Origin of the sequence: Microbacterium sp. SD291 (assembly GCF_017355365.1) — a bacterium.
Taxonomy (GTDB): domain Bacteria; phylum Actinomycetota; class Actinomycetes; order Actinomycetales; family Microbacteriaceae; genus Microbacterium.
The window spans coordinates 57672-114373 of record NZ_JADIJR010000005.1; the positions used below are offsets into that span (position 1 = coordinate 57672).

Genomic DNA, 56702 nt, shown 5'->3' on the forward strand with positions numbered 1-56702 from the left:
GGAGCTGACCTTCACCGACCCGGATCTCGGAGACGGCTTCCTCGTCGACACCAGCGGCTGGGCTGTGGCGCTCACCCGCGACGCCATGCGCGACGGCTATGACGCGACGCCGGTGGACCTCGGGGTAGGCGGCTCCATCCCGTTCATCGCCGATCTCGTGCGCGAGTTCCCCGAGGCGCAGATCCTCGTCACAGGCGTCGAGGACCCGTACTCGCGAGCGCACAGCCCGAACGAGTCGCTGCACCTCGACACGTTCCGCCACGCGGTCGCGACCGAGGCGCTGCTGCTCGCGCGCATGAACGATGTCGTGCGTTGAGCCGGCTCACCGGAGCTGAGGGTAAAATCGAACCACCAGCCGTGCGAGCGCGGCCCGTCACAAGGAGCGACACATGAGCGACACCACCCTGACCGCAGCAGAGACCACCCGCGCCCACGGCGTGAACCTGACGGACGCCGCGGCGACCAAGGTGAAGAACCTCCTCGAGCAGGAGGGCCGCGACGACCTGCGCCTGCGCGTCGCTGTGCAGCCGGGCGGATGCTCCGGCCTGATCTACCAGCTCTACTTCGACGAGCGGTTCCTCGAGGGGGACGAGACGGTCGACTTCGACGGCGTCGAGGTCATCATCGACAACATGAGCGTGCCGTACCTCGACGGTGCATCCATCGACTTCAAGGACACGATCTCGGAGCAGGGGTTCACGATCGACAACCCCAACGCGGCCGGAAGCTGCGCCTGCGGCGACAGCTTCCACTGACTCGCACACCCTCGCCAACCTGCGTGGTTGGCATGAATCAGGTGTGAGGTTGCCCTAGACTTGGGTACGCCCTGTCCGCGATCTGAAAGGTGCATCGTGCCCTCGAAACGCCGCCTTCGTTGGGCCGCACTCCCTGTGGGAGTTGTGGCAGCCGTGGCTCTGGCGGGATGTACTCCCACCGAGTTGAACGGCTTTCTCCCGGGCTTCGTGGAGGACGGACCGGCTACCACGAACCAGGCCGAGCGGGTCTCCGCCCTCTGGGTGAACTCGTGGATCGTGCTCCTCGCCGTCGGCGTGATCACCTGGGGCCTGATGGCATGGGCGGCGATCGCATACCGCCGCCGCAAGGGCCAGAGCGGCCTGCCGGTGCAGATGCGCTACAACATGCCGATCGAGATCTTCTACACGATCGTGCCGCTGATCCTCGTGCTGGGGATGTTCTTCTTCACGGCGCGCGATCAGACCGAGATCGAAGCCATGTGGGACGACCCCGACGTGGAGATCACCGCGATCGCCAAGCAGTGGGCGTGGGACTTCCAGTACGACGGCGAGACCGAGGAGGACACCGTCTGGTCGATGGGCATCCAGGCCCAGCCCGACAAGGACGGCAACATCGATCAGGCGAAGCTGCCGACGCTGGTGCTCCCGGTCGACCAGAAGGTCACGATCACGCTGCAGTCGCGTGACGTCATCCACTCCTTCTGGATCATCGACTTCCTGTACAAGAAGGACATGTACATCGGGAAGGACAACTCCTGGTCCTTCATCCCGACCCGCGAGGGCGAGTACAAGGGGAAGTGCGCCGAGCTCTGCGGCGAGTTCCACTCGATGATGCTCTTCAACGTCAAGGTCGTGTCCCAGGCCGAGTACGACGCATACCTCCAGTCGCTTGAGGAAGCGGGCAACACGGGCGACATCACCGACGCCTATGACCGCCTGTCGAATTTCCCCGGCACGACCGGGAAGACCGACTCCGAGGAAGGAGAGGAGTAAGCCATGTCGACCACTGAAGCACCCCGCACCGACGAGGCGAACCGCTCCCGACCGACAGCCCTGCCCGCACGCCAGGCCGCTCTGATGAGCTCCTCGCGTGTCGAGCAGAAGGGCAACATCGTCGTCAAGTGGATCACCTCCACCGACCACAAGACCATCGGGTACATGTACCTGATCGCGTCCGTGCTGTTCTTCCTCCTCGGCGGCGTGATGGCACTCGTCATCCGCGCGGAGCTGTTCGCACCCGGGATGCAGATCGTCCCCACCAAGGAGCAGTACAACCAGCTGTTCACGATGCACGGCACGATCATGCTGCTGATGTTCGCGACGCCGCTCTTCGCGGGCTTCGCCAACGCGATCCTCCCGCTGCAGATCGGCGCCCCAGACGTGGCATTCCCGCGTCTGAACGCCTTCGCCTTCTGGCTCTTCCTGTTCGGGTCGACCATCGCGGTCGCCGGCTTCCTCACCCCGCAGGGTGCGGCCTCGTTCGGGTGGTTCGCCTACCAGCCGCTCGCAGGCGCCTCGTTCTCGCCCGGAGCCGGCGGGAACCTCTGGATGCTGGGTCTGGGCATCTCCGGCTTCGGAACGATCCTCGGTGCGGTGAACTTCATCACCACGATCATCACGATGCGCGCGCCCGGCATGACGATGTGGCGCATGCCGATCTTCTCCTGGAACACGCTCATCACGAGCCTGCTCATCCTGATGGCGTTCCCGGTTCTCGCCGCCGCGATCTTCGCGGCCGGTGCAGACCGCGTCCTCGGCGCTCACATCTACGACCCTGCCAACGGCGGCGTCCTGCTGTGGCAGCACCTGTTCTGGTTCTTCGGACACCCCGAGGTGTACATCATCGCGCTGCCGTTCTTCGGCATCGTGTCCGAGATCTTCCCGGTGTTCAGCCGCAAGCCGATCTTCGGATACAAGACCCTCGTCTACGCGACGATCGCGATCGCTGCGCTCTCCGTCGCGGTGTGGGCGCACCACATGTACGTCACCGGCTCGGTGCTGCTGCCGTTCTTCGCCCTGATGACGATGCTCATCGCAGTGCCGACCGGCGTGAAGATCTTCAACTGGATCGGAACGCTCTGGCGCGGGTCGGTCACGTTCGAGACCCCGATGGTCTTCGCGCTCGGCTTCCTCGTCTCGTTCGTCTTCGGCGGTCTGACCGGCGTGATCCTCGCGGCCCCGCCGCTGGACTTCCACCTCAGCGACTCGTACTTCGTCGTGGCGCACTTCCACTACGTGGTCTTCGGCACAGTCGTGTTCGCGATGTTCGCCGGCTTCTACTTCTGGTGGCCCAAGTGGACCGGCCGGATGCTGAACGAGCGTCTCGGCTACGTGCACTTCTGGATGCTGTTCATCGGCTTCCACATGACGTTCCTCATCCAGCACTGGCTGGGCGTCGACGGCATGGTGCGCCGCTACGCCGACTACTCGGCGGCTGACGGCTGGACCTGGCAGAACCAGGTGTCGACCATCGGTGCGATCATCCTCGGCGCCTCGATGCTGCCGTTCTTCCTGAACGTGTGGATCACGGCGCGCAAGGCGCCCAAGGTGACGGTCAACGACCCGTGGGGCTACGGCGCGTCGCTCGAATGGGCGACCTCCTGCCCGCCGCCGCGGCACAACTTCACGTCGATCCCGCGGATCCGCAGCGAGCGTCCGGCGTTCGATCTGAACCATCCGGAGGCTGCGGAGTTCACGACGACCGCACCGGGCGAGCGAGAGGGCCACTGAGTCATGCGCGACAACGTCATCCTGTGGTGGATCCTGACCGCGTTCTTCGCCCTCGTCGGCGTCGTCTACACGGGCTGGAACATCCTCGCCCACCCGACCCTGCCGCTCGTCAACCAGATCGAGTGGGTCGGCACGGTCACCCTGTTCTTCGCAGCGTTCATGGGCGCGATGATCGCCTTCTACCTCGACCGCACGCACAGCGCGCAGGGCGGGGAGCTGCCGGAGGACATCCTGACCGCTGACATCGACGACGGAGACCCCGAGCTCGGCGAGTTCAGCCCGTGGTCCTGGTGGCCGATCGTGCTGGCCGGATCCGCAGCCGTGTTCATCATCGGACTCGCCGTGGGGCACTTCCTGCTCCCGATCGGACTCGCGATCTTCGTGGTCGCGATCGTCGGCTGGGTCTACGAGTACTACCGGGGCAACTTCGCCCGCTGAGCTGCTCCCATGAAGAATGCCCCCGCTTCGGCGGGGGCATTCTTCGTCGGGCAGGCGGTGTCAGGCGCGCGTGCGCACGCGCGCGACCCCGGTGAGCGGGTCGACGGGGCGCCGGTGCACGCCGTCCGCGTCCTCGACCGGGTAGCCCTCGCGCACCCAGTACTCGAAGCCGCCGATCATCTCCCGCACCGCGTAGCCGAGCTTCGCGAATTCCAGAGCGCCCTTGGCGCCTGCGTTGCAGCCGGGACTCCAGCAGTAGACGACGACCGCCGCGCCCGCCGGGATCTCCCGCGGCGCGCGCGCCGCGATCTCGCTGTAGTGCATGTGGATCGCCTCCGCGACTCGCCCCTGCGCCCAGGCCTCGTCCGAGCGCACATCGATCACGTATACGGTCTCGCCGGCCTTGCGAGCGGCGTGGACGTCGCTGGCATCGGTCTCGTAGGCGAGCTTGGCTGCATAGAAGTCTGCGCGATCGATCATGATCTCAGCCTAGAAGAGGCGCGAGGGTCGCACCCTCGGCTTCCGGTCTGCGATCGGAAGGATTCCGCCATTCCCGGCGGGGTCAGAGCTCGACGGTCATCTGCACGCGTCGCGCGTGGGCATCGAGCCCGAGCCGCGACTCGGTCTCCGTGAGCGTGCGCAGGAAGGGCGTCTCGGGGAGGCTCTCCAGGAAGCCGCAGGAGGCGTAGAACGGCGCGTTCCACGGCACCTCGGCATACGTGCGCAGAGTCATCCTGGTGTAGCCGCGCTCGCGCGCCTCGCGCTGCGCGGCAGCGACCAGGCGACGCCCGTACCCCTGTCGTCCGGCATCGGGGAGGACCGAGAGCTGCTCGAGATGCGCATGACCGTCCGCGTCCATGACATGCACGAAGCCGACGGGGGAGCCCTCTGCGGTCTCCGTGAGCACGAGGACGAACCCGGGTGCTGCGACCCGCTGCAGGCCGTCTCCGGCGGGGGGCCATGCCGTGGTCCCCAGGGTGTCGATGAGAAGAGCATCCGCCGACGTCTCTATCGCCTGGATCAGCTCGGCATCTGCGGCGGTCGCATGTCGTATCGTGATGAGGCTCATGCGACGATCCTTCCATGGCGACATGAGAGAGGGCCCTGTCCGACTGGACAGGGCCCTCTCTCGGGGGAGTGCGGCGGAGTTACTCGCCGTCCTCCGACTTCTTCCTGCGGGGCTTCTTCACGGGCTCGGTGGCGATGACCGTGCTCGGCGTGTTCGGCTGCTCGCCGACGCGGTCCTCGGTGGCGACCAGCGGAGCATCCGGGAATCCGGCGCGCTCATGAGCGCCCTGGATCTCCGCCATCTCGATCTCGTCGTTGTGCTCCGTGACGTGGTGCTGATGGGCATCCGCCACCTCGATCTCGGTCTGCGTCAGCGGTGCGAGACGATCCTCGAAGAACCAGCGGGAGATCGACGAGCGGAGGTTCTCCGACCACGGGATGCGGCCCTTGGCGTTCGGGCGCACCACGAGCGGCTCGTAGCCGTCGACATCGATGAGCTTCCAGCGGTCGTACTGGTCGACCGGCTGGTGCACCTCGATGAACTCGCCGCCGGGGAGACGGACGATGCGTCCGGACTCGAAGCCGTGCAGGACGATCTCGCGGTCCTTCTTCTGCAGCGCGATGCAGATGCGCTTGGTGACGAAGTAGCCGAGGATCGGCCCCGCGAACAGCAGGATCTGCAGCGAGAGGATCACGCCCTCCATCGTGAGCATGAAGTGCGTCGCGATGAGGTCGGAGGATGCCGCCGCCCACAGGACCGCGTAGAACAGGACGCCGGCCACGCCGATGGCGGTGCGGGTCGCCGCGTTGCGCGGACGCTGTGCGAGATGGTGCTCGCGCTTGTCGCCCGTGATCCATGCCTCGAGGAACGGATAGATCGCGACCAGGACGAGGAACACGCCGATCGCCACGAGCGGGATCAGGATGCCGAACGACCAGGTGCGGTCCAGGAACACGACGTCCAGGTTCGACGGCGCCAGTCGCAGCGCGCCGTCGGCGAAGCCGATGTACCAGTCTGGCTGGGTGCCGGCGGAGACCGGGGACGGGTCGTAGGGACCGTAGCTCCAGATCGGGTTGATCTGGAAGAACGTTGCGATCAGCACGATGGTGCCGAACACGATGAACAGGTAGCCGCCCATCTTCGACATGTACACCGGCATCATCGGGTAGCCGACGACGTTGTCGTTCGTGCGGCCGGGGCCGGCGAACTGGGTGTGCTTGTTGATCACCATCAGCATCAGGTGCACGACGATCAGCGCGATGACCAGCAGGGGCAGGAGCAGGATGTGCAGCGTGTACAGCCGCCCCACGATGTCGGTGCCAGGGAACTCGCCGCCGAAGAGCAGGTACGAGGTCCAGACGCCGATCAGCGGGATGCCCTTGACCATGCCGTCGATGATTCGCAGGCCGTTGCCCGAGAGGAGGTCGTCGGGGAGCGAGTAGCCGGTGAAGCCCTCGGCCAGCGCCAGGACGAACAGCACGAAGCCGATCACCCAGTTGAGCTCGCGGGGCTTGCGGAACGCACCGGTGAAGAACACGCGGAGCATGTGCACGCCGATGCCGGCGACGAAGACGAGCGCGGCCCAGTGGTGGATCTGGCGGACCAGCAGACCGCCGCGGAGGTCGAACGAGATCGCCAGCGACGACTCGAGCGCCGCGGACATCTCGATGCCGCGCATCGGCGCGTACGCACCGGTGTAGTGCGTCTCGACCATGGACGCCTGGAAGAAGAACGTCAGGAAGGTTCCCGAGAGGAACACCACGACGAAGCTCCACAGCGCGATCTCGCCGAGCATGAACGACCAGTGGTCGGGGAAGATCTTCCGGCCCAGCTCCTTGACGAAGCCGGACAGGCTGGTGCGCTCATCGATGTAGTTCGACGCGGCACCGACGAAGCGGCCGCCGAGGGGCGCCTTGGTGTCCTTGTCCTGGTTGGACAGCGTTGCGGTGCTCAATGGCGCTCCCAGAAGCTCGGGCCGACGGGCTCGGTGAAGTCACTGCGTGCGATGAGGTAGCCCTCGTCGTCGACGGTGATGGGCAGCTGCGGCAGCGGACGTGCGGCCGGGCCGAAGATGACCTTGGCGTGGTCCGTGACGTCGAACTGCGACTGGTGGCAGGGGCAGAGGAGGTGGTGCGTCTGCTGCTCGTACAGCGCCACGGGGCAGCCGACGTGCGTGCAGACCTTGGAGTACGCGACGATGCCGTCGTACGACCAGTCCTTGCGATCCTCGGCCTCGTTCAGCTGCTCGGGGCGCAGGCGCATCATCAGCACGATGGCCTTCGCCTTCTCCTCGAGGTAGCCGTCGTGGTGGCTGAGCTCGGCGAGATCCGCCGGGATCACGTGGAAGGCGGATCCGAGCGTCACATCGGCCGCGCGGATCGGCGTGCCGTCGGGGTCGCGCACCAGGCGCTGGCCCTTCTCCCACATGGTGTGCTTGAGCAGCGCGACGGGGTCGCCGACGCCGGGGTGATCCGGGTCGCCGTTGGCGTGCGGAGCGAGCCCGCGGAAGAGGGTGACGCCCGGGATGATCGAGGCGACGATCGCTGCGAAGAGCGAGTTGCGGATCATGGTGCGCCGGCCGAAGCCGGACTCCTCGTTCGCCTCGGCGAACGCCTGGATCGCGGCCTCGCGCGTGGAGTCGCGTCCGCGGGTCGGGTGACGGTGCTCGATGAACTCCTTGTCGTTCATCAGCGCCTTCGACCAGTGGATTGCGCCGACACCGAGGGCGAGCAGCGCGAACGCGATGCCCAGGCCGATGAAGAGGTTGTTCTGACGGATGTCGATGAGCGCGCCGCTCTCGATCGGGAACAGCATGTAGGCGGCGACCGCCCAGATGCTCCCGGCGAGCGAGAGGTAGAACAGGGTGTAGACCGTGCGTGCCGCGGCCTTCTCGGCGCGCGGGTCCTTGTCGGTCATCCGCGCGCGGTGCGGCGGCAGCCCTGGGTTCTGCACGGGATCGCTGACTGCGACACCCAGCCCCGGAGAGGGCTGGTAGGCCCTGTCAAGAGCCTGCGAGTCGTCGTCGTGTGCCATGGTGCTCCTCGTACGTTCCTCTTCGATGAATAAGCGTCAGTTGGACTTCGCCGTGATCCACACGGTGGCGGCGATGAGCGCGCCGATGCCGAAGATCCAGACGAACAGGCCCTCGGAGACGGGGCCGAGGGAACCGAGCGAGAAGCCGCCGACCTGCACCGACTCCTGCTGGTAGAGCAGTGCCGAGATGAGGTTGCGCTTGTCCTCGTCGGACAGGTTGGTGTCGCCGAAGACCGGCATGTTCTGCGGGCCGGTGACCATGGCCGCGTACATGTGCAGCGCACTGGTCTCGTTCAGGCCGGGGGCGTACTTGCCCTGGGTGAGGGCGCCACCGGCGGCTGCGACGTTGTGGCACATCGCGCAGTTGACGCGGAAGAGCTCGGCGCCCTTGGCGACGTCTCCCTCGCCGTCCAGGATGTGATCGTCGGGGTAGGACGGGCCGGGCGCCACCGACTGCACGAACGAGGCGATCGCGAGGATCTGCTCCTCGGTGAACTGCGGCGTCTTCTGCGGAGCCTGCGGGCCCTGCATCTGCAGCGGCATGCGGCCCGTCGACAACTGGAACTCCGTCGCGAGCTCGCCGACGCCGTAGAGGCTCGGTCCGTTCGCGGTGCCCTGCAGGTCGAGGCCGTGGCAGGTCGCGCAGTTCGCCGTGAACAGCTTCTCGCCGTCCTCGACCGTCAGCTGGGTCGTCGCCGCGGTCTGCGTGTCGGTCGCTGCGAACGCCGCAGAGGCGCCGGCGTACACCGCGCCGGTGATCATGAGGCCCGCTCCGATGAGGGCGGCCGCGGCCAGGGGGCTGCGACGGCCGTTCGAACGGCGCTTCTTCTCTCGTGCCATCTCGGGGATCAGCTCCGCTCTTATTTCAGGAAGTAGATAACGACGAACAGCACGATCCAGACGACGTCGACGAAGTGCCAGTAGTAGGACACCACGATCGAGGACGTCGCCTCCTTGTGCCGGAAGTTCTTGACGGCGTACGCGCGGCCGATGACGAGCAGGAACGCGACGAGTCCGCCGGTCACGTGCAGCGCGTGGAAGCCGGTCGTCAGGTAGAACGCGGAGGCGTACGAGTCGGCGCTGATCGGCATGCCCTCTGCGACCAGCTGCGCGTACTCCCAGACCTGGCCGGAGACGAAGACCGCGCCGAGCGCGAAGGTGAGGAAGAACCATTCGACCATGCCCCAGCCGAAGAGGCGACGGCGGCCGGCGCCGTTCTTCTGCCCCTTGGCGATGCGGTACGGCTGCAGATCCTCGGCCGCGAACACGCCCATCTGGCACGTGAACGAGGAGAGCACCAGGATCGCGGTGTTCACGAACGCGAACGGGACGTTCAGCAGGTCCGTGCGCTCCGCCCACAGTTCAGGGGAGGTGCTGCGAATGGTGAAGTAGATCGCGAACAGTCCCGCGAAGAACATCACCTCACTGCCGAGCCACACAATGGTGCCGACAGCTACCGGGTTGGGCCGCTTGATCGTTCTCGCCGCCTGGGCATACGTCGCTGAGGTCGTCACGGTTCCATTATGGCCGATCCGGAGGCGTGATTCTTGCACCGCGGGGCGCCATTTCACCCCCTGAAGACTTAGGTGACCCTAAGAAAACACTGCGAATACCCGGTGAATCCGCGGGAAACGGCGGCGGTCGGCACTCTGACGCGGTTCGCCGACACGTCTGCACGTTTTCCCGGCGCCGATAGGATCGCACACATGGCTGATTCCCTGACGTGGCCCGATGTCCTCACCACTCTGCTCGGGCGCCGTGATCTCAGCGTCTGGGAGTCGACGTGGGCCATGCGGCAGATCATGCGCGGTGACGTCACCCCGGCGCAGCTCGCCGGCTTCCTGGTCGCGCTTCGCGCCAAGGGCGAGACGATCGACGAGATCGTCGGCTTCCGCGACGCGATCCTCGAAGCAGCGGTGCCGCTTCCCGTCTCCCCGAACGTGCTGGACATCGTCGGCACCGGAGGGGATCGCGTCGGCACGGTCAACGTGTCGACGACGGCAGCGGTCATCATCGGGGCGGCCGGCATCCCTGTCGTGAAGCACGGCAATCGTGCGGCGAGTTCGGCATCCGGCTCTTCCGACGTGCTCGGCGCCCTCGGCCTCGAGCTCTCGCTCGATCCGGCGGCCGTCGCCTCGATCCTCGACCGCACCGGCATCACCTTCGCGTGGGCCGGCGCGTTCCACCCCGGGTTCAAGCACGCGGGGCCGGTGCGCGCCGAACTCGGGGTGCCCACCGTCTTCAACATGCTCGGCCCGCTGTGCAACCCGGCCCGCGCCGAGGCGAACGCCGTCGGGGTGGCGCAGATCGAGCGGGTCCCGCTCATCACCGGCGTGTTCCGCACCCGTGGCGCGACCGCGCTCGTGTTCCGCGGCGACGACGGCCTCGACGAGCTCACGACCACCGGTCACAGCCGGATCTGGGAGGTCACGCGCGGCGACGTGCACGAGCACGATCTCGACCCGCGCGACCTCGACATCCCCCTCGCGGAGCTCGCGGACCTGATCGGCGGATCCCCCGAGCACAACGCCGACGTGCTCAGGCGGACCCTCGCAGGGGAGCAGGGAGCGGTGCGGGACATCGTGCTGCTGAACGCCGCCGCAGGGATCGTCGCGTTCGAGCTGTCGCAGGATGCCGGGCAGGTCCAGCGTCCGATCCTGGAGCGCCTGAGCGAGGGATATGAGCGCGCCTCCGCCGCCGTCGACGACGGCAGGGCGGCGGCGAAGCTCGACGAGTGGATCGGCGTGAGCCGCGAGCTCGCCTCGGCATAGGGAATGACGATGGACCCGGTCGCCGCGCTGCTCGAGATCGCCTCGCTGCTCGAGCGGGAGAGGGCGTCCCGGTACCGTGCCAAGGCGTTCCGGCAGGCCGCCGCCGTGCTGCAGGGGCTTCCCGACGAGGTGCGCGACGACCCGACGAGGCTCCGCGCAGCGAAGGGCATCGGCGAGTCGACCTTCGCCGTGATCCGGCAGGCGCAGGCGGGGGAGGTGCCCGGGTATCTCGTGGAGCTGCGCGGTGCGGTCGAGCCCGAGCGCACCTCGGCTCTGCGTGCCCGGCTCCGCGGCGATCTCCATGCCCACACGGACTGGTCGGACGGGACCACCTCGATCTCGGTGATGGCGGCGGCCGCGCGGGCGCTCGGGCACGAGTACCAGGCGATCACGGATCACTCGCCCCGGCTGCGGGTCGCCCGCGGTCTCTCCGCCGAGCGGCTGCGCGAGCAGATCCCGCTGGTGCGCACCGAGTCCGGCGACGGGTTCTCGATGCTCGCGGGCATCGAGGTCGACATCCTCGAGGACGGCTCCCTCGACCAGGAGGAAGCGCTGCTGGGCGAACTCGACGTCGTGGTCGCATCCGTCCATTCCCTTCTGCGCATGGAGCCGGGACCGATGACCGCGCGGATGATCGCCGCAGCGTCGAACCCGCGGGTCAACGTTCTCGGGCACTGCACGGGCCGCCTGGTCGAAGGCAGCAGAGGAACGCGACCGCAGTCGCAGTTCGACGCGGCCGCGGTGTTCGCCGCGTGCGCGGACAACGGCGTCGCGGTCGAGATCAACTCCCGGCCGGAGCGTCAGGATCCGCCGGACGAGCTGATCGCGATCGCGCTCGAGGCCGGGTGCCTCTTCTCCATCGACTCGGACGCGCACGCGCCGGGACAGCTGTCGCTGCTCGACCACGGAGCCGAGCGCGCCGAGCGCGCGGGCGTGCCCGCGTCGCGGATCGTGACGACCTGGGGCCTGGACCGGCTGCTCGCCTGGGCGGGCTGAGTCAGTCCGCGGTGCGCGCGACAGCGGCGATCGCGCGCGTCATCGATGAGCCGAGGTTCCACCTCTCGGCCAGTGCGAGCGCGTGATCCGATTCCGCGGGGTCCAGGGCCCTGAGTCGCTCCTCCGGTGCGGAGATGTCGAGCGCGGTCGCGACCGCGACGACGGCAGGTGCGACGTCGAGATAGTCGGATGCCGCGATGATCTTCGCGCGGACGCCTGCGCTCATGCCCTCCCCGGCCTGCGCCGCGGCGCGGATGCCGTCGAGATCGCCGTGCGCCTGCAGGAGAGTGGCGGCCGTCTTCTCGCCGACGCCGGCCACGCCGGGGAGCCCGTCGGACGCGTCGCCGCGCATCGTGGCGAAGTCGGCGTACTGGGAGGGGAGGACGCCGTACCTGCCGGCCACCACCTCGTCGGTGACGATCTCGAGGTTGCTCATGCCCCGGGCGGTGTAGATGACGCGCACGTCCCTGGCGTCGTCCACGAGCTGGAACAGGTCGCGATCACCCGTGACGATGTCGACGGGCAAAGTCGACTTCGTGGCCAGGGTTCCGATCACGTCATCCGCCTCATGCGCCTCGACCCCGATGATCGGGATGCGCAGCGCGCCGAGGGTCTCGCGGATCAGGGGGATCTGGGCCTCCAGGGGATCGGGCACCTCCTCGACGTCAGGTGCGCCGGCGACCACCTCTACGACGCGGTGCGTCTTGTAGCTGGGGATCAGGTCGACCCGCCACTGCGGACGCCAGTCGTCGTCCCAGCAGGCGATGACGTGCGTCGGCTCGTACAGCGTGATCAGCTTCGTGACGATGTCGAGAAGACCCCGCGCCGCGTTGATCGGCGAGCCGTCCGGTGCGGTGATCTTGTCGGGCACGCCGTAGAACGCGCGGAAGTAGAGGCTGGCGGTGTCGAGCAGCATGAGACGGTCGGTCACGAACGACAGTCTGGCATGCGGGGACGGCGTCCGAACGGGACCTGCCGGGCCGGACGTCACAGTGCCCGCATCGGCCTGCCGTCGGCCGAGATGTCTGGTAGCCTGAAGTGTCACTCGTGGCGTGCACATGCATGCCCTCGTGGCGAGAAAACCAAATCCAATCGCTGAGAGGCGTGCTTCCGGCCGTGCGCGGCCTTCATCTCCAGCCCGAGTCTCCATTCACAAGGACAACCCACTACATGACTACCGCAACGACCGCCCCGGCCACCAAGCAGGTCGCCATCAACGACATCGGATCTGCTGAGGACTTCCTGGCCGCGGTCGAGAAGACCCTGAAGTTCTTCAACGACGGCGACATCATCGAAGGCACGATCGTCAAGATCGACCGCGATGAGGTTCTGCTCGACGTCGGATACAAGACCGAGGGTGTCATCCCCTCGCGCGAGCTGTCCATCAAGCACGACGTCGACCCCAATGAGGTCGTCAAGGTCGGCGACGAGGTCGAGGCTCTCGTTCTCCAGAAGGAGGACAAGGAAGGCCGTCTGATCCTCTCCAAGAAGCGTGCGCAGTACGAGCGCGCCTGGGGAGACGTCGAGAAGATCAAGGAGAACGACGGCGTCGTCACCGGTACGGTCATCGAGGTCGTCAAGGGTGGACTCATCGTCGACATCGGCCTCCGTGGCTTCCTGCCGGCCTCGCTCATCGAGCTGCGCCGCGTCCGCGACCTCACGCCGTACCTCGGCCAGGAGATCGAGGCGAAGATCCTCGAGCTCGACAAGAACCGCAACAACGTCGTCCTGAGCCGCCGCGCGCTGCTCGAGCAGACGCAGTCGGAGTCGCGCACCACGTTCCTGAACAACCTGCACAAGGGTCAGGTCCGCAAGGGCGTCGTCTCGTCGATCGTCAACTTCGGCGCGTTCGTCGACCTGGGCGGCGTGGACGGCCTCGTGCACGTCTCCGAGCTGTCCTGGAAGCACATCGAGCACGCCTCCGAGGTCGTCGAGGTCGGCCAGGAGGTCACCGTCGAGATCCTCGAGGTCGACCTCGACCGCGAGCGCGTCTCCCTGTCGCTGAAGGCGACGCAGGAGGACCCGTGGCAGGTCTTCGCCCGCACCCACGCCATCGGTCAGGTCACGCCGGGTAAGGTCACCAAGCTCGTTCCGTTCGGTGCGTTCGTGCGCGTCGCAGACGGCATCGAGGGCCTCGTCCACATCTCCGAGCTCTCCAGCAAGCACGTCGAGCTGGCCGAGCAGGTCGTGTCGGTCGGCGAAGAGGTCTTCGTCAAGGTCATCGACATCGACCTCGAGCGTCGCCGCATCTCGCTCTCGCTCAAGCAGGCGAACGAGTCGGTCGACCCGAACGGCACCGAGTTCGACCCGGCTCTGTACGGCATGCTCGCCGAGTACGACGAGAACGGCGAGTACAAGTACCCGGAGGGCTTCGACGCCGAGACCGGCGCCTGGAAGGAAGGCTTCGACGCTCAGCGCGAGGCATGGGAGCAGGAGTACGCTGCGGCCCAGGCTCGCTGGGAGGCGCACAAGGCTCAGGTCACCAAGGCGGCCGAGGCTGAGGCGGAGGCTGGTGCCGACTTCGGCGGCCAGACCTTCTCCAGCGAGGCGACCGGCGCCGGCACGCTCGCCGACGACGAGGCTCTCGCGGCTCTGCGCGAGAAGCTCTCGGGCGGCAACGCGTAAGCATCACGCTCTGAACGGGCCGTCACCTTCTCTTCGGATGAGGGTGGCGGCCCGTTCCGCGTCTTCAGGCCAGGGCCCGCCGCAGTCGCGGCGTGCCGCGCGCGAACGCTGAAGCTGTGCTCGTCGGCCGCATGCCAGGATGGAGGCCATGCCTCTCATCGCTCTCACCGGCGGCATCGCCTCCGGGAAGTCGACCATCGCCCGGCGTCTCGCCGAGCACGGCGCGATCATCGTCGATGCCGACAGGATCGTCCGCGACGTGCAGACGCCTGGTTCCGACGTGCTCAGGCGCATCAGTGTGGCGTTCGGCGATGATGTCGTCTCCGCCGACGGCTCTCTCGACCGTGCGGCGCTCGGAGCGAAGGTGTTCGGCGACCCCGCGCTGCTCACCCGGCTGAACGGCATCGTGCACCCCGCGGTGCGAGCGGAATCGCAGCGTCGTTTCGATGAGGCGCTCACCGGCGACCCGGATGCCGTGGTCGTCTACGACGTCCCGCTCCTGGTCGAGGCGAGAGTCGACGATCCATGGGACCTCATCGTGGTCGCCCATGCCCCGGCATCCGTCCGCCTTCGCCGGCTGATGGAGCTGCGCGGCATGGACGAGCGCGCAGCCAGGGACCGCATCGACGCCCAGGTCTCGGACGAGCGGCGTCTGGCGATCGCCGACGTCGTGATCGACACCGCCGGGACCATGGAGGAGACTCTCGCGCGCACCGACGCGCTGTGGCACCGGATCCGCGAACGGTGACCTTCGCCGGTCACGCACCAGGGTCGTCCGCCTACCGCCGCCTCATCGCAGGACTCTTCTTCGCGGGCATCGCCACGTTCGCGCAGCTGTACTCCTCGCAGGCGGTGCTTCCGCAGATGTCGGACGAGCTCGCGGTGAGTCCCGCGACGGCTGCGCTCAGCGTCTCCGCGGCGACCCTCGGTCTGGCGGCTGCCGTGATCCCGTGGTCCGCGGTCGCCGACCGCATCGGCCGGGTGCCGGCGATGGCCGTCGGCGTGCTCACCGCGACAGCCCTGGGCCTCGCGGCTCCCCTCAGCGACGGCATCGTGATGCTCCTCGCACTCCGCTTCGCGGAGGGCGTCGCGCTCGGGGCCGTACCCGCCGTCGCGCTCGCCTACCTGAGCGAGGAGGTGAGCGCCAGGCACGCAGCCACCGCGGCCGGCAGCTACATCGCGGGCACGACCGTCGGCGGGCTGCTCGGCCGCATCGTCTCGGGAATCGTGGGGGAGTGGGCGGGCTGGCGCACCGGCATGTGGTCCGTCGCGCTGATGTGCGCGGTTGCGGCGGTGGTCTTCCTCCTGCTCTCCCCGCGGGCACAGGGATTCACGCCAGGGCCGGTCACCGGCGCGCGCGGCCAGGGGATGCTCGAGCGGCTGCGCACCCCGCTGCGCTCGCCCAGGCAGCTCGCGCTGTACGCACAGGGCTTCCTGCTCATGGGCGCCTTCGTCGCGGTCTACAACTACCTCGGATTCCATCTCGTGGCGGAGCCGTTCATCCTGCCTGCCTGGGTGGTCACGCTGCTCTTCCTCGCCTACCTCGCGGGAACCCTCTCCTCGCCATGGGCCGGCGCGCTGGCGTCCGCACACGGCCGCTACCCCGTGCTCCTCGCATCGATCGCGGTGATGGCGGCCGGGGCGCTGGCGATGACGGCATCCGCCACCGCCGCCGTGCTCGCGGGACTCCTCGTGTTCACCGCCGGCTTCTTCGGCGCACACGCGGTCGCCTCCGGCTGGGTTCCGGTCGAGGCGGCTCGAGCGAGCAGGGCGCAGGCTTCGTCTCTGTACTACTTCGGCTACTACGCGGGCTCGAGCCTGTTCGGCTGGGCGCTGGGCCTCGTCTTCGGGCAGGTGGACTGGACGTGGTTCATCGCCGTGGTCGTGGCGATGTGCGCCCTGGCCGCCGGCGCCGCGATCGTCTCGCTCCGCCACGCACCTTCCGGAAGAGCCTGAGCCGGCTCAGGCGATGCTGCGACTCTGTCAGAGTTGTCCCATGCGTCCCGCCTACCTCGCCGCCTACGACAGCCAGCTGCGCACGGAATCGGAACTCGCGCACGCCATCCGCACGGCGGCGCACGGGCCGCTGCGATTCGCTGAGTTTCCAGGCGGACGGGGATTCGTGACATACGCGGGATTGGGCGACGCGGATGTCGCGGCGCTGGACGTGCTCGTGGACGCCGCCCTCGCGCATTTCCGGTCCGCGCCGGGGATACGCTCCGTCGAGTGGAAGACGCGCGGTCACGACCGGGTCCCAGGCCTTCATGACGCGCTTGTCGCGCACGGGTTCGTGCCGGAGGAGACGGAATCGATCATGATCGGCGAGGCAGCGCTCCTCGCCACGGACATCGCCCTGCCCGACGGTGTCGGGATCCGCCGCGCGCGCACGGACGAGGAGGTGCTCGCGATGGAGGAGATGCAGGGGGTCGTGTTCGAGGACCCGGACTGGCGTGCCCGCGCGGAGACGACGATGCGCCGCATCCGCGAGGACGACACCGTGGAGCTCTGGATCGCGGTGGCGGCGGGCGCCGTGGTCAGCGCCGGCCGGCTGGAGCCGGTGGCGGGGACGGAGTTCGCCGGGCTGTGGGGCGGGGCGACGCTGCCGGAATGGCGCGGCCTCGGCATCTACCGCGCCCTGACAGCCGAGCGCGCACGTTCGGCGCTGGCACGCGGCAAGCGCTACCTGCAGTCGGACTCGACCGAGTTCTCCCGGCCGATCCTCGAGAGGGCGGGGCTCGTCAAGGTCTCGACGACGACGCCCTACGTCTGGAGACCCGCGGACGACTGATCGGCGTCGCGCTCGCGTCGACGGCGAGAGCGACGACGGATGATCGCGATCACGGCGATCGCCAGCACGACCAGGAGCACTGCGGCGAGCACTGGCACGAGGATCGCCGCCGCCGCGAGGGCGAAGGACGCACCGTCCTCGGCGGTGCTGAGCACGGGGGCGGCGAGCCCGCCCGTCGTCGCGTTGGCGGCGACCCGCGTCGTCGCCTTGGCCACGTGCACGACGAGGGCGATCGCGATGCCGACGGCGACCGGCACCCAGGCGTTGTCCGAGAAGAACGAGGTCGGGTCGTCGACCGCGATGGTCTGGGCTCCCGACCCCGCGCCGAACGCGATCCCTCCCGCGGCGGGGCGCAGGATGCTCTGGACGACGTCGTTCACCGAGTCGAGCGCGGGGATCTTGTCCGCCACGATCTCCAGCACGAGGAGGACCCCGACGACCCACAGGGCGATGTCGCCGGAGAGCCACGACCATGCGGGAGGGAGCTCCATCGCGGGCAGGAGACGATCGGCGAGACCGAGCAGGAACAGCGGCATCCAGGCGTTCAGGCCGGCGGAGGCGGCGAGGCTGGTTCCGATGATGAACTCGATCACGCCCCCACTTTAGGCGTTCTCCCGGACCATGCCCCGATGTCGGAGGGGCGGCATACGCTGGAGGTATGCAACCCACGCGCAGTGTCCGCCCCTTCGAGGTCATCAGCGAGTACTCGCCCGCCGGCGACCAGCCTCAGGCGATCGCCGACCTCGCGGCGCGCATCAACGCGGGTGAGACCGACGTCGTGCTCCTCGGTGCCACCGGCACCGGAAAGTCGGCCACGACCGCCTGGCTGGTCGAGCAGGTGCAGCGGCCGACCCTCGTGCTCGCGCACAACAAGACGCTCGCGGCGCAGCTGGCGAACGAGTTCCGCGAGCTGATGCCGAACAACGCGGTCGAGTACTTCGTCTCCTACTACGACTACTACCAGCCCGAGGCGTACGTCCCCCAGACCGACACCTTCATCGAGAAGGACTCCTCGATCAACGCGGAGGTGGAGCGCCTGCGGCACTCGACCACGAACTCGCTGCTCAGCAGGCGCGATGTCGTGGTCGTCTCGACGGTCTCGTGCATCTACGGTCTCGGCGCGCCGGAGGAATACCTCAGAGCGATGGTCGCGCTGCAGGTGGGGGAGCGCTACGACCGCGACGCGCTGATCCGCCAGTTCATCGCGATGCAGTACAACCGCAACGACGTCGACTTCTCCCGCGGCAACTTCAGGGTCCGCGGCGACACGATCGAGATCATCCCGGTCTACGAGGAGCACGCGATCCGGATCGAGCTGTTCGGTGACGAGATCGAGGCGCTCTACTCGCTGCATCCGCTCACCGGCGAGGTCATCGAGAAGCTCGACGCCGTCCCGATCTTCCCCGCCTCGCACTACGTCGCGGGTGCCGACGTCATCCAGCGCTCGATCGGCACGATCGAGGCCGAGCTCGAGCAGCGCCTCGCCGAGTTCGAGCGCCAGGGGAAGCTCCTCGAGGCGCAGCGCCTGCGCATGCGCACGACGTTCGACCTCGAGATGCTGCAGCAGCTCGGGTTCTGCTCCGGCATCGAGAACTACTCGCGGCACATGGACGGGCGGGCTCCGGGCGAGCCGCCGCACACTCTCCTGGACTTCTTCCCCGACGACTTCCTCCTCGTGATCGACGAGTCACACGTCACTGTTCCCCAGATCGGGGCGATGTACGAAGGCGACGCCTCCCGCAAGCGCACGCTCGTCGAGCACGGATTCCGGCTGCCGAGCGCCATGGACAACCGCCCGCTGCGATGGGATGAGTTCAAGAACCGGATCGGGCAGACGGTGTACCTGTCGGCGACTCCGGGCAAGTACGAGATGGGCATCGCCGACGGCATCGTGGAGCAGATCATCCGCCCGACCGGCCTGGTCGATCCGCAGATCGTCGTCAAGCCGTCGAAGGGCCAGATCGACGACCTGCTCGAGGAGATCCGGCTCCGCGCCGGGCGTGACGAGCGCGTGCTCGTCACGACGCTCACGAAGAAGATGGCGGAGGAGCTCACCGACTTCCTCGGCGAGCATGGCGTCCGCGTCCGGTACCTGCACTCCGATGTCGACACCCTGCGCCGTGTCGAGCTGCTCAGCGAGCTTCGGGCGGGCGTCTACGACGTGCTCGTCGGCATCAACCTCCTCCGTGAGGGACTCGACCTCCCCGAGGTCTCGCTGGTCGCGATCCTCGACGCCGACAAGGAGGGCTTCCTGCGGTCGGGCACGTCGCTGATCCAGACGATCGGCCGTGCAGCGCGAAACGTCTCGGGCGAGGTGCACATGTACGCCGACCGGGTCACGGATTCGATGGCGAAGGCGATCGAGGAGACCGACCGGCGGCGGGAGAAGCAGGTCGCCTACAACACCGAGAACGGCATCGACCCGCAGCCGCTGCGCAAGCGGATCGCCGACATCACCGAGGTGCTCGCCCGGGAGGGCGCCGACACTGCCGACATGATGGCCGGGCGGGGGCGTGCGAACGGCAAGGGCAAATCCCCGACACCGAACCTGCGTCGCACAGGCATCGCGGCGGAGGGAGCGCAGCAGCTCGAGGCGACGATCCAGGACCTGTCCGATCAGATGCTCGCGGCAGCCGGTGAGCTCAAGTTCGAGCTCGCCGCGAGGCTCCGTGACGAGGTGCAGGACATGAAGAAGGAATTGCGGGCCATGGAGCGTGCCGGGCACGCCTGAGCAGATCGGAGACGACGGGATGGATGCCGCAGGCGAGGAGCTCGCCGATCGGATCAGGGCGCTTCTGAGCGTCGGGACCGAGCTCGAGGAGCGCCGCATGTTCGGCACCAGGGCGTTCCTGCTCGACGGCCGGATCCTCGTCGGAGCACGCAGGGGCGGTGTTCTCCTCGTGCGGGTCAGCGACGAGAACGGCGCGGCGCTGCTGGTGCGCCCCGGCGTGACGACGGCGGCGATGGGCGCAAAGACGATGGGCCCGAGCTGGCTCGATGTCGCTCCGTCGGCCGTCGCGGAGGACGACGACCTGATGTTCTGGCTGGACGCCGCGCGCGAGGACAACGCGGCGCTGAGCTGACGGGCGCTGAGCTGACCGGCGCTGTACTCGGCGGCGCTGAACTGGACTAGGGGCAGTGCATCAGCGGCTTGGGGCCGGAGCGGTCGATCTCGTGCCTGGTCATCGGCGCACCGCAGAGCGGGCAGGCTCTCTCCGCGCGCTCGGACGCGCTCGGCGGGGGAGTCTTCTCGTAGGGGCCGACGGATGCGGGGCCTGCGTACCGGATGAGGGTCTTGTTGATCCAGGCGTAGAGCCCGCCGGCTTCCCTGATCCTGGTGCGGAGTGGGGCGCGCTCGCGGGGTTCGGTCATGTTCATTAGTGTACTAATGATTAGTGTCGATGTACAGTGGAGCCGTGACCGCATCCGATGACATGCTCAAGCTCGAGAACCAGCTCTGCTTCGCTCTCGTCACGGCAGCCCGCAACGTGGTGGCGATCTACCGGCCGATCCTGGAGCCGCTCGGGCTCACGCACCCTCAGTACCTGGTGATGCTGGCGCTCTGGGAGCGTGCGCCGCGGATGCTCAACGATCTCGCCGCCGACCTCGCCCTGGAGCCGGCGACCGCCTCGCCCCTCGTGAAGCGGCTCGAGGCGGACGGCCTCGTCACCAGACTGCGCAGCATCGAAGACGAACGCCGCCTCGAGATCACCCTGACCGATGCGGGTCGGGCACTGCGTGCGCGGGCCCTCGACGTGCCGGTGCAGGTGATGGCGGCCGTCGGCATGGACATCGAACGGATCGCCGCGCTCCGCGACGGACTGTCGGATTTCGCGGGACGACGCCCGGCTGAACTCGCGCGCTGAGCGCTGTTCCCGGCCGGATCAGGCCGTGAGCACCCCGCTGCGGGCGATCAGCTCGGAGATCCGCCCTCGGCATCCGCCGCAGCCGGTGCCGGCCCTGGTCCTCGATCCCACGCACTCGACCGTGTCTGCCCCGTCGGCGATGGTGTCGGCGATGCGCTCGACGGTCACGCCGTTGCACCAGCACACCGTCGCCTCAGGGGCGAACGGGTCGCCGGTCAGCGTCGCGCCGGCGTCGTCGGCATCCAGCCGAAGGAGAGCGCCGCGATCGGCGGGAAGCTCCCCGCCCCGCTCGAACAGCAGCGTCAGCTCAGCGCCGGCGCGTGGCATCCCGACGGCGACGAACCCCTCCAGCACGCCCGCCCTGGTCACCATCATGGCGTAGGCGCCGCGTGCCGGGTCGAGCCATTGCGTCACCTGGCGTTCGTGCAGGCAGGTGTCGGCATGCGACTCCTCGTCCCAGGGATCGGCGTCGACCGTGCCCCCGGCCACGACGTCCACCGCCTCCGCCTTGAGCGTGACGACGCTCGCACGGTCGACGAACGGCGTGGCCTCCTCGCCGTCGCAGAGCATCGCGGCCAGCGCATCGGCCTGACGCCAGCCGGGGCCGATGAGTCCGGCAGGGGCGCCGCCGACGTACCCGTCGTCCCTCGCCGAGCCCGGTGCCGCGACATGCGCGCAGTCGCCGATCGCGAACACGTGCGGATCCGACCAGCTGCGGAGTCGCTCGTCGACGAGGATGCCCGTCGACACCGCCAGATCCGCAGCGGCCGCCAGCTCGACCCGGGGGGATGCTCCGACCGAGAGCAGCAGCAGATCGCCGTGGACGATCTTGCCATCGGCGCAGACGAGCCCGTCGAAGCGCTGCTCGCCGTCGGGGTCGGTGCGGGTCACGATGCTCTCCGCGACCGAGTGCGGGAGCAGCTCGATGCCGGCCAGGCGGGCGGTACGCGCCAGCATCCGTCCGCCGTCGCGATCCAGGTTCCGGCCCATCGGGATGTCGCCGGTGTGCACCACGACGATCTCGGCTCCCTGCTCGCGTGCGGCGAGCGCGACCTCGAGGCCGAGGACGCCGGCGCCGAGGACGATGATCCGCCGGTGCTGTCGCACGGCGTCCGCGACCTGTGCGGCGTCGGTGAGATCACGCAGGGCAGTGACACCCCGCGGCAGCGGGCTCGCTCCCTCGTCGAGGCCCTCCGGTCGCTGCGCGCGGGTCAGCCGGTGGCGCCGTGCCCTCTCCATCCCGAACAGGGTGGGGATGTTGGCACGGGCTCCGGTCGCGAGGACGAGGTGGTCGTAGTCGATCCGGTCGCCTGACGACGTCCGCACGACGCGACGGTGCCGGTCGATCGCGACGGCCGCTTCGCCGAGGCGGATGACCGCCCCTGCATCGGCGGCGGCTGTCGCGCCCGGCAGGTCGAGCCTTTCCCGCGTCGCCCTGCCGACCGCGTGCTCGGCGATGAGGACCCGGTTGTAGACGTCCTCGCGCTCCGCGCCGAGGACGGTGACGGAAGCCGCGCCGGCGCGCACCGCGGGGAGGATCCTCTCCACGAACCGGGCACCCACAGGGCCGAAGCCGATCACGACGATCCGGTTCATGCCGGCACCTCCGCCTTCGAGATCGTCACCCGGGTCGTCTTGAACTCCGGCATGGCCGAGATCGGGTCGACAGCCGACTCGGTGAGGAGGTTGGCGCTGCCGTCTCCGGGGAAATGGAAGGGCAGGAACACAGTGTCGTGACGGATGCCGGTCGAGATCTCCGCGCGAGCGCGGACCGTTCCGCGCTCGTTCGAGATCTCGACGAGATCGTCCTTCCCGATGCCGAGGCCCGTGGCCGCCGCCGGGTGGATCTGCACCGTCGCCTCGGGGCGCGCATCGACGAGCTCAGCGACCCGGCGGGTCTGCGCCCCCGACTGATAGTGCTCGAGGAGCCGGCCGGTGACCAGCGTCAGCTCTCCGGCGGGCCCCGGCTCGCGCTGCACCGGGGCGACAGCCACGATCCGTGCACGCCCGTCCGGGTGGGCGAACGTCTCCTGGAACAGCCTCGGCGTCCCGGAGGACCCTGTCGGGTACGGCCAGTGCGCGGCGATGCCGGTGTCGAGGAGCTCGTGGCTGAGGCCCGAGTAGTCGGCCGGGCCGCCCGCCGACGCGCGGGCGAGCTCGTCGAACACCTCTGCGGCGTCCGTCGACCACGCACCGGCCGCACCGAGCCTGCCGGCGAGCTCGCGCATGATCCACAGTTCGCTCCGCGCCTCGCCGGGCGCGTCGATCGATCGGCGGCGGCGGATCACGCGTCCCTCGAGCGAGGTCATGGTGCCCTCCTCCTCGGCCCACTGGGTGACGGGGAGCACGTAGTGCGCGAGCTGCGCGGTCTCGGAGAGGAAGAAGTCGCACACGACGAGCAGGTCGAGCGCGGCGAGCCCGCGCGCGACCTCCGCGGCGTCGGGGGCCGAGACCACGACGTTCGAGCCGTGGACCAGGAGCGCGGCGACGTCCCGCCCGAGCATGCCGAGCAGCTCCATGGCGGGCACTCCGGGGCCGGGGATCGAGTCGGACTCGACGCCCCAGACCTTCGCAACGTGCGCCCGCGCGGCCGGGTCGGTGATCTTGCGGTACCCCGGGAGCTGGTCGCACTTCTGGCCGTGCTCGCGCCCGCCCTGACCGTTGCCCTGTCCGGTGAGCGTGCCGTATCCGGCGCCCGGCGTTCCCGGCAGTCCCAGGACGAGGCTCAGGTTGATCGCGGCGGTCGAGGTGTCTGTCCCGTCCACATGCTGCTCGACGCCGCGGCCGGTGATGATGAACGTGCGCGGATGCGCGGCGAGCCGGCGGGCGACCGCGCGCAGCTGACCGGCCGGCACGCCGGTCAGCGACTGCACCCGCTCGGGCCACCACGCGCCGACGCTGCGGCGCAGACCGCTGAGGCCGGTCGTGCGCTCGGCGAGATAGCGGTCGTCGGCGAGTCCCTCGGCGAGCACGATGTGCGTCAGCCCCAGCAGCACGATCAGGTCGGTGCCGGGGGCGGGCTGCACGTGCACGCCGCCGCCCTCCTCGGTGAGCCGCGCCGTCTCGGAGCGGCGCGGGTCCACCACGATCAGTCCGCCGGCGGAACGGGCGCCGGTCAGATGACTGAGCAGCGGCGGCATGGTGGCCGCGACGTTCGATCCGAGAAGCAGGACGGTGCCGGCCTCATCGAGATCCGTGACCGGGAACGGGAGCCCCCGGTCGATTCCGAACGCGCGGTTCCCGGCTGCCGCCGCGCTCGACATGCAGAAGCGCCCGTTGTAGTCGATCCGGCTCGTGCCGAGTGCGATCCGGGCGAACTTGCCGAGCTGATAGGCCTTCTCGTTCGTGAGACCGCCGCCGCCGAAGACGCCGATCGCGTCAGCGCCGCGCTCCGCGCGCAGCACTCGCAGACGGCCGGCGATGTCGTCGAGCGCCTCGTCCCAGGTGACGGTCTCGAATCCGCCGCCCGCTCCCCTGCGCAGGGGAGCGGTGACGCGATCGGGATGCCGGAGCAGCTCGGCCGACGTCCACCCCTTCTTGCACAGCCCGCCGCGGTTGGTCGGGAAGTCGCGCGGCGCGACCTCGGCCCCGGCATCCGTGGGCGTCAGCGTCATCGCGCACTGCAGCGCGCAGTAAGGGCAGTGGGTCGACGTCACAGGCGGGTACCCGACCGCCGGCTCGCGCGGACGTAGACCAGAGTGGTGACGGCGATCATCACGAGGTATGCGCCGAGGAACCAGGTGAGGCCCGTCGTGTACCCGCCGGTCGTCGACTTGGAGAAGCCGAGCACCTGAGGGATCAGGAAGCCGCCGTATGCGCCGAGGGCCGAGATGATGCCGAGTGCGGCTGCCGCCTTGCGCTGCGAGCCGATGTCTCCCGCGGTGCGATGCGCGTCATCCGAGCCTGCTCGCCAGGCGAAGACCGTGGGGATCATCCGGTATGTCGCGCCGTTGCCCATCCCGCTCGCGGTGAACAGCAGCAGGAAGAGCACGAGGAAGCCCCAGAACCCGAGGACCGGGAGTGTCAGGATCACCACCGACGTGAGCACGGCCATCGCGATGAACGCCGCGAGGGTGATCGTGGATCCGCCGAAGCGGTCGGCGAGCCGACCGCCATAGGGCCGTGCCAGCGAACCGCACAGGGCGCCGAGGAATGCCAGCGGCACCGCCGCCGACCCGACCTGCAGGGCCGAGAAGTCCGGGAACTGGTCGACGATGAGCTTCGGGAAGACTCCCGCGAACCCGATGAAGGATCCGAACGTGCCGAGGTACAGGAACGAGAGGATCCACAGATGCGGCTCCCTGAATGCCGCGAGGGATGCCGCGAAGTCCGATCGGGCGCTGGACAGGTTGTCCATGCGCAGCGCCGCACCGACCATCGCGACGACGATGAGCGGCACCCAGATCCAGCCGGCCGCCGGAAGGTTGAGCGTGGCGGCAGCGCCGATCGTGATCACGATCGGGACGATGAACTGAGCCACTGCGGCGCCCAGGTTGCCGCCGGCGGCGTTCACGCCGAGTGCCCAGCCCTTCTCGCGCTGCGGGTAGAAGTAGGTGATGTTCGACATCGACGAGGCGAAGTTGCCGCCGCCGAGGCCCGCGAGAGCCGCGACGCCGAGCATCACCGGGAACGGCGTGTCCGGGTCGCCCACGCACAGCGCGAGGCCGATCACCGGCAGCAGCAGGAGCGCGGCGGAGATGATCGTCCAGTTGCGGCCGCCGAATCGCGGCACCATGAACGTGTAGGGGAAGCGCAGGGTGGCGCCGACGAGGCTGGGCATCGAGATCAGCCAGAAGGTCTGGGTGACGTCGAACTCGAACCCGGCGCCGGGCAGGGAGATCACCACGATCGACCACAGCTGCCACACGACGAAGCCGAGGAACTCGGCGAAGATCGACCACCGGAGGTTGCGGCCGGCGATCCTCCGGCCACCCGACTCCCACTGCGTGTGGTTCTCGGCATCCCAGCCGTCGACCCAGCGGCCGGCCCTGACGGTGAGGGCGCCGACGGCGGGGGTCGGCTGCGTGCCGAGGCCGGACGAGGTGTCGATCGCGGTCATGCGTTTCTCCGATGCTCGGATGGAGGTGCGTGACTCTGAAGCTAGAGGGGCATTGTTTCCGCGCAGTCGCCGCGTCATATCGGCCGTGTAACACCGATCTCACGGCGCGGATCGGCGCGCGTGAGCTTCCCTGAGCGTCCGCGCGGAGCCGATGTCCGTGGCCCCTCGTAGACTTGTCCGGTGCCCATCGTCCCCGTTGCAACCCCAGGAAAACTCAGTGTTCGCGGTGCCCGCGTCCACAATCTGAAGAATGTCGACATCGACATCCCGCGCGACTCCCTGGTCGTGTTCACCGGGCTGTCCGGATCGGGGAAGTCCAGCCTCGCCTTCGACACGATCTTCGCGGAGGGGCAGCGCCGCTACGTCGAATCGCTGAGCGCGTACGCGCGCCAGTTCCTCGGCCAGGTCGACCGGCCGGACGTCGATTTCATCGAGGGTCTGAGCCCTGCGGTCTCGATCGACCAGAAGTCAACGAACCGCAACCCGCGTTCGACGGTCGGCACGATCACCGAGATCTACGACTACATGCGTCTGCTGTGGGCGCGCATCGGCATCCCGCACTGCCCCCAGTGCGGTGAGAAGATCCAGCGCCAGACGGTGCAGCAGATCGCCGATCAGCTGATCGAGCTGCCCGAGCGCACCCGGTACCAGATCGTCGCCCCGATCGTGTCGCAGAAGAAGGGCGAGTTCGTCGACCTCTTCCGCGAGCTCGGCGCCAAGGGCTACTCGCGCGCCATCGTCGACGGCGACCTGATCCAGCTCTCCGAGCCGCCGACGCTGAAGAAGAGCTACAAGCACGACATCGCCGTCGTCGTCGACCGGCTGGTGGCCGCCGACGACATCCTCGGCCGCGTCACCGACTCGGTCGAGACCGCGCTCGGCCTCGCCGGCGGCGTGGTGCAGGTCAACCTCGTCGACGAGGAGGGCGACGACGCCTGGCAGACGTTCTCGGAGAAGCTGGCGTGCCCGAACGGCCACGCGCTCACACTCACCGAGATCGAGCCGCGGACCTTCTCGTTCAACGCGCCGTTCGGCGCGTGCCCTGCGTGCTCGGGTCTCGGCACCAAGATGTCCGTCGACGTCGACCTGATGCTCGGCGACGAGGAGCTCTCGATCCGCGAGGGCGCCATCATCCCCTGGACGACACAGGGCAAGGGGCTCTTCCAGTACTACGAGCGCCTGCTCGAGGGCCTCGCGTCCGACCTGAACTTCTCGCTGGACACCCCGTGGCAGGACCTCAGGGTCGACGTGCAGGAGGCGATCCTCCGCGGCGACGACTACAAGGTCACCGTGAAGTGGAAGAACCGGTACGGCCGCGAGATGCGCTACGCCTCCGGCTTCGAGGGCGTCGTGCCCTACATCGAGCGCCAGTACACGCAGGCCGAGTCCGACACGCAGCGCGCCAGGTGGGCGGAGTACCTCCGCGAGGTGCCGTGCCCGGTCTGCGACGGCAACCGCCTGAAGCCCGAGGTGCTCGCTGTACAGGTGCACGGGCACTCGATCGCCGAGGTCTCGCACCTCAGCCTCGCCGACGCCCGCGACTTCATGGAGACGCTGACGCTCACCGACCGCGAGGCGAAGATCGCCGCCCAGGTGCTGCGCGAGATCCGCCTGCGGCTCGACTTCCTGCTGCAGGTCGGCCTCGCGTACCTCAACCTGAGCCGCTCCGCCGGCTCGCTGTCCGGCGGCGAGGCGCAGCGCATCCGCCTGGCGACTCAGATCGGCTCGGGGCTCACCGGGGTGCTGTACGTACTGGACGAGCCGTCGATCGGACTCCACCAGCGCGACAACCGCCGTCTGATCGAGACGCTGCTGAAGCTGCGCGACCTCGGCAACACGCTCATCGTCGTCGAGCACGACGAGGAGACCATCGAGTCCGCCGACTGGGTGGTCGACATCGGTCCGGGCGCCGGCGTCAACGGCGGCGAGGTCGTGCACTCGGGGCCGTACTCGGCGCTGCTCGCGGAGCCCGCGTCGATGACGGGGGAGTACCTGTCGGGCAGACGTGAGATCCCCACGCCGAAGAAGCGGCGCAAGCTCGACCGGAAGCGGATGCTGAGCGTCGTCGGCGCGCGCGAGAACAACCTGAAGAACGTCAGCGCGGACTTCCCGCTCGGCGTCCTCACCGCGGTCACCGGGGTCAGCGGCTCCGGCAAGTCGTCGCTGGTCAACGACATCCTCTATCAGGTGCTCGCATCCCGGCTCAACGGGGCGCGCACCGTGCCGGGCAAGCACACCAGGGTGTCCGGGCTCGACAACCTCGACAAGGTCGTGCACGTCGACCAGGCGCCGATCGGACGCACGCCGCGATCCAATCCGGCGACCTACACCGGCGTGTTCGACCGCATCCGCACGCTCTTCAGCGAGACGACCGAGGCCAAGGTGCGCGGCTACCAGCCCGGGCGCTTCAGCTTCAACGTGAAGGGCGGCCGGTGCGACGCCTGCTCCGGCGACGGCACGATCAAGATCGAGATGAACTTCCTCCCGGACGTGTACGTCGACTGCGAGGTCTGCCACGGCAAGCGGTACAACCGCGACACCCTGTCCGTGCACTACAAGGGCAAGAACATCGCCGAGGTCCTCGAGATGCCGATCGCCGAGGCCGCCGAGTTCTTCGAGCCGATCCAGGCGATCCACCGCTACATGAAGACCCTGGTGGACGTCGGCCTCGGCTACGTGCGACTCGGCCAGTCCGCCACGACCCTCTCCGGCGGTGAGGCGCAGCGCGTCAAGCTCGCGACAGAGCTCCAGCGTCGAAGCAACGGGCGCAGCATCTACGTGCTCGACGAGCCGACCACCGGCCTGCACTTCGAGGACGTGCGCAAGCTCCTCGAAGTGCTCAACGGACTGGTCGACAAGGGCAACACGGTCATCGTGATCGAGCACAACCTCGACGTGATCAAGTCAGCGGACTGGGTCATCGACCTGGGCCCCGAGGGCGGATCCGGCGGCGGCGAGATCCTCGCGACCGGCACTCCGGAGCAGATCGCCAGGGTGGAGGAGAGCCACACCGGACGGTTCCTCGCGGAGGTCCTCGGCACTTCGACAGGCTCAGCGACCCAGACAGGATCTGTCCGGAAGGCCAGCTGATGGCCGACGTGCTGCCGTACAGGCCGCGGACGGGGGAGATCCCCACCGACCCCGGCGTGTACCGGTTCCGCGACGCCGAGGGGCGCGTGCTCTACGTCGGCAAGGCCAAGAACCTGCGGCAGCGGCTGTCGAACTACTTCGCGCCGCTGCGCACCCTGCACGAGCGCACCAGGCGGATGGTGACCACCGCGGCGTCCGTGGAGTGGACGGTGGTTCCCACCGACGTCGACTCGCTGCAGCTCGAGTACATGTGGATCAAGGAGTTCGATCCGCCGTTCAACGTGCGGTACAAGGACGACAAGTCCTACCCGTTCATGGCGGTGACCCTCGGCGACGAGGCGCCGCGGGTCATCGTCACCAGGAACCGGAAGATCCCCGGCGCGCGGTACTTCGGGCCCTACCCGAAGGTCTGGGCGGTGCACGAGACCATCGACCTGATGGTCAGGGCGTTCCCGATCCGCACGTGCAGCGACTCCAGCTACCGGCGCGCCATGCAGACGGGCAGGCCGTGCTTCCCCGGGCAGATCGGCAAGTGCGGCGGGCCCTGTTCGATGACGGTGAGCATCGAGGAGCACCGGGCGATGGTCGACGACTTCATCGCCTTCATGGCGGGCGGGGACGAGCGGTTCACCCGGGACCTGACCAGACGGATGCTGGCGGCATCCGCGGCGATGGACTACGAGGCGGCAGCGAGGTATCGCGACAAGCTCTCCGCGATCGAGGCCGTCCTCGGCAAGAGCGCACTCGTGCTGGCCGCCGACGAGGACGCCGACCTCTTCGGGATCGCGGAGGACGAGCTCGCCGCAGCCGTGCAGCACTTCGTGATCCGCGGTGGTCGCGTGCGCGGTGTCAGGGCGCTGACGATCGAGAAGGAGCTCGACATCTCCACCGCTGACCTGGTCGATCACGTGCTGCAGCGCGCATACGGCGAGGACCAGGACGTGCCAAGGCGCATCCTCGTGCCGACGCTCCCCGACGACGCGGCGGAGCTCGAGGTGTGGCTCCGGGAGCGCCGCGGCAGGAAGGTCGAGATCGCGGTCGCCCAGCGCGGCCAGCGCGCCGACCTCATGCGCACCGCGACGCTGAACGCGCAGCAGGCGCTGATCCGGCACAAGACCCGCCGCACCAGCGACTACGTGGCCCGCACACAGGCGCTCACGGATCTGCAGGACGCACTGGGTCTGACCGAGGCGCCGCTGCGCATCGAGTGCTTCGACATCTCGCACCTCGGCGGTACCAACGTCGTCGCGTCCATGGTCGTGTTCGAGGACGGCCTGCCGCGCAAGGACCAGTACCGGTCGTTCAACATCGCCGAGACGACGGACGACACCGATTCGATGTATCAGGTGCTCCGCCGCAGGCTCGCCCACCTCGACCGCCCGGAGCCGGAGGAGGAGCCTTCCTCCGCCGAGACGGGGGAGGAGATCGAGGGCGCACCCAGGAGAAAGCCGCGGTTCGCCTATCCGCCGCAGCTGCTCCTGGTCGACGGCGGCCAGCCCCAGGTGGAGGCCGCGGCCAGGGCGCTGCGCGACGCCGGCCACACCGAGATCGCGGTGTGCGGCATCGCGAAGCGGCTGGAGGAGATCTGGCTTCCCGGGGAGGACTTCCCGGTGATCCTGCCGCGCACGAGCGAGGCGCTGTATCTGCTGCAGCGGCTGCGCGACGAGGCGCATCGCTTCGCGATCACGCATCAGCGCAAGCGGCGCCGGAACGACATCACGACAGTCCTCGCGGAGGTGCCGGGTCTCGGGGCGGCGCGCATCAAGGTGCTGCTGAAGCACTTCGGCTCGGTGACAGCGCTGCGTGCGGCGCAGCCGGGGCAGATCCAGGAGGTCCAGGGCATCGGCCCGGTGCTCGCGCTCAGCATCCATACCCATCTCTCCACTCGCTAGGCTGGTACCGCGGGGGAGAGGGAGAGAACGATGACCGAAGGGGAGAAGGGCGAGTTCCTCATCGTCACGGGGATGTCGGGCGCTGGGCGCACGACCGTCGCCAACGCGCTGGAGGACCTCGGCTGGTACGTCGTCGACAACCTTCCGCCGCAGATCCTGCGGCCTCTGCTCGACCTCACCGACATGGGCGGCGGCGCGCTGCCGAAGGTCGCCGCGGTGGTCGACGTCCGCGGACGGAACCTCTTCGACGACTTCCCTGGCGTCGCCCGCGCGCTGCGTTCCCGCGGCTCGGTCAGGGTGCTGTTCCTCGACGCCTCCGATGACGTGCTCGTCCGCCGGTTCGAGTCGGTCCGGCGCCCGCATCCGCTGCAGGGGGACGGCACGCTGCTCGACGGCATCCGGGTGGAGCGCTCCAAGCTCGCCCCGATCCGGGAGGCGGCCGACCTCGTGGTCGACACGTCAGGGCTGAACATCCATCAGCTCGCCACGCAGGTCTCAGAGCTGTTCTCCGAGGAGGGCGCGGCGCGGCATCGCGTCACCCTGATGAGCTTCGGATTCAAGTACGGTCTGCCGACCGACGTCGACCTGGTGGCGGACATGCGCTTCCTCCCGAACCCGTTCTGGAACGAGGAGCTGCGGGGCTTCACCGGCCAGGACGATGCGGTCAGGGACTACGTGCTGTCGCGCGAGGGCGCCGCGGAGTTCCTCGATGCGTACTCGGCAGCGCTCACGCCCGTGCTGGAGGGGTATCAGCGTGAGAACAAGAGCCATTCGACGGTCGCGATCGGCTGCACCGGCGGCAAGCACCGCTCCGTCGCGATGGCGGAGGAGCTGGCCCGCCGGCTCGCCACGGTCCCCGGGGTCGCCGTGAACGTGCGGCACCGCGACCTCGGCAGGGAATGATCTGCGCGAGCGGCCGGGTAAGCTGGACGTTTGCGCCGCGATCCGGCGCGTGAGCGCGAAGGAGTCTCGTGGCACTAACCACCGACGTCAAGGCTGAGCTGGTCAGCATCCGCAATGCACCCCCCACTGTGCGCGTCGCGGAGGTCACGGCGATCCTCAGGTTCGCCGGCGGCCTGCATTCGATCGCCGGGCGGGTCGCGGTCGAGGCCGAGGTGGATGCCGAGGTGCTCGCGCAGCGCGTGGCCCGCGACCTCGCGGAGATCTACGGTGTGCGTCCCGAGATCGCCCAGGTGCAGTCCAGCACCGCGAACGACGGTGCCCGCTGGGCCGTCCGCGTGATCGCCGCGGGCGAGACCCTGGCTCGCCAGACGGGCCTCCTCGATCAGCGCCGCCGGCCGGTGCGCGGCCTGCCCAACCGTCTCACCACCGGCTCCCGGGCCGAGGTCGCCGGTCTCTGGCGCGGCGCCTTCCTCGCGGCGGGCTCGCTCAGCGAGCCCGGCCGCTCGGCGATGCTCGAGGTCTCCTGCCCCTCGTCGGAGGCCGCGATGGCGCTCGTCGGCGCAGCGCATCGCCTGGGCGTGGCCGCCAAGGCCCGCGAGGTGCGCGGGATGCCGCGAGTCGTCGTGCGCGAGGGCGAGGCCATCCGCACGGTGCTCACCGAGATGGGCGCCCAGAAGACGGCCGTGGCCTGGGAGGAGATGCGCCAGCGCCGAGAGGTCCGCGCCGGCGTCAACCGCCTCGTGAACTTCGACGACGCGAACCTGCGGCGATCCGCCCAGGCGGCCGTCGCCGCGTGCGCCCGCGTCGAGCGGGCACTCGAGATCCTCGCCGACGAGGTCCCCGATCATCTGAAGGTCGCGGGGGAGCTGCGTCTCGCCCACCGCGACGCGAGCCTCGACGAGCTCGGGCACCACGCCGACCCGCCGATGACGAAGGATGCCGTCGCCGGCCGCATCCGCCGCCTGCTGGCGATGGCCGACAAGCGCGCGCAGCAGGAGGGCATCCCCGGCACGGAGGCGGCCGTGCCGGTGGGACTCGACGTCTGACGCGTCGGAGAGCTCCGCGACCCGCGATTCCCGAGAAGAGCCGGCCCCTGACGGGGCCGGCTCTCTTCGTCATACGGCGGAAGGTTCCGGTCCGTGCGCGCGTTGTCGTCAGTAGGATGAAATCGTCTGCTCCGCATCGCACCTCGGTGGTGCGGAGGATCGGCAAGCGCCGCGGCGCGGCGCGGATTGGATGAAAAGCGACATGGCTACCTACACGCTCCCTGACCTTCCGTACGACTTCGCTGCCCTCGAGCCGCACATCAGCGGGAAGATCATGGAACTCCACCATGACAAGCACCACGCGGCCTACGTCGCCGGCGCGAACGCGGCTCTCGACGGTCTCGCGGAGGCGCGCGACAGCGGCAACCTGGCGAACGTCAACAAGCTCGAGAAGGACCTCGCGTTCAACCTCGGCGGTCACGTGAACCACTCCATCTTCTGGACCAACCTGTCCCCGAACGGCGGCGGCGAGCCCGAGGGCGAGCTGCGTGCCGCCATCGACGAGTTCTTCGGGTCCTTCGAGAAGTTCCAGGCGCACTTCACCGCCAACGCCATGGGCATCCAGGGCTCGGGCTGGTCGGTGCTCAGCTGGGACTCGATCGGCCAGCGCCTGATCATCCAGCAGCTGTTCGACCAGCAGTCGAACACCGCGCAGGGCACCGTGCCGATCTTCCAGCTCGACATGTGGGAGCACGCGTTCTACCTCGACTACCTGAACGTCAAGGCGGACTACGTGAAGGCGGCGTGGAACATCGCCAACTGGGAGAACGTGGCGCAGCGCCTCGTAACAGCTCGCGAGAAGACCGCGGGCCTGCTGGTACTGTCGTAAACAACGGGCGTCCTGATGGGCGATATGCCCGTCAGGACGCCGTTGTCCGTGAAATCCGTAAGAATCACGCACTCCCACCCTTAAGAACCAGGAGACTTTCGTGTCTGTCAAGATCGGTATCAACGGCTTCGGTCGTATTGGACGAAATTACTTCCGTGCTGCCCTCGAGCAGGGAGCTGACCTCGAGATCGTCGCGGTCAACGACCTCACGGACAACAAGACCCTGGCCCACCTGCTCAAGTACGACTCCGTCGGCGGCGTCCTGAACGCGGAGATCAGCTACGACGAGGACAGCATCACGGTCAACGGCAAGGCGATCAAGGCGTTCGCGGAGCGCGACCCCGCGAACCTGCCCTGGGGCGAGCTGGGCGTCGACATCGTCATCGAGTCGACCGGCTTCTTCACCAAGGCGGATCTCGCCAGGAAGCACATCGATGCCGGCGCGAAGAAGGTCCTGATCTCGGCACCGGCGACCGGTGACGACCGCACCATCGTCATGGGCGTGAACGAGGAGACCTACAACCCGGAGACGGATCACATCATCTCCAACGCCTCCTGCACGACCAACTGCCTCGCGCCGCTGGCGAAGGTCTTCAACGACGCGTTCGGCATCGACCGCGGCTTCATGATGACCGCCCACGCCTACACCGCCGACCAGAACCTGCAGGACGGCCCGCACGGCGACCTGCGTCGCGCGCGTGCCGCGGCCATCAACATCACCCCGGCCTCCACGGGCGCTGCGAAGGCCATCGGCCTGGTCCTGCCGGAGCTGAACGGCAAGCTCAGCGGCTCCTCGTACCGCGTCCCGGTCCCGACCGGCTCGATCGTGGACCTCACGCTGATCACCGAGCGTGAGAACCTCACCGTCGAAGAGGTCAACGAGGCGTACAAGGCCGCTGCCGCGGATGGCCGCCTCGCCGGCTACCTGCAGTACAACGAGGACCAGATCGTCTCCAGCGACATCGTCCACAACGCGCACTCGTCGATCTTCGACGCGACGCTCACCAACGTCAGCGGCAACCTGGTCAAGGTCTCCAGCTGGTACGACAACGAGTGGGGCTACTCCAACCGCCTCGTCGACCTGACCGAGTACGTGGCAGAGCGCATCTAAGCTCATACACATGACTCTGCGCACCCTGGACTCTCTGGGTTCACTCGAGGGCAAGCGCGTCATCGTCCGTTGTGATCTCAACGTCCCCCTCCGGGACGGGGTCATAACGGACGATGGTCGTGTTCGAGCCTCGCTGCCGACCCTCAACGCACTCATCAACGCGGGAGCCCGCGTCGTCGTGTGCTCCCACCTCGGACGCCCCGACGGCGCCCCCGACCCCCAGTACAGCCTCGAGCCGGTCGCCCAGCGGCTGTCCGAGCTCCTCGGCAAGCCGGTCGCGTTCGCGCGCGACACGGTGGGCGAGTCGGCGCAGGACGCCGTGACCGCCCTCGAGGACGGCGGGGTCGTCGTCATCGAGAACCTCCGCTTCAACGCCGGCGAGACCGCGAAGGACGACGCCGTTCGCGGCGAGTTCGCGGCGCAGCTGGCCGAGCTCGGGGACGTCCTCGTGTCCGACGGCTTCGGTGTCGTCCATCGCAAGCAGGCGAGCGTGTACGAGCTGGCTGAGCTGCTGCCTTCGGCCGCCGGCCTGCTGATCGCCGCCGAGCTCGACGTGCTCGACCGTCTCACCGAGAACCCGGAGCGCCCCTATGCGGTCGTGCTCGGCGGTTCGAAGGTCAGCGACAAGCTCGGAGTGATCTCGCACCTGCTCCCGCGCGTCGACCGCATCCTGGTCGGCGGCGGCATGCTGTTCACGTTCCTCAAGGCGCAGGGCCACCCGGTGGCGGCCAGCCTCCTCGAGGAGGACCAGCTGGAGACCGTGCGCGGCTACATCGCCGAAGCGAAGCGTCGCGGCGTGGAGCTCGTGCTCCCGACCGACGTCGTCGTCGCCGCGTCCTTCGCAGCGGATGCCGCCCACGAGGTGGCGGCGGCGGACGCGATCGAGTCGACCGCGTCCGGCGCGTCCGGCATCGGTCTCGACATCGGCCCCGACACCGCCGCGCGGTTCGCGGAGGTCATCCGCAGCTCGAAGACGGTGTTCTGGAACGGCCCGATGGGCGTGTTCGAGTTCCCGGCGTTCGCGGCGGGGACGAAGACCGTGGCACAGGCGCTGACCGAGGTCGACGGGCTCAGCGTCGTCGGCGGCGGCGACTCCGCGGCGGCCGTGCGTCAGCTCGGCTTCGGCGACGAACAGTTCGGTCACATCTCGACCGGCGGCGGCGCCAGCCTCGAGTTCCTCGAGGGCAAGAAACTACCCGGCCTGGAGGTGCTCGGATGGGTCTGAACGCCCGTACCCCGCTGATCGCGGGAAACTGGAAGATGAATCTCGACCACCTGCAGGCGGTCGCGTTCGTGCAGAAGCTGCACTGGACGCTCAAGGACGCCAAGCACGAGGACGGCTCGGTCGAGGTGGCGGTCTTCCCTCCCTTCACCGACATCCGCAGTGTGCAGACGCTGATCGACGCGGACAGGATCCCGTTCGCCCTCGGCGCGCAGGACATCTCGGCACACGACTCCGGTGCGTACACCGGTGAGGTGTCGGGGGTGTTCCTCGCCAAGCTCGACGCGAAGTACGTCATCATCGGACACTCCGAGCGCCGTGAGTACCACGCGGAGTCGGACCAGGTTGTTGCGGCGAAGACGAAGGCCGCGCTCAAGCACGGTCTCTCGCCCGTCATCTGCGTGGGCGAGACCGCCGAGGACCTGGAGAAGTTCGGCGCCAGCGCCGTTCCTGCCGGCCAGCTGGAAGCAGCCCTTCAGGGCCTCGCGAAGGACGCGGACATCGTCGTGGCCTACGAGCCGGTCTGGGCGATCGGATCCGGTCAGGCGGCGACTCCGCAGCAGGCGCAGGACGTCTGCGCGGCGCTGCGCACCGTGATCGCCAAGGTCCTCGGTGACGAGGCCGCCGCACGCACCCGCATCCTCTACGGCGGGTCCGTCAAGTCCGCCAACATCGCGAGCTTCATGCGCGAGCCGGATGTCGATGGAGCACTGGTCGGCGGTGCGAGTCTCGTCGTCGACGAGTTCGCCGCGATCATCCGCTTCGAGAAGCACGTCGGCGTCTGAGTGCAGCGGGGCTGCGGCCCCGCTGCACCGTATACTTGACGCTTACCGGGGCAGTCCTGCCCCAGCGAAAGGCTCTACCTCGTGGAAATTCTCGAGTTCGTCCTGCAGGTCCTGCTGGGTATCACCAGCGTCCTGCTGACCCTCCTCATCCTGCTCCACAAGGGTCGCGGCGGCGGCCTGTCCGACATGTTCGGCGGAGGCATGTCCTCGGCCGTCGGCTCGTCCGGTCTCGCTGAGCGCAACCTCAACCGCTTCACCGTCGTGCTCGCACTCGCATGGTTCGTGGCGATCGTCGCACTCGGTCTCATCACGAAATTCGAGGTGATCTGATGGCCACCGGCGGAAACGCGATCCGGGGCACCCGCGTCGGCTCTGGCCCCATGGGCGAGCAGGACCACGGCTACCACGCCGACCGCATCGCGGTCTCCTACTGGGACGGCCTCGGCAACGAGACGGTCCGCTATTTCGCGGCAGGTCTTCCCGAGGAGGAGATCCCGGAGACGATCGATCACCCGCAGACGGGTCTCCCGGCCGGACGCGACAAGGAGAATCCTCCTGCTCTCGCCAAGACCGAGCCGTACAAGACGCACCTCGCCTATGTGAAGGAGCGCCGCACGGACGAGGAAGCGGTCCAGCTGCTGGAGGACGCGCTCACGCAGCTGCGTGAGCGCAGGGGTCAGTGACCTCGATCTGACGTCGAAGAGGCCGCCGCGAGCATTCGCGGCGGCCTCTTCTGCACCCGGTCTCGGTGGTCAGCCGCAGCCACCCGCGGTCACCGGCATCCGTTCGCGGCGTCGATGTAGGACTGCGGAGGGTACCCGTACGCCCACACCCCGTTGGCGTCATCGGTGAAGCCCATGCTGATGGCCCAGGCCGTGGCCCATTTCTCGATGCTGTCCTGGGTCGACGAGTCGTAGAGGTCCTCACATTTCACGCTGATCGCGTGACCGACCTCGTGTGCGACGAGGGACTTGCTGCGGATGGACGGCCACTGCTCGGCCACCGAGTCCGACAGCTCGATCAGCGCGCGATCCGGCTCGTCCCACCACCAGGTGGTGAGGCCGCCCATGCTGCCGTTCTCGCCCGCGCCGTTCACGATCCGGTTCCAGTCGAACTCCAGCAGCACCCCGGGTGCCAGCGAGCGTGCGAAGGTCTCGATCTCCAGGCGGACCCGCTCCAGCGGCCCGGCCTTCTCCGCGAGCTCCGCCTGCTCGGACGCGAGCACCTGGGCCGCCGCTGTCTCGAGCGTGAGGAACGAGTCAGCCGCAGCCTGATCGAGCACCGTCGCAGACGAGACCACGGCCGCGGCGTCGCGCAGGGCGATGACCTCGTCGTTCCCGGCGGAGAGATGGGCGGACTCGAAGCCGGCGGCGGATGCCGAGGCCGTCGCGAGCAGCGCGACACCGGCCTCGTCCACCTCATCGCCCGAAGCCGCGATCGAGTCCGACGCGTTCTCCAGGTCCTGCTCCAGCCGGATCACCTGCGCGCGCTCGGCGTCGAGCCGACCGGATGCGGGGAAGAGCTCCCAGAACCACAGCGGCTTCTCCCCGGCGGAGGGCACCTCTTCGGCGACGGCGCCGTCCGCGGCGGAGGCGACGGCCTCGGCATCCGTGAGCGCGACGGCGAGCGAGTCTCCGGTCGCCGCGTCCACGAGCGTTCCGGAGTCGCTCTCAAGGATGAGGTCGGCGATGTCCGCCGCCGCTTTCAGCTGATCGTTCGCGCCGCGCACCTGCGTGGACGTCGTGATCGCCGATCGCGCGGCGTCGTCGAATGCGGCTTCGGCGTCGTCGTAGCCGAGACTCGCGCCGACCTGCACGGCAGCGAGGGCCGCCACCACGGCGATTCCGGCGAGCAGACCCAGCACGAGACCGGTGCGCCTCCTGCCCCGCCGCCGAGGCGGAACGGCATCCGCACCGGAGAAGCGGGACGGGAGTCCGTGATCACCGAGCCCTGCGGCGTCGCTCATCGGCGCGGACATTCGTGGTGCACCTCCGGGTCGACGCGTGAATGACTCGACTCTGCCAGATGAAACGACGAAGGCCCTCGCATTCCTGCGAGGGCCTTTCGAAGCCGAGGGGCTGACGAGAATCGAACTCGCATCATCTGTTTGGAAGACAGAGGCTTTACCACTAAGCTACAGCCCCGGATCGGGGCCTCAGAGGTCCCGCACCGACTCTTCAATCATAGCGGACAGTCGGAGGTGCTCCCGTCCGTTAGACTCTACGGGGCTGAATCCGCATGCGGATTCCCCGGGGCGTAGCTCAGTTTGGTAGAGCGCCCGCTTTGGGAGCGGGAGGTCGCAGGTTCAACTCCTGTCGCCCCGACACGGCTTCTTCGAGCCCGACAGCCGCGGTTCAGCGCGGAGACCACAAGGAGAACACACCAGCATGGCGAACAGCACCGTCGAGAAGCTGACCCCGACCCGGGTCAAGCTCAGCATCACGGTCACCCCGGACGACCTCAAGCCGAGCATCGCTCACGCGTACGAGCACATCGCTCAGGACGTCCAGATCCCCGGCTTCCGCAAGGGCAAGGTCCCGGCTCCGATCATCGATCAGCGCATCGGACGTGGCGCCGTCATCGAGCACGCCGTCAACGAGGGCCTCGACCAGTTCTTCCGCCAGGCGGCCGCTGAGCACAAGCTGCGCGTCGTCGGCCGTCCGGCGGCCGAGATCACCGAGTGGCCGAACGAGAAGGACTTCTCCGGAGACCTGCTCGTCGACATCGAGGTGGACGTCCGCCCCGACATCGAGCTCCCGTCCTTCGACGGCATCACGGTGACCGTGGACGCCGTCGAGGCCGACGAGGCCGCACTCGATGAGGAGCTGGAGCGGCTGCGCGCGCGCTTCGGCACGCTCGTCCCGGTCGACCGCCCCGCGGCGAAGGGCGACTTCGTCGAGCTGGACCTCGTCGCCACGATCGACGGCGCCGAGATCGACCGCGCCGAGGGCGTGTCCTACGAGGTCGGCTCCGGCGAGCTGCTCGAGGGCATCGACGACGCGATCGAGTCGCTCACCGCAGGTGAGGACACCACGTTCCGCTCTTCGCTCGTCGGCGGCGACCACGCCGGCTCCGAGGCCGAGGTCTCCGTGACGGTCAAGGCCGTCAAGGAGCGCGAGCTCCCCGAGGCGGACGACGACTTCGCGCAGATCGCCAGCGAGTTCGACACGATCGCGGAGCTGCGTGACAGCCTCGCCGAGCGCGTCGCACAGCAGGGCGTCTTCACGCAGGGCTCGGCCGCTCGCGACAAGCTCGTGGAGACGCTGCTCGAGCAGATCGAGATCCCGGTTCCGCCGAAGCTCATCGAGGACGAGGTGCACAACCACCTCGAGGGTGAGGGTCGTCTCGAGGACGACGAGCACCGCGCCGAGGTGACCGAGGCCAGCGAGAAGCAGTTCCGCACGCAGGTGCTGCTCGACACGATCGCCGAGCAGGCCGACGTGCAGGTCTCGCAGGAGGAGCTCTCGCAGTACCTCATCCAGTCCGCCTCCCAGTACGGCATGGCGCCGCAGGAGTTCGTCGAGGCGCTGCAGTCCTCGAACCAGCTTCCCGCGCTCGTCGGCGAGGTCGCCCGCAACAAGGCGCTCGCGATCGCTCTCGGCAAGGTCAATGTCGTCGACACCAACGGCAAGACCGTCGACCTGTCCGACTTCATCGTGACCGACGACGAGGCTGACGCCGAGGCTGAGGCTCCCGCGGAGGAGAAGCCGGCCAAGAAGGCTCCCGCGAAGAAGCCCGCAGCCAAGAAGGCCGACGACGCTGACGCCGCTGAGAAGCCGGCAGCGAAGAAGCCCGCTGCGAAGAAGGCGCCCGCGAAGAAGGCCGACGACGCTGAGGCAGCGGAGAAGCCTGCCGCCAAGAAGCCGGCCGCCAAGAAGGCTCCGGCGAAGAAGGCTGCCGACAAGGCCGAGTGATCGAACACGATCTCAGGGGAGGGGCGGATGCTGCGGCATCCGCCCCTCTCTCGTGAAGGGACAGCAGGTGATGGGCGGCGACATGGCGAAGACCTGGGATGAGCGCATCGACGAGGTGTGGACGGACGCGTCGGGCGAGGAGGTCGGCGACGACACGATCGCGCGGATCGACGCGCTCGCAGCCGAGCGCGGCAGCGACGACGCGCGAGCCGAGTTCGAACGCGCAGGAGCCAGGGACTCCGCCGGGCGGCCCGCCGAGGCTGTAGAGCTCTACCGCCGCGCGCTCGCGCTTGGTCTCGACGACGAGCACCGGCCGCAGTGCGTCATCCAGCTGGCGAGCTCGCTGCGCAACCTCGGAGAGTACGACGACGCCCTCGCGGTGATCCGCGCCGAGGAGGAGCTTTCCGCAGACGGTCCGTACCGAGACGCCGTGGCCGTCGTCCACGCGCTGATCCTGGCGAGTTCCGGACGCCCTGCGCACGGTCTGTCGGTCGCGCTCCTGGCACTGGTCCCGCACCTCCCGCGCTATCACCGCTCGATGACGGCGTACGCCCACGAGATCGCAGAACTCGACGCCTGATATGCCGACGGCGAACACGACCTGAGCGTCGCGTCGTCGCCGGTAGATTCGAATCACTGAAACACGGAATCAGGAGCTGACATGGCTGCAGAACCCCTCCTCGCGACGAGCGTCTTCGACAGGCTGCTCAAGGATCGCATCATCTGGCTCGGCTCAGAGGTGCGTGATGAGAACGCCAATGAGATCTGCGCGAAGATCCTTCTTCTTGCCGCAGAGGACTCTGAGAAGGACATCTACCTGTACATCAACTCGCCCGGTGGCTCGATCACCGCAGGCATGGCGATCTACGACACGATGCAGTTCGTCCCGAACGACATCGTGACCGTCGGCATCGGCATGGCCGCTTCGATGGGCCAGCTCCTGCTGACCGCCGGCACCAAGGGCAAGCGCTACATCACGCCGAACGCGCGGGTGCTGCTGCACCAGCCGCACGGCGGCTTCGGCGGAACCTCCAGCGACATCCAGACGCAGGCCCAGCTCATCCTCTCGATGAAGAAGCGCCTCGCCGAGATCACCGCCGCGCAGACCGGCAAGTCGGTCGAGCAGATCAACGCCGACGGCGACCGCGACCGCTGGTTCACCGCCGACGAGGCGCTGGAGTACGGCTTCGTCGATCACATCCGCGAATCGGCCACCGACGTCATCGGCGGCGGCGGAACCGACCAGGACAGCAAGTAGACGGAAAGCGAAAGGACTCTCATGTACACACCCACCTTCCGCGCCGCCGGCAACCTGCCCTCCAGCCGCTACGTTCTCCCGCAGTTCGAGGAGCGCACGGCATACGGCTTCAAGCGCCAGGACCCGTACAACAAGCTCTTCGAGGATCGCGTGATCTTCCTCGGCGTGCAGGTCGACGACGCGTCGGCCGACGACGTGATGGCGCAGCTCCTCGTCCTGGAGAGCCAGGACTCCGAGCGTGACATCACGATGTACATCAACTCGCCCGGTGGCTCGTTCACCGCGATGACGGCGATCTACGACACGATGCAGTACGTCGCGCCGCAGATCCAGACAGTCGTGCTCGGCCAGGCGGCATCCGCCGCTGCGGTGCTGCTCGCGGCCGGTGCGCCGGGCAAGCGACTGGCGCTGCCGAACGCGCGTGTGCTGATCCACCAGCCCGCCATGGGCGAGGCGGGCCACGGCCAGGCCTCCGACATCGAGATCCAGGCCGCGGAGATCCTCCGCATGCGGACGTGGCTCGAGCAGACGCTCGCGTCGCACACCAAGAAGTCCGCCGAAGAGGTGAACCGCGACATCGATCGCGACAACATCCTCTCTGCGGAGGCGGCCCTCGAGTACGGGATCGTCGACCAGGTGCTCACCACGCGCAAGCGCGTCTGAGCTGCGGTCACCGAAGGGCGCCGGTCTTCTCGACCGGCGCCCTTCGTCGTACCCCGGCGGATGTGCAGCGGGTCGACGCTAGACTGCTCATATGAGCAGGGCGATGCGCGAACGCGCCCGACGGCCTACTCTGGAGATGAAGGAGGATGCCGTGGAAGAAGAGCTGGTCATGGTCCGGGTCGCAGAGCTGTACTACGACGAGGACAAGACGCAGGACGAGATCGGCGCCCTCCTGAAGATCTCCCGCTGGAAGGTCGGCCGACTCCTCACGCAGGCACGCGAGCGCGGCATCGTGCGGATCGAGATCGTCCACCCGCGGGCGCGACGGCTCGGTCTCGAGCGACAGCTCACCGATCTGCACGGACTCTCCGCCGCGATCGTCGTCCCGGCACCCGAAGGCGATGAAGGCACGCTCGAACGGGTCGCGCAGGCCGCCGCCGACTTCCTGACGGCCATGCGCCCCGTGCCGCGCACGCTCGGCGTGAGCTGGGGGCGGACGCTGCGCGCCGTCGCCGAGGCGCTGCCTGACGGCTGGGCCACCGGGGTCGGTGTCGTGCAGCTGAACGGGGGCGTGAGCCTCAACCGGCGCTCCGGCGGAGCGGCAGGGCTCGCAGTCACGATCGCGCAGCGCGCCTCCGGGCAGGTCTCCCTGCTCCCGAGCCCGGCGATCCTGGAGCGCGTCGAGACCAAGCAGGCGATCGAGGCCGACCGCACTGTGGCGGCCGTGCTCGAGGAGGCGGCGCACGCGCAGGCCTTCCTGTTCACCGCCGGCCCCTGCGACGCCACGTCGGCCCATGTCGAGAACGGATACCTGACGGCATCCGACGTCGAGGAGCTGGCCCGCCGCGGCGCCGTCGGCGATGTCCTCGGACGCTACATCGATGCGGACGGCAACATCGTCGATCCGCAGCTCGACGCCCGCACCGTGGGCGTCGACCTCGGCCGGCTGCGCGCAGCTGACCGCGCCATCTTCGTCACCGCGGGTGCCGCCAAGCACGACATCGCGCGTACAGTCGTGACCAGCGGCCTGTGCACCGTCCTGGTGACCGACGAGATCACAGCACGAGCATTGTTGGAGGAACAGTGACCACCAAGGAAATCAGCCGAAGGGCGACGGTGGACGTCCTGGGCGGCGAGCCCGACGACGCCACCCTCCGCCGCTTCCTGCACGGACTCCCGGGGGTCGACGCGGTCGGTCTCGAGCAGCGCGCCGCCGGTCTCGGCACCCGCTCGATCAAGACCACCTCGAAGGCGTGGGCACTGGACACGATCATCAAGCTGATCGACCTCACCACGCTCGAAGGCGCGGACACGCCCGGCAAGGTCCGGTCGCTGGTCGCGAAGGCGAAGAACCCGGATGCCGGGGATCCCTCCTGCCCGCGGGTCGCGGCCGTGTGCGTGTACGGCGACATGGTCGGCGACGCCGTCGACGCGCTCGGATCGCTGCACGGCGACCCTGACGACGGCCTGATCTCGGTCGCCGCCGTCGCCACGGCGTTCCCGAGCGGGCGCTCGTCGCTGGCCATCAAGCTCGCCGACACGGCGGACGCCGTCGCAGCCGGCGCCGACGAGATCGACATGGTGATCGACCGCGGCGCCTTCCTGTCCGGCCGCTACGGACTGGTCTTCGACCAGATCGCGGCGGTGAAGGAAGCGTGCCGTCGGCCTGACGGGAGCTACGCCTCGCTCAAGGTCATCCTCGAGACGGGCGAGCTGAACACGTACGACAACATCAAGCGAGCATCCTGGCTCGGCATCCTCGCAGGCGGCGACTTCATCAAGACGTCGACCGGCAAGGTGCAGCCCGCCGCGACCCTGCCGACCACACTGCTCATGCTCGAGACCGTGCGCGATTGGCACCGCGGAACCGGCGAAAAGATCGGCGTGAAGCCCGCCGGCGGCATCCGCGCGTCGAAGGATGCGGTGAAGTACCTCGTCACGGTGGCCGAGACCGTGGGCGAGGAGTGGCTCCAGCCGCACCTGTTCCGTTTCGGCGCATCGAGCCTGCTCAACGACGTGCTGCTGCAGCGCCAGAAGCTCACCACCGGCCACTACTCCGGCCCCGACTACGTCACGATCGACTGATGCTTCGACAGGCTCAGCAACCCAAGGAATCGATATGACATTTCTGGAATATGCCCCCGCGCCCGAGTCCAAGGCGATCCTGAACCTCAGGGACAGCTACGGACTGTTCATCGACGGGGAGTTCGTCGAAGGCTCGGGCAAGAGCTTCACCACGATCTCACCCGCCGACGAGACGCGCATCGCGGAGATCTCCGCGGCGAGCGACGAGGACGTCGACCGCGCCGTCGCCGCCGCGCGCCGCGCCTACGAGAAGACCTGGTCGAGGATGAGCGGACGCGACCGCGGGAAGTACCTGTTCCGCATCGCCCGGCTCGTGCAGGAGCGGGCCCGCGAGCTCGCCGTCGCGGAGAGCCTCGACAACGGCAAGCCGATCAAGGAGAGCCGCGACGTCGACGTGCCGCTCGTGGCCTCCTGGTTCTTCTACTACGCAGGCTGGGCCGACAAGCTCGACCATGCAGGTCTCGGCGCGAACCCTCGCGCCCTCGGCGTCGCCGGTCAGGTCATCCCGTGGAACTTCCCGCTGCTCATGCTCGCGTGGAAGCTCGCCCCGGCTCTCGCCGCCGGCAATACCGTCGTGCTCAAGCCCGCCGAGACGACGCCGCTCACGGCCCTGATCTTCGCGGAGATCCTGCAGCAGGCCGACCTCCCGGCCGGCGTCGTGAACATCGTCACCGGCGCCGGGGCGACAGGTGCCGCGCTCGTGCGCCACCCCGATGTCGACAAGGTCGCCTTCACCGGCTCCACAGGTGTCGGCCGCGACATCGCGCGTGCCGTCGCCGGGACGAACAAGAAGCTCACGCTCGAGCTCGGCGGCAAGGCCGCGAACATCGTCTTCGACGACGCGCCCATCGACCAGGCGGTCGAGGGCATCGTGAACGGCATCTTCTTCAACCAGGGGCACGTGTGCTGCGCGGGCAGCCGCCTGCTCGTGCAGGAGTCGATCCACGACGAGGTCATCGATCGTCTGAAGAGCCGCCTGTCGACGCTGCGCCTCGGCGATCCGCTGGACAAGAACACTGACATCGGCGCCATCAACTCCGCGGCGCAGCTCGCCCGCATCCGCGAACTCAGCGACATCGGCGAGTCCGAGGGCGCAGAGCGCTGGACGGCCGACTGCGTCATCCCCGAGAAGGGATTCTGGTTCGCGCCGACGATCTTCACCGGCGTCGAGGCCTCGCACCGGATCGCGCGGGACGAGGTCTTCGGGCCGGTGCTGTCCGTGCTCACGTTCCGCACGCCGGCCGAGGCCATCGCCAAGGCGAACAACACGCCGTACGGTCTCTCGGCAGGCATCTGGTCGGACAAGGGCTCGCGCATCCTCGCCGTCGCCGACCGGCTCCGTGCCGGGGTGATCTGGGCGAACACGTTCAACCGATTCGACCCGTCGAGCCCGTTCGGCGGCTACAAGGAGTCCGGTTTCGGCCGAGAGGGCGGACGCCAGGGCCTCACCGCCTACATGAAGGGAGCGGCAGCATGAGTCGGCGACTGACTGTGCCGAAGACCTACAAGCTCGCGATCGGCGGAGCTTTCCCGCGGAGCGAGTCGGGCCGCACCTACGAGGTGCTCTCCGCGAAGGGCGCGTTCCTCGCGAACGCCGCGAAAGGCTCCCGCAAGGATGCGCGGGATGCCGTCGTCGCCGCGCGCACCGCAGTGAAGGGCTGGTCGGGGGCGACCGCCTACAACCGCGGTCAGGTGCTGTACCGCGTGGCCGAGGTGCTCGAGGGCCGCCGCGCCCAGTTCGTCGACGAGATCGTCGCGCAGGAGGGCGTCTCCGCAGCAGCGGCGGGCGCGCAGGTCGACGAGGCCATCGACCTGTGGGTCTGGTACGCGGGCTGGTGCGACAAGTACGCGCAGGTCGCGGGCAACGCGAACCCGGTGGCCGGCCCCTACTTCAACATCTCCGTTCCGGAGCCCACCGGTGTCGTCGCGATCGTCGCTCCGCAGGACTCCGCCCTTCTCGGACTCGTCTCGGTCGTCGCGCCCGCCCTCGTCGCCGGCAACTCCGTCGTCGTGATCGCCAGCGAACGGCATCCGCTCTCCGCGATCAGCCTCGCCGAGGTGCTCGCGACGAGCGACGTGCCGGGGGGAGTGGTCAACGTCCTCACCGGCTCGCCGGCTGAGATCGCGCCGTGGCTCGCCTCGCACCAGGACGTGAACGCCCTCGATCTCGCGGGCGCCGGCGACCTGGACTGGGTCGACATGCAGATCGCCGCGGCGGAGACGCTCAAGCGTGTGCTCGCTCCCGGTGAGGTCATCGCATCGCCCGAGCGGATCGGCGCCTTCACCGAGGTGAAGACCGTCTGGCACACCAAGAGCATGGTCTGACCTCGTCCTGGAGTAGCCGGCGCTCCACCTGATCCGCGGCAAGGCCCCGCCCTCCCCGACCGGGCAGCCGGGGCCTTCAGCGGTCTCAGGGTCAGGCGAACATCTGGCGCAGCACGTCGAGGTTCCCGGCGGCGAGCGCCTGCGCGATCAGGTCGGCGTGGGCCGGGTTCGGGAACATGCCGGACAGGCCGTCGGCGAAGACGGCCCGCATGGCATCGACGTCACCGGCGTGTGCCGCGGTGCTCATCGCCTCGATCGCGTGCTGGTAGGGGATCTGCGGGAAGCCGGCGGCCGCGTCGTCCGGCCCGAAGTAGGGCACCCACGGGATCGAGCTGTCCGGGTGGAGGAGGAGCACCTCGCCCGGCTGGATCGTCCGTGTGTGGTTGAGGGTCGCGAACGCCCCCGCGTTCGCGACGCAGAATCGCTCACCGATCGCGAGCAGGGCATCGCCCGGGGCGACGGTGTAGGTCACGACCCGGCCCGCCTCGTCGAGGCCCGCGACACCGGCGGCGAGGTCGCGTGCGCCCCTGTCCACCAGATCGCCGCTCAGGCTCGCACTCATCGAGCCGATGTGGAGCCACCTCGGCTCCTCGCAACCCGCAGGGCTGCCCTTCGGGATGGCCGTGCCGTTGCCGACGTACACGTAGTCGGCGCCGAGCTCATCGAGCATCGCCTGGCCGGTCGGGTCCCCATGTGCGACGCCGGGCTCGGCGGTCTGCTCATCGGCCGGCTCCTCGGTCGCCACGTCGGTTGCCTCCACGGTCGGCTGGAAGATCGCCCACGACGACAACTCGGCGTAGCCGGCCGACATCGTCGGCGCGGCGAGTGCGACGAGGCCGCCGACGACGAGCACCACGACTCCCGTCGTGATCTTGGCGGCGAGGTTCATGTCAACGAAGGTACTGGGAGACTCGGTGCGCGTGAAGGTCCCGCGCGGAATCGGGATCGGTTCGCGTCGTGACTCCCGGATCCGACTTCGCGCCAATGCGTCCGTGTGTCGGATGCACCGGTTAGGCTCGGATGACGATCTCGGCATCCTGAGGAGGACGCGCATGGCCCGTATCGGTGAAAGCGCTGACCTGTTCAAGTGCTCTTTCTGCGGAAAGAGCCAGAAGCAGGTGCAGCAGCTCATCGCTGGCCCCGGAGTGTACATCTGCGACGAGTGCGTCGAGCTGTGCAACGAGATCATCGAGGAGCGGATGGCGGAGTCCTCCGCGGAGGGAACCGCCGACTTCGATCTGCCGAAGCCGCGCGAGATCTTCTCGTTCCTCGAGGAGTACGTGGTGGGGCAGGAGCCCGCGAAGAAGGCTCTCGCCGTCGCCGTGTACAACCACTACAAGCGGATCCGCGCGCACGGCACCCTGCAGCCCGCCGAGCAGAAGGCCGAAGGCATCGAGATCGCCAAGAGCAACATCCTGCTCATCGGGCCGACCGGCTGCGGCAAGACCTATCTCGCGCAGACCCTCGCGAAGCGGCTGAACGTGCCGTTCGCCGTCGCCGACGCCACCGCGCTCACCGAGGCCGGCTATGTCGGCGAGGACGTCGAGAACATCCTCCTGAAGCTGATCCAGGCCGCCGACTACGACGTCAAGCGCGCCGAGCAGGGCATCATCTACATCGACGAGGTCGACAAGATCGCGCGCAAGGCGGAGAACCCGTCGATCACGCGCGATGTCTCCGGCGAGGGCGTGCAGCAGGCGCTGCTGAAGATTCTCGAGGGGACGGTGGCCTCGGTTCCGCCGCAGGGCGGACGCAAGCACCCGCATCAGGAGTTCCTGCAGATCGACACGACGAACGTGCTGTTCATCGTCGCCGGCGCGTTCGCCGGGCTCGAGGACATCGTCTCCTCTCGCGTCGGCAAGCACGGCATCGGCTTCGGCGCCCCGCTGCACGACAAGGGCAAGGACCTCGACCTGTTCAGCGAGGTGCTCCCGGAGGACCTGCACAAATTCGGACTCATCCCCGAGTTCATCGGCCGGCTGCCCGTGATCGCCTCGGTGTCACCGCTCGATCAGGACGCCCTGATCGACATCCTCACCGGTCCGCGCAACGCACTCGTCAAGCAGTACCAGCGCATGTTCGAGCTCGACGGCGTCCAGCTCGAGTTCGAGGAGGATGCACTCCGATCGATCGCCGACCTCGCGGTCGAGCGCAAGACCGGCGCCCGCGGTCTTCGCGCCATCCTCGAGGACGTGCTCGGGCCGATCATGTTCGAGATCCCGTCGACCGACGACGTCGCCAAGGTGATCATCACCCGTGCCGCCGTCGACGATGGCGCCGCCCCCACCATCGTCATGGAGCGCAAGCGCAAGAGCGCGTGACGACGAGTCCCGCGCCCTGGCAGGTCGTCGGCAGCGAGACCGTCGTCGAAGACCGCTGGATCAGCGTGCGCTCGGACGACTGCCGGGACGCCGACGGACGTTCGATCTCGCCCTACTACGTCCTCCAGTACGGTGACTGGATCTCCGTACTCGCACTCGACCACGACGAGAACGCGATCGTCGTGGAGGAGTACCGCCACGGAGCCGGGATCGTCGCACTCGGCACTATCGGCGGAGGAGTCGAGGCCGGCGAGACGCCGTCGGATGCCGCTGCGAGGGAGCTCCTCGAGGAGACAGGCCACGTGGCTGACGAACTCGTCGGCCTCGGTGCTACCTGGGCGAACTTCGGCAGCCACACCAACCGAGTGCACCACTTCCTCGCCGTCGGATGCTCTCACGTCGCCGAGCAGTCACTCGATCACGGGGAGACGATCGCCACGCACGTGCTCTCCCTCGACGGTCTCGGCGAGCACCTCGCGCAGAGCTATCACCAGCTCACCTGGTACAAGGCGATGGAATGGCTCGACCGCTGACCGGAGCGGCGCGCCGGATCGCGACGGCGTTCGCCGTCGTGGCCGCCCTGGTCGTGGCAGGCGCGATCGTCCTCGTCGTCCTCGTCGTCATCGCCACGCAGGACAGGGACGGCGACGACCTCGCCGAAGATCGGGTGGAACAGGTCGCGCAGAGTCTGGCCGACGATCTCAGCCGAATCCGGGAACCCATCGACGCCGAGACGGTGGCCGCCGAGCGGTTCAGGTCGGTCGAGGCGACGGTCGAGCCGCTGTCGTGGAGCGGAGACGGCGATGGAGGTCAGGCGATGATCATCGACGCGCGCATCAGTGCCGCGGTCGCCGCGAACTCGATCGGGGGATATTTCGGGCCGTTCAACTCCGAGGGCTCGGCGGTGATGTGCTACCGGTTCTCGGTCGTCGCCCTGCAGGCGTCCGAGTACGAGGAGATCTCCTGCGAGGGCTTTGCGGAGCCGGCAGCGCCGCCGACATCGAGCCGGCCGAGTGTTCCCGCCGATGCGGCGCAGCGAGTGGAGCGGATACTCTCGACAACGCCGGGAACCGAGCTCGCCGACGCTCTTCGCACCGAGTTCCCCGGAGCGGATTTCACCGTCGACGCGGTCGAAACGCCCGCACAGGAACTGGTCGCGGCGGTGGGAGTGAGCCCGGGGAGCGATTGCGTGCTCCGAGTACTGCTGCCCTCGGGCGAGATCATCGCCCCGTCGTGCGATCGGATCTGGCTCGAACCGGGGGGAGCTCGGCTGCTCCACCGTGCTGTACACATCACCTCCGCGCTGAGCGTATGAAGGGGATGTCGGAGGCCGGGACTAGCGTGACGCCATGCGAAGCTTTCAGCTGTCGATTCCGGACGACGTCGTCGCCGATCTGCGTGCGCGACTCGCTCGCACCCGCCTGCTGCCGGACTCTCCACGGCGGCCCCCGAGCGGCCTCTCGTCGGAGCATCTCCGCGCGCTCGTCGACAGCTGGGCGGAATTAGACTGGAGCGCCCGTGAGCGAGAGCTCAACGAGCATCCGCAGTTCATCGCCGATGTCGGCGGAACGGACATCCACTTCGTCCACCTGCGCTCGGCTCGTCCCGATGCGCCGGCATTGCTGGTCATGCACGGTTGGCCGCACACGTTCGCGCTCCAGCTCGAGTTCGCCCGGCTGCTGCCGGACTTCCACGTCATCCTCCCCAGCATGCCGGGGTTCGCGTTCTCCGCTCCGTACGACGGGACCATGACCGAGGCAGTCATGGCGAACCTGATGCACACGCTCATGACCGAGGTGCTGGGGTATTCGCGCTACCTCACCTACGGCGAGGACATCTCCGCCAATGTGAGCGACCTCATCGCCGCCAGTCATCCGGAGGCGGTACAGGGCATTCTCGCGACGCATGCGCACTTCGGCACCGACTTCGAGCGCGACGCGCTGGAAGACCCCGAGGCGCGCGCCTTCTTCGCGCGTCTCTCGGCTCGTGGCGGACCCGACGGCGCCTACGCGCATATCCAGGCGACCCGCCCCGACACACTCGCGGCCGGAGTGAACGATTCGCCCGCAGGGCTCCTCGCGTGGCTCGTCGAGAAACTGATCGAGTGGAGTGACACGCCCGCGGGCGACCCCGAGTTCGTCGAGCGGAGGATCTCCCGCGACCGGATCCTCACCGAGGCAACGATCTACTGGGCCACGCAGAGCATCGCGACCTCGTTCCGACCCTACTTCGACGGCGGCGAGGACGTGCCCATCCCGCCTGTCGAGGTGCCGGCCGCGGTCGCGATCCAGCGGCATGAGCACGACTATCCGGAGAGCCTGGCCCGCGCGTACTACCGTGACCTTCGCTCTTTCGAGCGGATGCCGGAGGGTGGCCACTTCACGGTCGCAGAGGTCCCGGCAGCCATGGCGGACCGTATGCGCAGTTTCGCGCGTGAACTCCGGTTGCTTCCTGCCTGAGGGACCATGCCGATCGGGCCACGGAAGAAGACGGTGCGCCGGACGACCTTTCGCGCTTCAATGGACCCATGAGCACGACAATGCCGTCGGACGGCGACGACGCCACCACCGCTGAGAGCCTCGCCGAGCGCCTCATCGAGTCGCTCGTTCCGGGGCTCGAGCTCCTCAGCATCGAATTCGGACGCCGATTGGGGTTGTATGAGGCGGTCGCGGAGGTGGCGGACGTCACGCCGGCTGAACTTGCGACACGGGCGGACATCGACGTCCGCATGGCCAGGGAGTGGCTCGAGCAGCAGGCGGCAGCCGGCTTCATCGCGGTCCGAGACGCATCGACGGCGCCGGACGAGCGCCGCTTCCTGCTCCCTGCTGCTCATCATCCCGTGTTTCTCGACCCCGACCACCCTGCGTATGCGATCGGGACGGGAACGATGTTCGCCGGCACCGCCTCCGCGTTCGACGACGTGGTCGAGGCGGCGCGCACGGGCGCAGGCGTGCGTTACGGGGCCTTCGGCACAGGCGTACGCAGGGGGCTGGAGCAGCTCAACAGGCCAGGCTACGTCAACGATCTCTCCGGGTGGATCGCGGCGCTTCCAGACGTTCGCGCCACGCTCGAAGACGGCGGAAGGGTCCTCGATCTCGGCGTCGGCACCGGCTGGTCGAGCGTTGCGCTCGCGAGGGCGTTCCCGCGCGCACAGTTGGTCGCGGTCGATCTTGATCCGGAGTCGGTGGCGGAGGCCGGGGCACTCGTCGATCAGCAGGGTCTCACAGATCAGATCCTGGTCCGGCGCGCGAACGCGACGGAGCCGGACGACTTCGCCGAGTTCGCTGCCGACGGCTTCGATCTCATCATGTTCTTCGAGGCACTGCACGACATGAACGACCCGGCTGCCGCGCTGCGGGTGGCGCGCGGTCTGCTGCGCCCCGGCGGTGCGGTGCTCGTCGGGGACGAGAAGGTCGCCGACGCGTTCACGCCGGACGGCGACTTCCTCGATCGGCTGAACTACGCGTTCAGCGTGCTGCACTGCCTGCCCGCGACGATGGCCGAGGGCGTGCGCACCGCCAACGGCACTGTCCTTCGCGCGGCCACGGTGCACGAGTGGGCGGCCGAGGCCGGGTTCACGGGTTCAGAGGTCCTGCCGATCGAGCATCCGCTCTGGCGGTTCTACCGCCTCGATCCCTGACGCGGCGAGCGCGTCTTCGGTCACGCCTCCAGCCCACGCCGCTTCAGCAGCGGCCCGATCTCCGCGTCACGGCCACGGAAGTCGCGGTACGCCTCCAGAGGATCCTTCGAGCCGCCGACGCCGAGCAGGCGCTGACGGAACCGATCGCCGTTCTCGCGGGTGAGCCCGCCGCTCTCCCTGAACCACTCCACCGTGTCGGCGTCGAGCACCTCGCTCCAGATGTAGGAGTAGTAGCCGGCGCTGTACCCGCCGGAGAAGACGTGCGCGAAGTACGTCGACGAGTAGCGCGTCGGCACGACGGGATCGTTCAGGCCGATGTCCGCCAGAGACGCCGCCTCGAACGCGGCGACGTCGCCGATCTCGGCATCCGCGTCGACGAGGTGCCAGGCCTGATCCAGCCACGCCGCCGCGAGGTACTCGCTGGTCGCATGACCCTGGTTGAACGTCTCGGTGGCGCGGAGTCTCTCGACGACGGCCGGATCCAGGGGTTCGCCGGTCTCGTGGTGCCTGGCGTAGTCGTCGAGCACCTCCGGCCAGAGGATCCACATCTCGTTCACCTGGCTGGGGAACTCCACGAAGTCGCGGAACACGTTGGTGCCCGCGAAATGCGGGTACGTCACGCGTGCGAACAGGCCGTGCAGCGCATGGCCGAACTCGTGGAAGAGCGTGGTCACCTCATCCAGCGTGAGGAGGGTCGGCTCGCCCTCGCCGGGCTTCGGCACGTTCAGGTTGTTGACGACGACCGGCAGCGTGCCGCGCAGGTGCGACTGGCTCACGATCGGGTTCATCCACGCGCCGCCGCGCTTGGTGTCGCGCGTGTACAGGTCAAGGATGTACAGGCCGACGGCGGTGCCATCGGCATCGTGGACCTCGAAGACCCGCGCGCCGGGGTGATAGGCGATGAGGTCGGGACGCTCGGCGAAGGTCACGCCGTAGAGCTTCGTCGCGGCCGCGAACACGCCGTCCTGCAGCACCCGCTCGGCTTCGAACCACGGCCGCAGAGCACCGGTGTCGATGTCGTAGCGGGCCGTGCGGACTCTCTCGGTGTAGAACGCCCAGTCGTGGGCCTCGACGGGGAACGGCTCGTCCTCGGTCTCATCCACGATCGCCTGCAGCGCCGCGCGCTCAGCGACCGCGTTGCGCGCCGCCGGAGGGGCGAGCTGCCGGAGCATCCGCTCGACCGCCTCCGGGCTGCCCGCCGTCTGGTCAGCGGTGACATAGGCCGCGTGGGATGCGTAGCCGAGGAGCTCTGACCTCTCCGCGCGCAGGCGCACGATCTCGGCGAGCACCGGGCGGTTGTCGCTGGCGTTGTCGCGAGAGGCCCTGGTGCGGGAGGCCGCCATGATCCGCCGCCGCGATTCCCGGTCGCGGAGCTGGGCGAGATAGGGGTGACCGGTGAACAGCGGCAGCGAGATGAGATAGCGGCCCTCGAGCCCGCGCTCCTGCGCGGAGCGCTCAGCCGCCGAGAGCTCGCCGGTGCTGAGCCCGTCGAGCTCCGCCGGATCGTCGAAGACCACGGCGAGGTCGTTGGTGTCATCGAGCAGGTTGCGCTCGAACGTGTTGCTCAGCGTCGACAGCCGCTGGTTCAGCTGCGTCAGGCGCGCCTTCTCGTCGTCGCCCAGGGCGGCCCCGGCGTGCGTCATCTCCCGGTGACGGCGCTCGACGAGGTAGCGCTGCTCCGGATCGAGCTCCAGCCCGCCCAGCTGAGCATGCACCTGCTGCACGCGCCAGTACAGCGCGCCGTCGAGCGTGACCGCATCCTGGTGCGCGGCCATCAGCGGTGCGAGCTGCTCGTCGACCGCCTGTATCTCCGGCGTCGCATCGGCTGAGCTCACCGTGTAGAAGGCGTGCGCGACGCGATCGAGCAGCTCACCCGAGCGCTCGAGCGCCTCGATCGTGTTCTCGAACGTCGGCATCGAACGCACCATCGTGATCCTGCCGATCTCGCGCAGGTGCTCCTCGAAGGCTGCGCGGAACGCCGGAAGATAATGCTGCGGCCTGATCGCGCTGTAGTCCGGGAGCCCGTAGGGAAGGGTGGAGGGCTGGAGCAGCGGATTCGAGGCGTCGGTCATTCTCTGAGCCTAGCCATCACGCGCTCGAGCGCCTCGACGACGATGCGGACGGAGCGCCTGCGGAGGTTCTCGGGCCGCGCCAGCACGTCGATCATGCGGTGCGTGCTGACCCCGTGCAGCGGGAGGCGGACGATGTCGCGATCGTCCACGCTGCGAGACGTGTAGCGGGGCAGCATCCCGAGCACCTCTCCGGCGGCGACGACGGCCGATACGGCGCCATAGTCGTTGATGCGGTGGCGGATGTCGACCGCTCGTCCTGCGACCGCCGAGACCGCCCGCAGGACGTCGTCGGGGGAGTATCCGATGCGGCTCGTCACCCACGGGTGGCCGGCGACCTCCTCAGGCGACACGGTCCGCCGGGAGGCGAGCGGGTGGGATGCCGCGACGGCTACGTCGAGCGGCTCTCGGACGAGCGTCAGACTGCGAATGCCCTCAGCCGGCCACGGCGCCGAATGCTCCATGCGGTGGGCGAGCACCAGGTCGTAGCGCGCAGTGAGGGCGGGGAACTCGCTCTGTGCGACGTCCTCGTCGGTCAGGCGGACGGTGGGGGGATCGTCCACCTCGGCGAGCTCGCGGATGAGGGAGCCGAAGAGCACCTGCCCCACGCTGTGGAACCCGCTGATCGACACCACGCCGGTGCTGGCACCCTCGAACTCGTCGAGAGCGCTGCGGGCGGCCGCCATCGCGTCGATCGCCTCGGCGCCCGCAGAGGCGAGCACCTCGCCTGCCGGCGTCAGGGCGAGACGCCGGCCGTCCCTCCGGGTGAGCGGGGTGCGGAATCCGCGTTGCAGCGCGGCGAGATGCTGCGAGACGGCGGACGGGGTCACGTTCAGGGCGTCGGCGACCGCCGTCACGCTGCCGAGCGCGCCCAGTTCGCGCAGGATCTGGAGCTGGTGGAGTTCCATGCCAGAAGATTAGCGAATGCTTCATCGATCGTGCAGCAGACGGCGATTGCTCTACAAGGTCGGATGCGGTGTGATCGAAGCATGAAGGCACTGTTCAAAGCCGAACGCGCAGCGGGACTCGAACTCGCAGATCGGCCCGACCCCGTCGCCGGCGCCGACGAGGTGGTCATCCGCGTGCTCCGCACGGGAATCTGCGGCACGGACCTGCACATCCTCCGCTGGGACGACTGGGCCGCATCCGCCGTGGCCGCCCCGCTCATCCCCGGCCACGAGTTCTACGGCGAGGTCGTCGAGGTCGGCCCGCTCGTGCACGACATCGCGATCGGCGACCGCGTCTCCGGCGAGGGCCACATCGTGTGCGGCACATGCCGCAACTGCCGTGCCGGCCGCCGGCAGATGTGCATCCGCACGATCGGGCTCGGCCTGCAGCGCGACGGCGCCTTCGCCGAGTACCTGGCCCTTCCTGCGACCAACGTGTGGGTGCATCACGCCGAGGTGAGCCCAGAGCTCGGCGCGATCTTCGACCCGCTCGGCAACGCCGTGCACACCGCGCTCACCTACCCGCTCGTCG

The 56702-nt window shown here is 68.6% G+C and carries 54 protein-coding genes and 2 tRNA genes (2 of these 56 cut by a window edge); 39 read left to right on the forward strand and 17 right to left on the reverse strand.

All coding sequences use genetic code 11. From position 1 onward, the window contains the following. The 5 genes from IPV10_RS04395 to IPV10_RS04415 all read left to right on the forward strand — a co-directional run. A protein-coding gene (locus IPV10_RS04395; protein WP_207480822.1) for a dipeptidase crosses the window boundary here: on the forward strand, window positions 1-316 show its 3' portion. The gene continues 1106 nt to the left of window position 1, outside the view; 316 of the gene's 1422 nt are visible here — the last part of the coding sequence; the start codon falls outside the window, past its left edge; it ends in the stop codon at window positions 314-316. Window positions 317-389: 73 nt separating this feature from the next. Continuing rightward, a complete protein-coding gene (erpA, locus tag IPV10_RS04400) occupies window positions 390-755 on the forward strand; it encodes an iron-sulfur cluster insertion protein ErpA (RefSeq protein ID WP_207480824.1) in 366 nt (121 codons plus the stop codon). 96 nt (window positions 756-851) lie between these two features. Continuing rightward, window positions 852-1748 carry a cytochrome c oxidase subunit II gene (gene coxB / locus IPV10_RS04405; RefSeq protein ID WP_207480826.1) on the forward strand — a complete coding sequence of 299 codons (897 nt, stop codon included), beginning with the start codon at window positions 852-854 and terminating at the stop codon, window positions 1746-1748. A 3-nt stretch (window positions 1749-1751) separates the two neighbouring features. Further along, on the forward strand, window positions 1752-3485 hold the full coding sequence (ctaD, locus tag IPV10_RS04410) for a cytochrome c oxidase subunit I (protein WP_207480828.1): 1734 nt from the start codon (window positions 1752-1754) through the stop codon (window positions 3483-3485). A 3-nt stretch (window positions 3486-3488) separates the two neighbouring features. Further along, a complete protein-coding gene (locus IPV10_RS04415; RefSeq protein WP_207480830.1) occupies window positions 3489-3923 on the forward strand; it encodes a cytochrome c oxidase subunit 4 in 435 nt (144 codons plus the stop codon). Window positions 3924-3983: 60 nt separating this feature from the next. Here IPV10_RS04415 and IPV10_RS04420 read toward each other — a convergent pair whose 3' ends face one another. From IPV10_RS04420 to IPV10_RS04445, 6 genes are all read right to left on the reverse strand, one after another. After that, the gene (locus tag IPV10_RS04420) at window positions 3984-4403 is read right to left on the reverse strand and encodes a rhodanese-like domain-containing protein (protein ID WP_207480832.1); all 420 of its coding nucleotides are present in this window, start codon (window positions 4401-4403) and stop codon (window positions 3984-3986) included. A gap of 82 nt (window positions 4404-4485) precedes the next feature. After that, window positions 4486-4992 carry a GNAT family N-acetyltransferase gene (locus tag IPV10_RS04425; protein WP_207480834.1) on the reverse strand — a complete coding sequence of 169 codons (507 nt, stop codon included), beginning with the start codon at window positions 4990-4992 and terminating at the stop codon, window positions 4486-4488. A 79-nt stretch (window positions 4993-5071) separates the two neighbouring features. After that, window positions 5072-6886, reverse strand: a complete 1815-nt coding sequence (locus IPV10_RS04430; RefSeq protein WP_207480836.1) for a cytochrome bc complex cytochrome b subunit — start codon at window positions 6884-6886, stop codon at window positions 5072-5074. Continuing rightward, window positions 6883-7965, reverse strand: a complete 1083-nt coding sequence (locus IPV10_RS04435; RefSeq protein ID WP_207480838.1) for a ubiquinol-cytochrome c reductase iron-sulfur subunit — start codon at window positions 7963-7965, stop codon at window positions 6883-6885. The genes IPV10_RS04430 and IPV10_RS04435 overlap by 4 nt, the downstream gene beginning before the upstream one ends. 36 nt (window positions 7966-8001) lie before the next feature. Then, the gene (locus IPV10_RS04440; RefSeq protein ID WP_207480840.1) at window positions 8002-8805 is read right to left on the reverse strand and encodes a c-type cytochrome; all 804 of its coding nucleotides are present in this window, start codon (window positions 8803-8805) and stop codon (window positions 8002-8004) included. 20 nt (window positions 8806-8825) lie between these two features. After that, complete coding sequence (locus IPV10_RS04445; protein WP_307861056.1) at window positions 8826-9479, reverse strand: heme-copper oxidase subunit III; 654 nt, start codon at window positions 9477-9479, stop codon at window positions 8826-8828. A 192-nt stretch (window positions 9480-9671) separates the two neighbouring features. Between IPV10_RS04445 and trpD the strand changes: the two genes are divergently transcribed. Then, complete coding sequence (trpD, locus tag IPV10_RS04450; protein WP_207480843.1) at window positions 9672-10736, forward strand: anthranilate phosphoribosyltransferase; 1065 nt, start codon at window positions 9672-9674, stop codon at window positions 10734-10736. A 9-nt stretch (window positions 10737-10745) separates the two neighbouring features. Beyond that, a complete protein-coding gene (locus tag IPV10_RS04455; RefSeq protein WP_207480845.1) occupies window positions 10746-11732 on the forward strand; it encodes a PHP domain-containing protein in 987 nt (328 codons plus the stop codon). Between the two features lies 1 nt (window position 11733). Here the strand turns inward: IPV10_RS04455 and IPV10_RS04460 are convergent, their stop codons facing one another. Then, on the reverse strand, window positions 11734-12663 hold the full coding sequence (locus tag IPV10_RS04460; RefSeq protein ID WP_207480847.1) for a 5'-3' exonuclease: 930 nt from the start codon (window positions 12661-12663) through the stop codon (window positions 11734-11736). 239 nt (window positions 12664-12902) lie between these two features. Between IPV10_RS04460 and rpsA the strand changes: the two genes are divergently transcribed. The 4 genes from rpsA (at window position 12903) to IPV10_RS04480 (ending at window position 17145) form a co-directional block, all read left to right on the forward strand. Beyond that, on the forward strand, window positions 12903-14357 hold the full coding sequence (gene rpsA, locus IPV10_RS04465) for a 30S ribosomal protein S1 (protein WP_207480849.1): 1455 nt from the start codon (window positions 12903-12905) through the stop codon (window positions 14355-14357). Between the two features lie 148 nt (window positions 14358-14505). Continuing rightward, entirely contained in the window at window positions 14506-15105 is a 600-nt protein-coding gene (gene coaE, locus IPV10_RS04470) for a dephospho-CoA kinase (protein WP_207480851.1), read from the forward strand. Then, window positions 15102-16313 carry an MFS transporter gene (locus IPV10_RS04475; protein WP_207480853.1) on the forward strand — a complete coding sequence of 404 codons (1212 nt, stop codon included), beginning with the start codon at window positions 15102-15104 and terminating at the stop codon, window positions 16311-16313. Before coaE ends, IPV10_RS04475 begins: the two co-directional genes overlap by 4 nt. 40 nt (window positions 16314-16353) lie before the next feature. After that, complete coding sequence (locus IPV10_RS04480) at window positions 16354-17145, forward strand: GNAT family N-acetyltransferase (RefSeq protein ID WP_207480856.1); 792 nt, start codon at window positions 16354-16356, stop codon at window positions 17143-17145. On the opposite strand, the gene IPV10_RS04485 is transcribed toward IPV10_RS04480, so the two are convergent. Beyond that, a complete protein-coding gene (locus tag IPV10_RS04485; RefSeq protein ID WP_207480858.1) occupies window positions 17118-17738 on the reverse strand; it encodes a DUF4126 domain-containing protein in 621 nt (206 codons plus the stop codon). The two genes, IPV10_RS04480 and IPV10_RS04485, sit on opposite strands and share 28 nt — an antisense overlap. Before the next feature lie 65 nt (window positions 17739-17803). Here IPV10_RS04485 and uvrB point away from each other — a divergent pair, with 65 nt between their 5' ends. Both uvrB and IPV10_RS04495 read left to right on the forward strand, forming a co-directional pair. Next, the gene (gene uvrB / locus IPV10_RS04490) at window positions 17804-19876 is read left to right on the forward strand and encodes an excinuclease ABC subunit UvrB (RefSeq protein WP_207480860.1); all 2073 of its coding nucleotides are present in this window, start codon (window positions 17804-17806) and stop codon (window positions 19874-19876) included. Then, the gene (locus IPV10_RS04495) at window positions 19860-20228 is read left to right on the forward strand and encodes a TfoX/Sxy family protein (RefSeq protein WP_307861057.1); all 369 of its coding nucleotides are present in this window, start codon (window positions 19860-19862) and stop codon (window positions 20226-20228) included. The genes uvrB and IPV10_RS04495 overlap by 17 nt, the downstream gene beginning before the upstream one ends. Before the next feature lie 46 nt (window positions 20229-20274). Here IPV10_RS04495 and IPV10_RS04500 read toward each other — a convergent pair whose 3' ends face one another. Beyond that, window positions 20275-20517, reverse strand: a complete 243-nt coding sequence (locus IPV10_RS04500; RefSeq protein ID WP_207480862.1) for a hypothetical protein — start codon at window positions 20515-20517, stop codon at window positions 20275-20277. 62 nt (window positions 20518-20579) lie between these two features. Between IPV10_RS04500 and IPV10_RS04505 the strand changes: the two genes are divergently transcribed. Beyond that, entirely contained in the window at window positions 20580-21011 is a 432-nt protein-coding gene (locus IPV10_RS04505) for a MarR family transcriptional regulator (protein ID WP_207481006.1), read from the forward strand. An 18-nt stretch (window positions 21012-21029) separates the two neighbouring features. Here the strand turns inward: IPV10_RS04505 and IPV10_RS04510 are convergent, their stop codons facing one another. Genes IPV10_RS04510 through IPV10_RS04520 form a run of 3 tightly spaced genes read right to left on the reverse strand, consistent with a single transcriptional unit; the run spans window position 21030 to window position 26070 of the window. Next, on the reverse strand, window positions 21030-22607 hold the full coding sequence (locus IPV10_RS04510; RefSeq protein WP_207480864.1) for an FAD-dependent oxidoreductase: 1578 nt from the start codon (window positions 22605-22607) through the stop codon (window positions 21030-21032). Further along, window positions 22604-24625, reverse strand: a complete 2022-nt coding sequence (locus IPV10_RS04515) for a molybdopterin oxidoreductase family protein (protein WP_207480866.1) — start codon at window positions 24623-24625, stop codon at window positions 22604-22606. The genes IPV10_RS04510 and IPV10_RS04515 overlap by 4 nt, the downstream gene beginning before the upstream one ends. A gap of 38 nt (window positions 24626-24663) precedes the next feature. After that, the gene (locus IPV10_RS04520; RefSeq protein ID WP_207480868.1) at window positions 24664-26070 is read right to left on the reverse strand and encodes an MFS transporter; all 1407 of its coding nucleotides are present in this window, start codon (window positions 26068-26070) and stop codon (window positions 24664-24666) included. A 180-nt stretch (window positions 26071-26250) separates the two neighbouring features. Between IPV10_RS04520 and uvrA the strand changes: the two genes are divergently transcribed. From uvrA to IPV10_RS04570, 10 genes are all read left to right on the forward strand, one after another. Beyond that, entirely contained in the window at window positions 26251-29160 is a 2910-nt protein-coding gene (gene uvrA / locus IPV10_RS04525; protein WP_207480870.1) for an excinuclease ABC subunit UvrA, read from the forward strand. Continuing rightward, window positions 29160-31052 (forward strand): excinuclease ABC subunit UvrC, encoded by a 1893-nt coding sequence (gene uvrC / locus IPV10_RS04530; RefSeq protein ID WP_207480872.1) that lies wholly within the window; start codon window positions 29160-29162, stop codon window positions 31050-31052. The genes uvrA and uvrC overlap by 1 nt, the downstream gene beginning before the upstream one ends. Before the next feature lie 30 nt (window positions 31053-31082). Beyond that, entirely contained in the window at window positions 31083-31955 is an 873-nt protein-coding gene (rapZ, locus tag IPV10_RS04535; protein ID WP_207480874.1) for an RNase adapter RapZ, read from the forward strand. A gap of 68 nt (window positions 31956-32023) precedes the next feature. Continuing rightward, window positions 32024-33001 (forward strand): DNA-binding protein WhiA, encoded by a 978-nt coding sequence (gene whiA, locus IPV10_RS04540; RefSeq protein WP_207480875.1) that lies wholly within the window; start codon window positions 32024-32026, stop codon window positions 32999-33001. A gap of 202 nt (window positions 33002-33203) precedes the next feature. Beyond that, window positions 33204-33830: a superoxide dismutase gene (locus IPV10_RS04545; RefSeq protein ID WP_207480877.1), complete on the forward strand. Its 627-nt coding sequence runs from the start codon at window positions 33204-33206 to the stop codon at window positions 33828-33830. Window positions 33831-33930: 100 nt separating this feature from the next. Continuing rightward, on the forward strand, window positions 33931-34941 hold the full coding sequence (gene gap, locus IPV10_RS04550) for a type I glyceraldehyde-3-phosphate dehydrogenase (RefSeq protein ID WP_207480879.1): 1011 nt from the start codon (window positions 33931-33933) through the stop codon (window positions 34939-34941). A gap of 10 nt (window positions 34942-34951) precedes the next feature. Continuing rightward, a complete protein-coding gene (gene pgk / locus IPV10_RS04555; RefSeq protein WP_207480881.1) occupies window positions 34952-36166 on the forward strand; it encodes a phosphoglycerate kinase in 1215 nt (404 codons plus the stop codon). Next, window positions 36157-36948 carry a triose-phosphate isomerase gene (gene tpiA / locus IPV10_RS04560; RefSeq protein WP_207480883.1) on the forward strand — a complete coding sequence of 264 codons (792 nt, stop codon included), beginning with the start codon at window positions 36157-36159 and terminating at the stop codon, window positions 36946-36948. Before pgk ends, tpiA begins: the two co-directional genes overlap by 10 nt. An 81-nt stretch (window positions 36949-37029) precedes the next feature. Beyond that, window positions 37030-37278: a preprotein translocase subunit SecG gene (secG, locus tag IPV10_RS04565; protein WP_207480885.1), complete on the forward strand. Its 249-nt coding sequence runs from the start codon at window positions 37030-37032 to the stop codon at window positions 37276-37278. Further along, window positions 37278-37631: an RNA polymerase-binding protein RbpA gene (locus IPV10_RS04570; protein WP_207480887.1), complete on the forward strand. Its 354-nt coding sequence runs from the start codon at window positions 37278-37280 to the stop codon at window positions 37629-37631. The genes secG and IPV10_RS04570 overlap by 1 nt, the downstream gene beginning before the upstream one ends. Before the next feature lie 89 nt (window positions 37632-37720). Here the strand turns inward: IPV10_RS04570 and IPV10_RS04575 are convergent, their stop codons facing one another. Then, window positions 37721-38914 (reverse strand): hypothetical protein, encoded by a 1194-nt coding sequence (locus IPV10_RS04575; RefSeq protein WP_207480889.1) that lies wholly within the window; start codon window positions 38912-38914, stop codon window positions 37721-37723. Window positions 38915-39021: 107 nt separating this feature from the next. Beyond that, a tRNA-Gly gene (locus IPV10_RS04580) sits at window positions 39022-39092 on the reverse strand. Window positions 39093-39198: 106 nt separating this feature from the next. On the opposite strand from IPV10_RS04580, the gene IPV10_RS04585 reads away from it, so the two are divergent. The 9 genes from IPV10_RS04585 (at window position 39199) to IPV10_RS04625 (ending at window position 47193) form a co-directional block, all read left to right on the forward strand. Next, a tRNA-Pro gene (locus IPV10_RS04585) sits at window positions 39199-39272 on the forward strand. Between the two features lie 63 nt (window positions 39273-39335). After that, window positions 39336-40862 (forward strand): trigger factor, encoded by a 1527-nt coding sequence (gene tig, locus IPV10_RS04590; protein ID WP_207480891.1) that lies wholly within the window; start codon window positions 39336-39338, stop codon window positions 40860-40862. Window positions 40863-40944: 82 nt separating this feature from the next. Next, window positions 40945-41442 carry a tetratricopeptide repeat protein gene (locus tag IPV10_RS04595; protein WP_207480893.1) on the forward strand — a complete coding sequence of 166 codons (498 nt, stop codon included), beginning with the start codon at window positions 40945-40947 and terminating at the stop codon, window positions 41440-41442. Window positions 41443-41523: 81 nt separating this feature from the next. Continuing rightward, entirely contained in the window at window positions 41524-42120 is a 597-nt protein-coding gene (locus IPV10_RS04600) for an ATP-dependent Clp protease proteolytic subunit (RefSeq protein ID WP_207480895.1), read from the forward strand. A 21-nt stretch (window positions 42121-42141) separates the two neighbouring features. Further along, a complete protein-coding gene (locus tag IPV10_RS04605) occupies window positions 42142-42783 on the forward strand; it encodes an ATP-dependent Clp protease proteolytic subunit (RefSeq protein WP_207480897.1) in 642 nt (213 codons plus the stop codon). A gap of 151 nt (window positions 42784-42934) precedes the next feature. Then, window positions 42935-43870, forward strand: coding sequence for a sugar-binding transcriptional regulator (locus IPV10_RS04610; RefSeq protein ID WP_207480899.1), 936 nt, complete (start codon window positions 42935-42937; stop codon window positions 43868-43870). Window positions 43871-43899: 29 nt separating this feature from the next. Next, complete coding sequence (deoC, locus tag IPV10_RS04615) at window positions 43900-44868, forward strand: deoxyribose-phosphate aldolase (protein WP_374192218.1); 969 nt, start codon at window positions 43900-43902, stop codon at window positions 44866-44868. Between the two features lie 34 nt (window positions 44869-44902). Continuing rightward, on the forward strand, window positions 44903-46345 hold the full coding sequence (locus tag IPV10_RS04620) for an aldehyde dehydrogenase family protein (protein WP_207480902.1): 1443 nt from the start codon (window positions 44903-44905) through the stop codon (window positions 46343-46345). Then, window positions 46342-47193 (forward strand): aldehyde dehydrogenase family protein, encoded by an 852-nt coding sequence (locus IPV10_RS04625; protein ID WP_207480905.1) that lies wholly within the window; start codon window positions 46342-46344, stop codon window positions 47191-47193. The genes IPV10_RS04620 and IPV10_RS04625 overlap by 4 nt, the downstream gene beginning before the upstream one ends. Window positions 47194-47284: 91 nt before the next feature. Here IPV10_RS04625 and IPV10_RS04630 read toward each other — a convergent pair whose 3' ends face one another. Further along, the gene (locus tag IPV10_RS04630; RefSeq protein WP_207480907.1) at window positions 47285-48082 is read right to left on the reverse strand and encodes a hypothetical protein; all 798 of its coding nucleotides are present in this window, start codon (window positions 48080-48082) and stop codon (window positions 47285-47287) included. A gap of 163 nt (window positions 48083-48245) precedes the next feature. On the opposite strand from IPV10_RS04630, the gene clpX reads away from it, so the two are divergent. The 5 genes from clpX to IPV10_RS04655 all read left to right on the forward strand — a co-directional run bounded on the left by clpX (window position 48246) and on the right by IPV10_RS04655 (window position 53154). Further along, window positions 48246-49514 (forward strand): ATP-dependent Clp protease ATP-binding subunit ClpX, encoded by a 1269-nt coding sequence (gene clpX / locus IPV10_RS04635; RefSeq protein ID WP_207480909.1) that lies wholly within the window; start codon window positions 48246-48248, stop codon window positions 49512-49514. Beyond that, window positions 49511-50047, forward strand: coding sequence for an NUDIX hydrolase (locus IPV10_RS16925; RefSeq protein ID WP_207480911.1), 537 nt, complete (start codon window positions 49511-49513; stop codon window positions 50045-50047). Before clpX ends, IPV10_RS16925 begins: the two co-directional genes overlap by 4 nt. Beyond that, window positions 50032-50829, forward strand: a complete 798-nt coding sequence (locus tag IPV10_RS04645; protein WP_207480913.1) for a hypothetical protein — start codon at window positions 50032-50034, stop codon at window positions 50827-50829. Before IPV10_RS16925 ends, IPV10_RS04645 begins: the two co-directional genes overlap by 16 nt. 34 nt (window positions 50830-50863) lie before the next feature. Then, a complete protein-coding gene (locus tag IPV10_RS04650; protein WP_207480914.1) occupies window positions 50864-51973 on the forward strand; it encodes an epoxide hydrolase family protein in 1110 nt (369 codons plus the stop codon). Window positions 51974-52041: 68 nt separating this feature from the next. Further along, the gene (locus IPV10_RS04655) at window positions 52042-53154 is read left to right on the forward strand and encodes a bifunctional 2-polyprenyl-6-hydroxyphenol methylase/3-demethylubiquinol 3-O-methyltransferase UbiG (protein WP_207480916.1); all 1113 of its coding nucleotides are present in this window, start codon (window positions 52042-52044) and stop codon (window positions 53152-53154) included. Between the two features lie 20 nt (window positions 53155-53174). Here the strand turns inward: IPV10_RS04655 and IPV10_RS04660 are convergent, their stop codons facing one another. Both IPV10_RS04660 and IPV10_RS04665 read right to left on the reverse strand, forming a co-directional pair. Then, entirely contained in the window at window positions 53175-55226 is a 2052-nt protein-coding gene (locus IPV10_RS04660; RefSeq protein WP_207480918.1) for a M3 family metallopeptidase, read from the reverse strand. Next, the gene (locus IPV10_RS04665; protein WP_207480920.1) at window positions 55223-56131 is read right to left on the reverse strand and encodes a LysR family transcriptional regulator; all 909 of its coding nucleotides are present in this window, start codon (window positions 56129-56131) and stop codon (window positions 55223-55225) included. The genes IPV10_RS04660 and IPV10_RS04665 overlap by 4 nt, the downstream gene beginning before the upstream one ends. Before the next feature lie 81 nt (window positions 56132-56212). Here IPV10_RS04665 and tdh point away from each other — a divergent pair, with 81 nt between their 5' ends. Further along, a protein-coding gene (tdh, locus tag IPV10_RS04670; protein WP_207480922.1) for an L-threonine 3-dehydrogenase crosses the window boundary here: on the forward strand, window positions 56213-56702 show its 5' portion. Its footprint extends 554 nt past the window's final position; the window shows 490 of its 1044 coding nt (coding positions 1-490); its start codon is at window positions 56213-56215; the stop codon falls past the right edge of the window.

What these genes read in the sequence shown, in the direction of transcription:
- erpA (WP_207480824.1), top strand. Translation starts at nt 390, where the DNA reads ATGAGCGACACCACCCTGACCGCAGCAGAGACCACCCGCGCCCACGGC.
- ctaD (WP_207480828.1), top strand. Translation starts at nt 1,752, where the DNA reads ATGTCGACCACTGAAGCACCCCGCACCGACGAGGCGAACCGCTCCCGA.
- IPV10_RS04415 (WP_207480830.1), top strand. Translation starts at nt 3,489, where the DNA reads ATGCGCGACAACGTCATCCTGTGGTGGATCCTGACCGCGTTCTTCGCC.
- IPV10_RS04420 (WP_207480832.1), bottom strand. Translation starts at nt 4,403, where the DNA reads ATGATCGATCGCGCAGACTTCTATGCAGCCAAGCTCGCCTACGAGACC.
- IPV10_RS04425 (WP_207480834.1), bottom strand. Translation starts at nt 4,992, where the DNA reads ATGAGCCTCATCACGATACGACATGCGACCGCCGCAGATGCCGAGCTG.
- IPV10_RS04435 (WP_207480838.1), bottom strand. Translation starts at nt 7,965, where the DNA reads ATGGCACACGACGACGACTCGCAGGCTCTTGACAGGGCCTACCAGCCC.
- IPV10_RS04440 (WP_207480840.1), bottom strand. Translation starts at nt 8,805, where the DNA reads ATGGCACGAGAGAAGAAGCGCCGTTCGAACGGCCGTCGCAGCCCCCTG.
- trpD (WP_207480843.1), top strand. Translation starts at nt 9,672, where the DNA reads ATGGCTGATTCCCTGACGTGGCCCGATGTCCTCACCACTCTGCTCGGG.
- IPV10_RS04455 (WP_207480845.1), top strand. Translation starts at nt 10,746, where the DNA reads ATGGACCCGGTCGCCGCGCTGCTCGAGATCGCCTCGCTGCTCGAGCGG.
- rpsA (WP_207480849.1), top strand. Translation starts at nt 12,903, where the DNA reads ATGACTACCGCAACGACCGCCCCGGCCACCAAGCAGGTCGCCATCAAC.
- coaE (WP_207480851.1), top strand. Translation starts at nt 14,506, where the DNA reads ATGCCTCTCATCGCTCTCACCGGCGGCATCGCCTCCGGGAAGTCGACC.
- IPV10_RS04480 (WP_207480856.1), top strand. Translation starts at nt 16,354, where the DNA reads ATGCGTCCCGCCTACCTCGCCGCCTACGACAGCCAGCTGCGCACGGAA.
- uvrB (WP_207480860.1), top strand. Translation starts at nt 17,804, where the DNA reads ATGCAACCCACGCGCAGTGTCCGCCCCTTCGAGGTCATCAGCGAGTAC.
- IPV10_RS04500 (WP_207480862.1), bottom strand. Translation starts at nt 20,517, where the DNA reads ATGACCGAACCCCGCGAGCGCGCCCCACTCCGCACCAGGATCAGGGAA.
- IPV10_RS04505 (WP_207481006.1), top strand. Translation starts at nt 20,580, where the DNA reads ATGCTCAAGCTCGAGAACCAGCTCTGCTTCGCTCTCGTCACGGCAGCC.
- IPV10_RS04510 (WP_207480864.1), bottom strand. Translation starts at nt 22,607, where the DNA reads ATGAACCGGATCGTCGTGATCGGCTTCGGCCCTGTGGGTGCCCGGTTC.
- IPV10_RS04515 (WP_207480866.1), bottom strand. Translation starts at nt 24,625, where the DNA reads ATGACGCTGACGCCCACGGATGCCGGGGCCGAGGTCGCGCCGCGCGAC.
- IPV10_RS04520 (WP_207480868.1), bottom strand. Translation starts at nt 26,070, where the DNA reads ATGACCGCGATCGACACCTCGTCCGGCCTCGGCACGCAGCCGACCCCC.
- uvrC (WP_207480872.1), top strand. Translation starts at nt 29,160, where the DNA reads ATGGCCGACGTGCTGCCGTACAGGCCGCGGACGGGGGAGATCCCCACC.
- rapZ (WP_207480874.1), top strand. Translation starts at nt 31,083, where the DNA reads ATGACCGAAGGGGAGAAGGGCGAGTTCCTCATCGTCACGGGGATGTCG.
- IPV10_RS04545 (WP_207480877.1), top strand. Translation starts at nt 33,204, where the DNA reads ATGGCTACCTACACGCTCCCTGACCTTCCGTACGACTTCGCTGCCCTC.
- pgk (WP_207480881.1), top strand. Translation starts at nt 34,952, where the DNA reads ATGACTCTGCGCACCCTGGACTCTCTGGGTTCACTCGAGGGCAAGCGC.
- tpiA (WP_207480883.1), top strand. Translation starts at nt 36,157, where the DNA reads ATGGGTCTGAACGCCCGTACCCCGCTGATCGCGGGAAACTGGAAGATG.
- IPV10_RS04570 (WP_207480887.1), top strand. Translation starts at nt 37,278, where the DNA reads ATGGCCACCGGCGGAAACGCGATCCGGGGCACCCGCGTCGGCTCTGGC.
- IPV10_RS04575 (WP_207480889.1), bottom strand. Translation starts at nt 38,914, where the DNA reads ATGAGCGACGCCGCAGGGCTCGGTGATCACGGACTCCCGTCCCGCTTC.
- tig (WP_207480891.1), top strand. Translation starts at nt 39,336, where the DNA reads ATGGCGAACAGCACCGTCGAGAAGCTGACCCCGACCCGGGTCAAGCTC.
- IPV10_RS04595 (WP_207480893.1), top strand. Translation starts at nt 40,945, where the DNA reads ATGGCGAAGACCTGGGATGAGCGCATCGACGAGGTGTGGACGGACGCG.
- IPV10_RS04600 (WP_207480895.1), top strand. Translation starts at nt 41,524, where the DNA reads ATGGCTGCAGAACCCCTCCTCGCGACGAGCGTCTTCGACAGGCTGCTC.
- IPV10_RS04605 (WP_207480897.1), top strand. Translation starts at nt 42,142, where the DNA reads ATGTACACACCCACCTTCCGCGCCGCCGGCAACCTGCCCTCCAGCCGC.
- IPV10_RS04620 (WP_207480902.1), top strand. Translation starts at nt 44,903, where the DNA reads ATGACATTTCTGGAATATGCCCCCGCGCCCGAGTCCAAGGCGATCCTG.
- IPV10_RS04625 (WP_207480905.1), top strand. Translation starts at nt 46,342, where the DNA reads ATGAGTCGGCGACTGACTGTGCCGAAGACCTACAAGCTCGCGATCGGC.
- IPV10_RS04630 (WP_207480907.1), bottom strand. Translation starts at nt 48,082, where the DNA reads ATGAACCTCGCCGCCAAGATCACGACGGGAGTCGTGGTGCTCGTCGTC.
- clpX (WP_207480909.1), top strand. Translation starts at nt 48,246, where the DNA reads ATGGCCCGTATCGGTGAAAGCGCTGACCTGTTCAAGTGCTCTTTCTGC.
- IPV10_RS04645 (WP_207480913.1), top strand. Translation starts at nt 50,032, where the DNA reads ATGGCTCGACCGCTGACCGGAGCGGCGCGCCGGATCGCGACGGCGTTC.
- IPV10_RS04650 (WP_207480914.1), top strand. Translation starts at nt 50,864, where the DNA reads ATGCGAAGCTTTCAGCTGTCGATTCCGGACGACGTCGTCGCCGATCTG.
- IPV10_RS04655 (WP_207480916.1), top strand. Translation starts at nt 52,042, where the DNA reads ATGAGCACGACAATGCCGTCGGACGGCGACGACGCCACCACCGCTGAG.
- IPV10_RS04660 (WP_207480918.1), bottom strand. Translation starts at nt 55,226, where the DNA reads ATGACCGACGCCTCGAATCCGCTGCTCCAGCCCTCCACCCTTCCCTAC.
- IPV10_RS04665 (WP_207480920.1), bottom strand. Translation starts at nt 56,131, where the DNA reads ATGGAACTCCACCAGCTCCAGATCCTGCGCGAACTGGGCGCGCTCGGC.